The organism is Gordonia sp. GN26 (assembly GCF_054823965.1).
The window spans coordinates 57,672-113,826 of sequence record NZ_JSYC01000007.1; the positions used below are offsets into that span (position 1 = coordinate 57,672).

56 protein-coding genes (2 of these 56 only partly in view) are annotated in these 56,155 nt (G+C 68.7%); 18 read left to right on the plus strand and 38 right to left on the minus strand.

Annotated features, from left to right (window positions below; genetic code table 11):
• A protein-coding gene (gene hrpA / locus OK17_RS01735; protein ID WP_461416496.1) for an ATP-dependent RNA helicase HrpA crosses the window boundary here: on the plus strand, positions 1-3,078 show its 3' portion. 909 nt of this gene lie to the left of the window's left edge; only the last 3,078 of its 3,987 coding nucleotides appear in the window; the start codon falls outside the window, past its left edge; it ends in the stop codon at positions 3,076-3,078.
• Here the strand turns inward: hrpA and nrdR are convergent.
• The gene (nrdR, locus tag OK17_RS01740; protein ID WP_232719449.1) at positions 3,052-3,540 is read right to left on the minus strand and encodes a transcriptional regulator NrdR; all 489 of its coding nucleotides are present in this window, start codon (positions 3,538-3,540) and stop codon (positions 3,052-3,054) included. The genes hrpA and nrdR overlap by 27 nt on opposite strands.
• Positions 3,541-3,639: 99 nt before the next feature.
• Positions 3,640-4,176: a LysM peptidoglycan-binding domain-containing protein gene (locus tag OK17_RS01745; RefSeq protein WP_461416497.1), complete on the minus strand. Its 537-nt coding sequence runs from the start codon at positions 4,174-4,176 to the stop codon at positions 3,640-3,642.
• 239 nt (positions 4,177-4,415) lie between these two features.
• Between OK17_RS01745 and lexA the strand changes: the two genes are divergently transcribed.
• A complete protein-coding gene (lexA, locus tag OK17_RS01750; protein WP_005197355.1) occupies positions 4,416-5,123 on the plus strand; it encodes a transcriptional repressor LexA in 708 nt (235 codons plus the stop codon).
• A gap of 4 nt (positions 5,124-5,127) precedes the next feature.
• On the opposite strand, the gene OK17_RS01755 is transcribed toward lexA, so the two are convergent.
• Positions 5,128-6,801, minus strand: coding sequence for a putative PEP-binding protein (locus OK17_RS01755; RefSeq protein WP_461416498.1), 1,674 nt, complete (start codon positions 6,799-6,801; stop codon positions 5,128-5,130).
• Positions 6,802-6,951: 150 nt separating this feature from the next.
• On the opposite strand from OK17_RS01755, the gene OK17_RS01760 reads away from it, so the two are divergent.
• From OK17_RS01760 to OK17_RS01775, 4 genes are all read left to right on the plus strand, one after another.
• On the plus strand, positions 6,952-7,722 hold the full coding sequence (locus OK17_RS01760; RefSeq protein WP_461416499.1) for a DeoR/GlpR family DNA-binding transcription regulator: 771 nt from the start codon (positions 6,952-6,954) through the stop codon (positions 7,720-7,722).
• On the plus strand, positions 7,719-8,678 hold the full coding sequence (gene pfkB / locus OK17_RS01765; RefSeq protein WP_461416500.1) for a 1-phosphofructokinase: 960 nt from the start codon (positions 7,719-7,721) through the stop codon (positions 8,676-8,678). Before OK17_RS01760 ends, pfkB begins: the two co-directional genes overlap by 4 nt.
• A gap of 69 nt (positions 8,679-8,747) precedes the next feature.
• Positions 8,748-10,802 (plus strand): PTS fructose transporter subunit IIABC, encoded by a 2,055-nt coding sequence (locus OK17_RS01770; RefSeq protein ID WP_461416501.1) that lies wholly within the window; start codon positions 8,748-8,750, stop codon positions 10,800-10,802.
• Between the two features lie 73 nt (positions 10,803-10,875).
• A complete protein-coding gene (locus OK17_RS01775; RefSeq protein WP_461416502.1) occupies positions 10,876-11,136 on the plus strand; it encodes an HPr family phosphocarrier protein in 261 nt (86 codons plus the stop codon).
• A gap of 35 nt (positions 11,137-11,171) precedes the next feature.
• Here OK17_RS01775 and hflX read toward each other — a convergent pair whose 3' ends face one another.
• From hflX to OK17_RS01795, 4 genes are read right to left on the minus strand one after another with little or no spacing between them, the layout of a single operon-like run.
• On the minus strand, positions 11,172-12,629 hold the full coding sequence (gene hflX / locus OK17_RS01780; protein ID WP_232719457.1) for a GTPase HflX: 1,458 nt from the start codon (positions 12,627-12,629) through the stop codon (positions 11,172-11,174).
• 51 nt (positions 12,630-12,680) lie between these two features.
• Complete coding sequence (gene dapF, locus OK17_RS01785; protein WP_461416503.1) at positions 12,681-13,583, minus strand: diaminopimelate epimerase; 903 nt, start codon at positions 13,581-13,583, stop codon at positions 12,681-12,683.
• 23 nt (positions 13,584-13,606) lie between these two features.
• Positions 13,607-14,524 carry a tRNA (adenosine(37)-N6)-dimethylallyltransferase MiaA gene (gene miaA / locus OK17_RS01790; protein WP_461416504.1) on the minus strand — a complete coding sequence of 306 codons (918 nt, stop codon included), beginning with the start codon at positions 14,522-14,524 and terminating at the stop codon, positions 13,607-13,609.
• Positions 14,521-15,255, minus strand: coding sequence for a class III extradiol ring-cleavage dioxygenase family protein (locus tag OK17_RS01795; protein WP_461416505.1), 735 nt, complete (start codon positions 15,253-15,255; stop codon positions 14,521-14,523). The genes miaA and OK17_RS01795 overlap by 4 nt, the downstream gene beginning before the upstream one ends.
• A gap of 214 nt (positions 15,256-15,469) precedes the next feature.
• Between OK17_RS01795 and OK17_RS01800 the strand changes: the two genes are divergently transcribed.
• A complete protein-coding gene (locus OK17_RS01800; RefSeq protein ID WP_461416506.1) occupies positions 15,470-16,834 on the plus strand; it encodes a DUF349 domain-containing protein in 1,365 nt (454 codons plus the stop codon).
• Positions 16,835-16,879: 45 nt separating this feature from the next.
• Here OK17_RS01800 and OK17_RS01805 read toward each other — a convergent pair whose 3' ends face one another.
• Together OK17_RS01805 and miaB are read right to left on the minus strand one after the other, a co-directional pair.
• Positions 16,880-17,497 carry an Rv2732c family membrane protein gene (locus OK17_RS01805; RefSeq protein ID WP_461416507.1) on the minus strand — a complete coding sequence of 206 codons (618 nt, stop codon included), beginning with the start codon at positions 17,495-17,497 and terminating at the stop codon, positions 16,880-16,882.
• A gap of 43 nt (positions 17,498-17,540) precedes the next feature.
• A complete protein-coding gene (gene miaB, locus OK17_RS01810) occupies positions 17,541-19,091 on the minus strand; it encodes a tRNA (N6-isopentenyl adenosine(37)-C2)-methylthiotransferase MiaB (protein ID WP_461416606.1) in 1,551 nt (516 codons plus the stop codon).
• Between the two features lie 143 nt (positions 19,092-19,234).
• On the opposite strand from miaB, the gene OK17_RS01815 reads away from it, so the two are divergent.
• From OK17_RS01815 to OK17_RS01830, 4 genes are read left to right on the plus strand one after another with little or no spacing between them, the layout of a single operon-like run.
• Positions 19,235-19,963, plus strand: coding sequence for an amino acid ABC transporter ATP-binding protein (locus tag OK17_RS01815; RefSeq protein WP_461416607.1), 729 nt, complete (start codon positions 19,235-19,237; stop codon positions 19,961-19,963).
• A 1-nt stretch (position 19,964) separates the two neighbouring features.
• Complete coding sequence (locus OK17_RS01820) at positions 19,965-20,996, plus strand: glutamate ABC transporter substrate-binding protein (protein WP_461416508.1); 1,032 nt, start codon at positions 19,965-19,967, stop codon at positions 20,994-20,996.
• A gap of 12 nt (positions 20,997-21,008) precedes the next feature.
• Positions 21,009-21,686 carry an amino acid ABC transporter permease gene (locus OK17_RS01825; protein WP_232719463.1) on the plus strand — a complete coding sequence of 226 codons (678 nt, stop codon included), beginning with the start codon at positions 21,009-21,011 and terminating at the stop codon, positions 21,684-21,686.
• The gene (locus OK17_RS01830) at positions 21,683-22,561 is read left to right on the plus strand and encodes an amino acid ABC transporter permease (RefSeq protein WP_006866459.1); all 879 of its coding nucleotides are present in this window, start codon (positions 21,683-21,685) and stop codon (positions 22,559-22,561) included. Before OK17_RS01825 ends, OK17_RS01830 begins: the two co-directional genes overlap by 4 nt.
• 27 nt (positions 22,562-22,588) lie before the next feature.
• Here the strand turns inward: OK17_RS01830 and OK17_RS01835 are convergent, their stop codons facing one another.
• From OK17_RS01835 to pgsA, 7 genes are all read right to left on the minus strand, one after another.
• Complete coding sequence (locus OK17_RS01835; protein ID WP_232719464.1) at positions 22,589-23,128, minus strand: regulatory protein RecX; 540 nt, start codon at positions 23,126-23,128, stop codon at positions 22,589-22,591.
• A gap of 20 nt (positions 23,129-23,148) precedes the next feature.
• Positions 23,149-24,192 carry a recombinase RecA gene (gene recA / locus OK17_RS01840; protein WP_006866461.1) on the minus strand — a complete coding sequence of 348 codons (1,044 nt, stop codon included), beginning with the start codon at positions 24,190-24,192 and terminating at the stop codon, positions 23,149-23,151.
• 233 nt (positions 24,193-24,425) lie between these two features.
• Positions 24,426-24,620, minus strand: coding sequence for a DUF3046 domain-containing protein (locus OK17_RS01845; RefSeq protein WP_075863294.1), 195 nt, complete (start codon positions 24,618-24,620; stop codon positions 24,426-24,428).
• On the minus strand, positions 24,611-25,804 hold the full coding sequence (locus tag OK17_RS01850) for a glycosyltransferase (RefSeq protein ID WP_232719465.1): 1,194 nt from the start codon (positions 25,802-25,804) through the stop codon (positions 24,611-24,613). Before OK17_RS01850 ends, OK17_RS01845 begins: the two co-directional genes overlap by 10 nt.
• A gap of 10 nt (positions 25,805-25,814) precedes the next feature.
• The gene (gene pspA / locus OK17_RS01855) at positions 25,815-26,636 is read right to left on the minus strand and encodes a phage shock protein PspA (RefSeq protein WP_232719466.1); all 822 of its coding nucleotides are present in this window, start codon (positions 26,634-26,636) and stop codon (positions 25,815-25,817) included.
• A gap of 110 nt (positions 26,637-26,746) precedes the next feature.
• A complete protein-coding gene (locus tag OK17_RS01860; RefSeq protein WP_461416509.1) occupies positions 26,747-27,085 on the minus strand; it encodes a helix-turn-helix domain-containing protein in 339 nt (112 codons plus the stop codon).
• Positions 27,086-27,172: 87 nt separating this feature from the next.
• Positions 27,173-27,883, minus strand: a complete 711-nt coding sequence (pgsA, locus tag OK17_RS01865) for a CDP-diacylglycerol--glycerol-3-phosphate 3-phosphatidyltransferase (RefSeq protein WP_461416510.1) — start codon at positions 27,881-27,883, stop codon at positions 27,173-27,175.
• A gap of 170 nt (positions 27,884-28,053) precedes the next feature.
• Between pgsA and OK17_RS01870 the strand changes: the two genes are divergently transcribed.
• Both OK17_RS01870 and OK17_RS01875 read left to right on the plus strand, forming a co-directional pair.
• Positions 28,054-28,629, plus strand: a complete 576-nt coding sequence (locus OK17_RS01870) for an amino-acid N-acetyltransferase (RefSeq protein ID WP_461416511.1) — start codon at positions 28,054-28,056, stop codon at positions 28,627-28,629.
• 4 nt (positions 28,630-28,633) lie between these two features.
• A complete protein-coding gene (locus tag OK17_RS01875; protein WP_232719470.1) occupies positions 28,634-28,912 on the plus strand; it encodes a YciI family protein in 279 nt (92 codons plus the stop codon).
• A 15-nt stretch (positions 28,913-28,927) separates the two neighbouring features.
• On the opposite strand, the gene OK17_RS01880 is transcribed toward OK17_RS01875, so the two are convergent.
• The 6 genes from OK17_RS01880 to thyX all read right to left on the minus strand — a co-directional run bounded on the left by OK17_RS01880 (position 28,928) and on the right by thyX (position 37,648).
• Positions 28,928-29,917 (minus strand): TerC family protein, encoded by a 990-nt coding sequence (locus OK17_RS01880; protein ID WP_232719471.1) that lies wholly within the window; start codon positions 29,915-29,917, stop codon positions 28,928-28,930.
• A gap of 236 nt (positions 29,918-30,153) precedes the next feature.
• Positions 30,154-33,180, minus strand: coding sequence for a DNA translocase FtsK (locus tag OK17_RS01885; RefSeq protein WP_232719472.1), 3,027 nt, complete (start codon positions 33,178-33,180; stop codon positions 30,154-30,156).
• A gap of 97 nt (positions 33,181-33,277) precedes the next feature.
• On the minus strand, positions 33,278-33,910 hold the full coding sequence (locus OK17_RS01890) for a TIGR03085 family metal-binding protein (protein ID WP_232719473.1): 633 nt from the start codon (positions 33,908-33,910) through the stop codon (positions 33,278-33,280).
• Between the two features lie 20 nt (positions 33,911-33,930).
• Positions 33,931-35,952, minus strand: coding sequence for a ribonuclease J (locus OK17_RS01895; protein WP_461416512.1), 2,022 nt, complete (start codon positions 35,950-35,952; stop codon positions 33,931-33,933).
• Complete coding sequence (gene dapA, locus OK17_RS01900) at positions 35,952-36,857, minus strand: 4-hydroxy-tetrahydrodipicolinate synthase (protein WP_005197420.1); 906 nt, start codon at positions 36,855-36,857, stop codon at positions 35,952-35,954. The genes OK17_RS01895 and dapA overlap by 1 nt, the downstream gene beginning before the upstream one ends.
• Before the next feature lie 38 nt (positions 36,858-36,895).
• Positions 36,896-37,648: an FAD-dependent thymidylate synthase gene (thyX, locus tag OK17_RS01905; RefSeq protein ID WP_232719475.1), complete on the minus strand. Its 753-nt coding sequence runs from the start codon at positions 37,646-37,648 to the stop codon at positions 36,896-36,898.
• A 105-nt stretch (positions 37,649-37,753) separates the two neighbouring features.
• On the opposite strand from thyX, the gene OK17_RS01910 reads away from it, so the two are divergent.
• Complete coding sequence (locus OK17_RS01910) at positions 37,754-39,418, plus strand: alkaline phosphatase D family protein (protein WP_461416513.1); 1,665 nt, start codon at positions 37,754-37,756, stop codon at positions 39,416-39,418.
• On the opposite strand, the gene OK17_RS01915 is transcribed toward OK17_RS01910, so the two are convergent.
• The 4 genes from OK17_RS01915 to OK17_RS01930 form a co-directional block, all read right to left on the minus strand.
• The gene (locus tag OK17_RS01915; RefSeq protein ID WP_232719477.1) at positions 39,415-40,182 is read right to left on the minus strand and encodes an HAD-IIB family hydrolase; all 768 of its coding nucleotides are present in this window, start codon (positions 40,180-40,182) and stop codon (positions 39,415-39,417) included. The genes OK17_RS01910 and OK17_RS01915 overlap by 4 nt on opposite strands.
• Positions 40,183-40,246: 64 nt before the next feature.
• Positions 40,247-41,473, minus strand: a complete 1,227-nt coding sequence (locus OK17_RS01920; protein WP_232719478.1) for a winged helix-turn-helix domain-containing protein — start codon at positions 41,471-41,473, stop codon at positions 40,247-40,249.
• Positions 41,473-41,979, minus strand: coding sequence for a dihydrofolate reductase (locus OK17_RS01925; RefSeq protein ID WP_461416514.1), 507 nt, complete (start codon positions 41,977-41,979; stop codon positions 41,473-41,475). The genes OK17_RS01920 and OK17_RS01925 overlap by 1 nt, the downstream gene beginning before the upstream one ends.
• Positions 41,976-42,809, minus strand: coding sequence for a thymidylate synthase (locus OK17_RS01930; protein ID WP_232719480.1), 834 nt, complete (start codon positions 42,807-42,809; stop codon positions 41,976-41,978). Before OK17_RS01930 ends, OK17_RS01925 begins: the two co-directional genes overlap by 4 nt.
• Positions 42,810-42,917: 108 nt before the next feature.
• On the opposite strand from OK17_RS01930, the gene OK17_RS01935 reads away from it, so the two are divergent.
• Positions 42,918-43,268: an HNH endonuclease gene (locus OK17_RS01935; protein WP_154882645.1), complete on the plus strand. Its 351-nt coding sequence runs from the start codon at positions 42,918-42,920 to the stop codon at positions 43,266-43,268.
• A gap of 94 nt (positions 43,269-43,362) precedes the next feature.
• A complete protein-coding gene (locus tag OK17_RS01940; RefSeq protein WP_461416515.1) occupies positions 43,363-43,812 on the plus strand; it encodes a nitroreductase family deazaflavin-dependent oxidoreductase in 450 nt (149 codons plus the stop codon).
• Between the two features lie 77 nt (positions 43,813-43,889).
• Here the strand turns inward: OK17_RS01940 and OK17_RS01945 are convergent, their stop codons facing one another.
• Genes OK17_RS01945 through OK17_RS01965 form a run of 5 tightly spaced genes read right to left on the minus strand, consistent with a single transcriptional unit; the run spans position 43,890 to position 46,756 of the window.
• Positions 43,890-44,348, minus strand: coding sequence for a flavodoxin family protein (locus OK17_RS01945; RefSeq protein ID WP_461416516.1), 459 nt, complete (start codon positions 44,346-44,348; stop codon positions 43,890-43,892).
• The gene (locus OK17_RS01950) at positions 44,348-44,908 is read right to left on the minus strand and encodes a TIGR03086 family metal-binding protein (RefSeq protein ID WP_461416517.1); all 561 of its coding nucleotides are present in this window, start codon (positions 44,906-44,908) and stop codon (positions 44,348-44,350) included. Before OK17_RS01950 ends, OK17_RS01945 begins: the two co-directional genes overlap by 1 nt.
• 12 nt (positions 44,909-44,920) lie before the next feature.
• Entirely contained in the window at positions 44,921-45,460 is a 540-nt protein-coding gene (locus tag OK17_RS01955; RefSeq protein WP_232719484.1) for a hypothetical protein, read from the minus strand.
• A 5-nt stretch (positions 45,461-45,465) separates the two neighbouring features.
• The gene (gene dapB, locus OK17_RS01960; RefSeq protein WP_232719485.1) at positions 45,466-46,215 is read right to left on the minus strand and encodes a 4-hydroxy-tetrahydrodipicolinate reductase; all 750 of its coding nucleotides are present in this window, start codon (positions 46,213-46,215) and stop codon (positions 45,466-45,468) included.
• A gap of 58 nt (positions 46,216-46,273) precedes the next feature.
• A complete protein-coding gene (locus OK17_RS01965) occupies positions 46,274-46,756 on the minus strand; it encodes an Lrp/AsnC family transcriptional regulator (RefSeq protein ID WP_006866487.1) in 483 nt (160 codons plus the stop codon).
• Between the two features lie 137 nt (positions 46,757-46,893).
• Here OK17_RS01965 and ald point away from each other — a divergent pair, with 137 nt between their 5' ends.
• Complete coding sequence (ald, locus tag OK17_RS01970; protein WP_232719486.1) at positions 46,894-48,009, plus strand: alanine dehydrogenase; 1,116 nt, start codon at positions 46,894-46,896, stop codon at positions 48,007-48,009.
• Positions 48,010-48,028: 19 nt separating this feature from the next.
• On the opposite strand, the gene OK17_RS01975 is transcribed toward ald, so the two are convergent.
• The 6 genes from OK17_RS01975 to OK17_RS02000 all read right to left on the minus strand — a co-directional run bounded on the left by OK17_RS01975 (position 48,029) and on the right by OK17_RS02000 (position 55,100).
• On the minus strand, positions 48,029-48,787 hold the full coding sequence (locus OK17_RS01975; RefSeq protein ID WP_232719487.1) for an NRDE family protein: 759 nt from the start codon (positions 48,785-48,787) through the stop codon (positions 48,029-48,031).
• A 6-nt stretch (positions 48,788-48,793) separates the two neighbouring features.
• Positions 48,794-50,266 (minus strand): putative nucleotidyltransferase substrate binding domain-containing protein, encoded by a 1,473-nt coding sequence (locus OK17_RS01980; RefSeq protein WP_232719488.1) that lies wholly within the window; start codon positions 50,264-50,266, stop codon positions 48,794-48,796.
• 90 nt (positions 50,267-50,356) lie between these two features.
• On the minus strand, positions 50,357-52,645 hold the full coding sequence (locus tag OK17_RS01985; RefSeq protein ID WP_232719489.1) for a polyribonucleotide nucleotidyltransferase: 2,289 nt from the start codon (positions 52,643-52,645) through the stop codon (positions 50,357-50,359).
• A 445-nt stretch (positions 52,646-53,090) separates the two neighbouring features.
• A complete protein-coding gene (gene rpsO, locus OK17_RS01990) occupies positions 53,091-53,360 on the minus strand; it encodes a 30S ribosomal protein S15 (RefSeq protein ID WP_232719490.1) in 270 nt (89 codons plus the stop codon).
• 76 nt (positions 53,361-53,436) lie between these two features.
• The gene (locus OK17_RS01995; RefSeq protein WP_232719491.1) at positions 53,437-54,132 is read right to left on the minus strand and encodes a hypothetical protein; all 696 of its coding nucleotides are present in this window, start codon (positions 54,130-54,132) and stop codon (positions 53,437-53,439) included.
• Entirely contained in the window at positions 54,129-55,100 is a 972-nt protein-coding gene (locus OK17_RS02000) for a bifunctional riboflavin kinase/FAD synthetase (RefSeq protein WP_232719492.1), read from the minus strand. The genes OK17_RS01995 and OK17_RS02000 overlap by 4 nt, the downstream gene beginning before the upstream one ends.
• Before the next feature lie 116 nt (positions 55,101-55,216).
• On the opposite strand from OK17_RS02000, the gene OK17_RS02005 reads away from it, so the two are divergent.
• Positions 55,217-55,906 (plus strand): metal-dependent transcriptional regulator, encoded by a 690-nt coding sequence (locus tag OK17_RS02005; RefSeq protein ID WP_461416518.1) that lies wholly within the window; start codon positions 55,217-55,219, stop codon positions 55,904-55,906.
• On the opposite strand, the gene truB is transcribed toward OK17_RS02005, so the two are convergent.
• Positions 55,903-56,155 carry the 3' end of a tRNA pseudouridine(55) synthase TruB gene (truB, locus tag OK17_RS02010; protein ID WP_461416519.1) on the minus strand. It continues 668 nt past the right edge of the window, so only the last 253 of its 921 coding nucleotides appear in the window; its start codon lies beyond the right edge, outside the window; its stop codon occupies positions 55,903-55,905. The genes OK17_RS02005 and truB overlap by 4 nt on opposite strands.

The following is a 56,155-nucleotide window of genomic DNA, read 5'->3' on the forward strand; positions in this document are numbered from 1 at the left end:
GACGAACTGTGGGCCGGTGGCCGCGGCGACATCCTGGTGTTCCTCCCCACCGAGCGCGACATCCGCGAGACCGCGGATGCCTTGAAGCGTCGGACCGGATCCGGCCGGAACGGCGGCGCGGAGATCGTCCCGCTGTTCGCGCGGCTGTCGATCGCCGACCAGCAGAAGGTCTTCGCCCCGTCCAACGGTCGCCGGATCGTGTTGGCCACCAACGTCGCCGAGACCTCGGTCACGGTGCCCGGGATCCGCTACGTCATCGACACCGGCACGGCCCGCATCAGCCGGTACTCGACCCGCACCAAGGTCAACCGGCTTCCCATCGAACCCGTTTCGCAGGCCAGCGCCCGCCAGCGCGCCGGCCGATGCGGTCGCGTCGCCCCCGGCGTGTGTATTCGGCTCTACAGCGAGAACGACTTCGACGCCCGGCCCGCGTTCACCGATCCGGAGATCCTGCGCACCAACCTCGCCGCCGTCATCCTCCAGATGACCTCGCTGAAACTCGGTGAGATCGCGGACTTCCCGTTCGTGCAGCCGCCTGACGACCGCGCCATCCGCGACGGCATGGGCGTGCTGGCCGAGCTCGGTGCGATCACGGTGAGCCGTGAGGGCGGTCCGCCGCGCCTCACCCCCGTCGGCCGCTCGATGTCCCGTATCCCCGTCGATCCGCGGATCGCCCGGATGCTCATCGCCGGCCGCGAACTCGGCTGTCTCGACCACCTGTTGGTCATCGCCTCCGCGATGTCGCTGCCCGATCCCCGCGAACGTCCGGCCGAGCATCGCGAGGCCGCCGACGCCTCCCACCGTCGCTTCGTCGTGCCGCAGTCGGACTTCCTGGCCTACGTCGAGCTGTGGCGCTACCTCGAGGAGCAGCGGAAGGAGTTGTCCAGCAGCAAGTTCCGGCGGATGTGCGAACGGGAGTTCCTGCACTTCCTGCGCATCCGGGAATGGCGCGACCTGCATCGCCAGCTCACCGAGATCGTCAAGGACCTCGACTGGCCGGTGAGTCCGGCCGGTTCCGACCTCCCCGAGGTCGACGCCGACGCGGTCCACCGCGCCATCCTCTCGGGTCTGCTGTCCAACATCGCCGCGCGCAACACCGAGGGCCGCGAGTTCACCGGGGCCCGCAACACGACCCTGATGATCTTCCCGGCGTCCCCGCTCGCCAAGAAGCCGCCGTCGTTCATCATGGCCGCCGAGGTCCTCGAAACCTCTCGCCTGTTCGCGCACACGGTCGCCGGCATCGATCCGTTGTGGGCGGAGAAGCTGGCCGGCGATCTGGTCAAACGCACGTACAGCGAGCCGCACTGGTCGTCGAAGCGCGGTGCCGCGATGGCCTACGAACGGGTCACGCTGTACGGCGTCACACTCGTCGCGCAACGTCGCGTCGACTACGGCCCCATCGACCCGGTCGTCTCCCGCGAACTGTTCATCCGCCATGCCCTCGTCGAGGGCGACTGGCGTACCCAGCACCCGTTCTTCGAACGCAACCGCGCCCTGCTCGAAGCGGCCTCCGACGTCGAGAACCGCATGCGCACGCGCGGGTTGGTGATCACCGAGGATCAGCTCTTCGAGTTCTACGACAAGCGCGTCGGCCCCGAGGTCACCTCCGCACGGCACTTCGACACGTGGTGGAAGAAGGCCCGACGTTCTGACGCGGCTCTGCTCGATCTGAAGCCCGAGGACGTCGCGGCGAGCACCGAGGCCGCGCCCACCGACTACCCGGGTGCCTGGCAACAGGGCGACACACGATTCGAACTCCGCTACCGGTTCGAACCCGGCGCACCCGATGACGGTGTCACCGTGATCATCCCGCGCGCTCTGCTCCCCCATGTGCGCTCGGCGGGTTTCGACTGGTCGGTGCCCGGCATGCGGACGGAACTGGCCACCGCACTGGTGAAGTCGCTGCCCAAGCAGCTGCGCAAGTCGATGTCCCCGGCACAGCGTTTCGCCGAGCTGGCCCTGGCGCGCCTCACACCCCGGAGCGAACCGCTCACGGTCGGGCTCGCACGCGAGCTCACCACGATCACGCAGATGACGGTCACCGCAGCCGATTTCGACGTCGACCGGGTTCCGGCCCACCTCAGGATGCACTTCGCGGTGGTCGACGACGCCGGAAAGATCACCGCGCGTGCCGATTCCATCGCCGAACTCCAGCGTGCGGGCACCCCCGCCGCGACGAAGACGGTGAAGCGCACCCTGTACCGCACCTGGACCGACGAGGGCATCGGCACGCTCGCCGCCCAGCGGACCGTCGACATCGCCGGACAGCGCCTCACCCGCTACCCGACGATCGACGCGATCACCGACGATGCCGGGCGGACCCGCGGGGTGGTCGTGATCGACGCAGCCTCGGAGCAGACCCGTGATCGGTTGGCGGAGAGAGGGATCGTCGCACTGCTCGACCTCGCGATCCCGCCGCTGCACCGACGGGTCGCCGGTTCACTCGGGGCGGCGGGCCGACTCGCGTTGAGTCAGAGTCCCTACCCGGATCTCGATGCGCTGCTGGCCGACTGCACACGCCGCGCCATCCGCGATGTCGTCGCGGGCCTCGACGCCGGCACGCTGTCCGCGGTGCGCTCACCCGAGGCGTTCCGCGCGCTCACGGAGAAACTGCGGCCGCGGATCTCCGAATCGGCGCCGGAGTATTTCTCTCTCGCTGTCGAATCCCTCGGGTGGGTGGCGCCGGTACGCGCCGCGATCGACCGTCATGCCGGTTCACTCGCAGCCGACGACGTCGCCGAACAGCTCGACAATCTCGTCTTCGACGGCTTCATCGCCGCCACCGCGCGACGACATCTGGAGAACGTGCCGCGCTATCTCGCGGCGGCCGAAGCCCGGTTGACGGCACTGCCGGCCTCCGCGGCCCGGGACCAGGCCGGAGTGGCCGTCGTCGACCGGGTGACCGAGCGGTGGGCCCAGCGACTGACGCAGGTGCCCGAGCACCGAAAGGCGGTCGTCAACGACGAGGCGCAGTGGCTCGTCGAGGAGCTGCGGGTGGGATTGTTCGCCGAGCGACTCGGCACCGCCTACCCGGTGTCGGAGAAGCGGGTCCTACGAACTCTTGACCGACTCGGCTGAGGCCTTGCCGGAATCGGACGACGCCGAGCGCAGGTCGTCGATCTCGCGCTGGAAGTCCTCGACGGAGTCGAACGAGCGATACACCGACGCGAAGCGCAGGTAGGCGACCTCGTCGAGGTCACGCAGCGGCTTGAGGATCGCGAGTCCGACCTCGTTGCTGGGGATCTCGGCCGATCCGCTGGCACGTACCGTGTCCTCGACCTGCTGGGCGAGCTGTGCCAGCGCGTCCTCGGCGACGTGGCGTCCCTGGCATGCGCGCCGGACGCCCCGCATCACCTTCTCGCGACTGAACGGTTCGGTGACCCCGTTGCGTTTGACCACCGCGAGCACTGCGCTCTCCACGGTCGAGAAGCGTCGCCCACACTCCACGCAGGAGCGGCGGCGCCGGATGGCCTGCCCCTCATCAGCGACACGCGAGTCGATGACCTTGGTGTCGTCGTTCTTGCAGAAGGGGCAGCGCATCGTATCCTCACGCAGGTCACGGGACACTCTGATGCAGCCGGGCCGCATGCCAGGCCGGTAGTCGGCCGGTCCCTGTGACATCGAGGATACCGCCCGCGCTCAGTGATACCGGGGGGCGAGGAGGGGCTGGCCGACGCGCAGGCCGCTGGACGGGAGGTCGTTCAGCTGGATGATCTCGTCGACGACCGCCTCGCGGGGCATCTCCGGGGCGACGCGTGATGCGATGGTGCTCAGCGAGTCGCCCGAGCGCACGTGGACGACCTCGGTGCCGACCGAGGAAGGCGTGACCGTCGCGGCGTAGTTCTGCCCGACGACCGCGATGACCCACACCGCCAGCGCGAGTCCGACGCCGGCGAGGATTGCCGTCGCCGCGCGCCGGCGCCGGCGGATGACCGCCGAGGGGGCGGGCTGCGCGGCATGCTGGGCCGGGACGACGGGTCCCCGACCGCGCAGGCCGACCGGCGAGGCGCACTGGGTGGAGGCGACCCGACGGACCAGAACCGCCGACTCCGGCACCGGGCGGCCGTCGGCGGGACGGCGGCCGTCGCCGCGGCGCATCGGGCGCGGACGTTCCAGGACGTCACCGCGGACCGGATCGGTGGAGCGGACGGGGTCGATGAGAGTGGCGGTGCGCATGGTGCCCTCCGTGTTTCCGGTCGAACTCTGTCCGTGCGTCCGACTGCGTCGTCGGCGTTCGAACTGTTCGAGTGTCGATCACCTGTTCGATGAACTGATGTTCGAATTTGTAGCACGGCACTCCGACAATTGTCTCGCGACACGTCGAACAAATGTTTGATGCGGTCGGCATTCTGGGCTAGGGTCGTCGGCAGACAAGCGATCTACCAGCACGTTCGGAATCGAGAGGAAGCCCGATCATGAGCGATGACGGCGGTAAGCGCACCGGAGCGCGGGGCGCCGACGAGCCCGTCACCCCGGCAGACATGGCAGCGGCCGAGGCCTCGCTGACGCCGCGGCAGCGCGGAGTCCTCGAGGTGATCCGCAAATCCGTGCGCGAACGCGGTTACCCGCCGAGCATCCGCGAGATCGGTGACGAGGTGGGTCTCACCTCGACCTCCTCGGTCGCCCATCAGTTGCGGACACTCGAACGCAAGGGCCTGCTCAAGCGGGACGCCAATCGTCCGCGTGCGGTCAACATCGCGCCGAGCGAACCGCCGACGCCCACGTCACCGACCGGAGGCGCACTGCCCGAGCCCACCTTCGTGCCGGTGCTCGGCCGGATCGCCGCAGGTGGTCCGATCCTCGCGGAAGAAGCCGTCGAGGACGTCTTCCCGCTCCCCCGCGAGCTCGTCGGCGAGGGTTCGCTGTTCCTGCTGAAGGTCGTCGGCGAGTCGATGATCGACGCTGCGATCTGCGACGGCGACTGGGTGGTCGTCCGCCAGCAGAACGTGGCCGACAACGGTGACATCGTCGCCGCGATGATCGACGGCGAGGCCACGGTCAAGACCTTCAAACGCCAGAAGGGTCATGTCTGGCTGATGCCGCACAACGAGCTGTTCGACCCGATCCCGGGCGACGAGGCCGTCATCCTCGGCAAGGTCGTCACCGTGATGCGGCGAATCTGACCCCTCAGCTCTCGAGAACCGCGGCGGCAGCCGCGCGAGCCGCAGCCGGATCGGTGGTGGCGAGCGCGGCTGCCGCTGCGTTTTCGCAGGTTGCTCGCGTGACGTCGGCGAGCCGGGCACCGACCGCAGCGGCCGCCACCGGAGCACTCGACAACGAGGTCACCCCGAGTCCGACGAGCACACAGGCGAGGATCGGGTCCGCCGCCGCCTCGCCGCACACGCCCACCGGTTTCCCCCGATCCCGTCCGGCCCGCGCAACCGTCGCGATGAGGTGCAGAACGGCCGGCTGCCACGGATCGGTCAGGGATGCGAGGTCGGCCGACATCCGGTCGGCGGCCATCGTGTACTGCGTGAGGTCATTGGTGCCGATCGAGACGAAGTCGACCTCGGCCAGGATCGCCGGCGCGAGGATCGCGGCGGCGGGGACCTCGATCATGACCCCGGGGGTCAGTCCCCGTTCGCGCACCTGCGCGGCGAAGGCCGCCGCCTCGGCCGGTGAGGCGATCATCGGCGCCATGACCCAGGGGCTCGTCTCGGAGCCCTCGGCGGCGCGCGCGATGGCGTCGAGCTGGTGGGCGCGGATCTCGGGGTGCGCCAGGGCGATCCGGTCGCCGCGAACGCCGAGCGCCGGGTTGGCCTCTTCGGGCTGGTTCACGAAGCGCAGTGGTTTGTCCGAGCCGGCGTCGAGGGTGCGGATGACGACCTTGCGGCCGCCGAATGCGTCGAGCACCTCGCGGTAGATGTCCGCCTGCTCCTCCACCGTCGGTTCGTCGGCGCGTTCGAGGAAGGCCAGTTCGGTGCGGAACAGTCCGACACCCTCCACCGCATGGTCGGTGGCCGCGCGGGCCGACGACCCGTCGGCGACGTTGGCCAGGATCGCCACCTCGACACCGTCGGCGGTGCGTCCCGGACCCGACCAGTCCGCAACCAGAGCCGCCTGACGCGTGTGCTCGTCGACGCGGGCGCGCGCAGCGGCGTCGTCGGGTTCCACGACGACCTCACCGGTCGTCCCGTCCACGAGTATCACCGTGCCCGAATCGATCTCGTCGAGGCCGGGCACCGCGACGATGCACGGGATGCCGAGCTGCCGGGCGATGATCGCGGTGTGGCTGGTGGGCCCGCCGAGGCGGGTGACGAGCGCGATGGTGGTGGCGGGATCGAGCCCCGCGGTGTCGGCGGGCGCGAGGTCGTCGGCGAGCAGGATCGACGGCACATCCGGCGTGGGCACGCCGGGCTCGGGCAGGCCCAACAGCTCGGCGAGGACGCGGTCGCGGACGTCGTTGAGATCGGTGACGCGCTCGGCCATGAGTCCACCGAGCTTGGTGAACACGGCGGCGAACTGTTCGGTGGCGGCGACCGCTGCCGACGGGGCCGAGGCCCCCTTCGCGATGAGTCCCGAGGCGGCACCGATCCACCCGCGGTCCTCCGCGAGTCCGGCGGTGGCGGTGAGGACCTCGGCGGCGACGCCGGTGTTCTGCGATGCACGCTCACGCAGGCGCGCGGCGACCGCAGCGGCGGCCGCGGTGAACCGTTCGGTCTCCGTGGCGCGCAGGCCCTCGGCGATCTCGACGCCCGCGCTCAGCGCCTCCGCGGAGTGGTCGGGTCGGCGTCCCGGCCAGAGCGCGGGCCCGAGAGCCACACCACCGACGACCGGCGTCCCCGTCAGATTCTGCGTCATGTGACCACGGTTACAAATTCTTCTTGACTTGTCAATACAAACAGGCGTAAACACAGTTACTACAACATACAAAGCAACATGTTCCCACATTGACGAGTTCAACCAGGGCCTTCGGATACGAGCCACGGGAACGATCAGAACGGAGCCGGTGTGTACGCCGAGGAGAGACAGCAGGCCATCGCCGAGGAGGTGCGCGTCGCAGGACGCGCCTCGGTCGCCGAGCTCGCCGCGAAGTTCGACGTGACGAGTGAGACGGTCCGCCGCGACCTCGCGGTCCTCGAACGCGCCGGGCACCTGCAACGCGTCCATGGCGGCGCCGTCCGCCCCGAGATCCTGCGGGTGATCGGCGAACTCGGCATCGCCGAGCGTGAGACGGAGCAGACCGAGGAGAAGGCCGCGATCGGCCGTGCCGCTCTCCGATTCCTCCCGCCCGACGGCGGGTCGGTCCTCTTCGACGCCGGTACCACCACCTTCCGGGCCGCCGAGGCCATGCCGCGCGACCGCGACCTCACGGTGATCACCAACAGCCTCCCGATCGCCGGGCTGCTCGCCGGCCACCACGCCGACGGTCTCCACGCCCTCGGCGGCCGCGTCCGCGGGCTCACCCAGGCGACGGTCGGCGCCGAGACGGTCGCCGCCCTGGGACGCCTCCGCGTGACGGCCGCGTTCATCGGCACCAACGGGCTGAGCGAGGCGCACGGACTGTCCACCCCCGACCCCGACGAGGCGGCGGTGAAGGCGGCGATGGTCGCCGCGGCCCGACGCGTCGTCGTCCTCGCCGACAGTTCGAAGATGGAGCGCGAGGAGCTGTCCGGTTTCGCGGGTATCGACGACATCGATGTCCTCATCACCGATTCCGGCATCGATGCGGAGTTCTCCGCCGCATTGTCGGCCCGCGGCGTCGAGGTCGTGATCGCGTGATCCTCACCGTCACCGCCAATCCCAGCGTCGACCGGACCCTCGAACTCGCCACCCCGTTGCGACGCGGCGAGGTGCAGCGGGCCGGCGTCGTCCGTGCCGAACCGGGCGGCAAGGGCGTCAACGTCGCCCGCACCGTCGCCGCCGCCGGACTCCCGACCCGGGCCCTGCTGCCCGCTCGCGCCGGCGACCCCCTGCTCGCCGCGCTCGACGACCTCGGGCTCCCCTACGACGCCGTCCCCGTCGACGGCGAGGTCCGTTCCAACGTCACCATCGCCGAATCCGACGGCACCACCACCAAGATCAACGCCCCGGGCGTGACCCTGTCCGCAGCTCAGCTCCGGTCGCTGTCCGCTCTGATACGGACCCACGCGAACGGTGCGGACTGGGTCACGCTGTGCGGATCGCTTCCGCCCGGCGTGCCGGAGGACTGGTACCGGACAGTGGCCGACGCGTTGGTCACCGCCGGATGCCGGGTGGCCGTGGACACGTCGGGAGCACCGTTGCGCGCCGCGGCAGCCGGACGTGTCGACCTGATCAAACCCAACGAGGACGAGTTGGCCGAGCTCACCGGCGCCGATGCCGCCGAGCTCCGTGATTCCTTGTCCCGCAACGATCTCCGGCCGGTCGTGATCGCGGCACAGGGCCTCGTCGAGCAGATCGGCGGTAGTGTCCTGGCGACGCTGGGAGCACGGGGTGCCGTCCTCGCCACCGCAGCGGGCACCTGGTGTGCGACCCCACCACCGATCGTCCCGCGCAGCACGGTCGGTGCGGGCGACTCGTCCCTGGCCGGCTTCCTCATCGCCCGGACACGCGGCGCTTCCGCTCCGGAATGCCTGCGGTCCGCTGTTGCCTACGGTTCGGCAGCCGCCGCGCTGGCCGGCACCGCCGCCCCCACCCCCGCCCACCTCGACCTGTCCGGGGTCACGGTCACGGAACTCTCCGGGGCCGGCCGATGAGATGACCCCGATCCCACGCCCCCAGCAGAACCCGCACCACATCAACCCTCCATTGCCGAAGGACATCTCATGACCGAGCAGATCATCACCGCGCAGACGGTGAGTCTCGACGTCGACGCCGGCGCCGACCCCGCCGCCGTCATCACCACCCTCGCCGATGCTCTGGCCGCGGCCGGACGGACCACCGATCCCGCCGACCTGGCCCGCGCCGCACTCGAACGAGAGGCCAAGTCCGCCACCGGACTTCCCGGAGGCATCGCGATCCCGCACGCACGCACCGCGTCGGTGACGTCGGCGAGCCTCGCCATGGCGCGCCTGTCCCGCAAGGTCGACTTCGGCGCACCCGACGGTCCGGCCGATCTCGTCTTCCTCATCGCCGCCCCCGAGGGCGGTGCGGCCGCGCACATGAAACTGCTGAGTTCACTGGCGCGCTCGCTCGTCCGCCCGGACTTCGTCGCGGCCCTCCGCGAGGCCGAGACCGACGACCGCGTCATCGAACTGGTCACCGACGCCGTGGACCCCGACGCCAAGAAGGAGACCACTCCTCCGTCGACTGCCGCGACCACGGCCGACGCCGCGTCGCCCGCAGAGAAGCCCGCCGCGGACCGGCCGCGCATCCTCGCGATCACCGCCTGCCCCACCGGGATCGCGCACACCTACATGGCCGCGGACGCACTGAAGTACGCCGCCGAACGCGCCGGCGTCGACTTCGCGGTGGAGACCCAGGGCTCCTCGGCCACCACGCCGTTCGATCCCGAGGTGATCGCGTCCGCCGACGCCGTCATCTTCGCGACCGACATCGGGGTCAAGGGCAAGGGCCGCTTCCACGGCAAACCGGTGATCGCCTCGGGCGTCAAACGCGCCATCAACGAGCCCGACACGATGATCGCCGAAGCCGTTGCCGCCGTACAGAATCCGGATGCGGCCCGGGTGACCGACGGTGGCACCGACACCGCCTCGGCCGGGTCCTCGTCGGGTGTCGGGCTGGCCGCGCGCACCCGCCAGGCACTCATGACCGGCGTCAGCTACATGATCCCGTTCGTCGCCGCAGGCGGTCTGCTCATCGCGCTGGGCTTCCTGCTCGCGGGCTACGAGATCGCCAACAGCACCCTGGACGCCGGTGGTTCCCTCGACGACGCCGCCTTCATCGCCCTCAACAACAGCCTCTGGGATCTCCCCTCCGGGGGTCTCCTCCAGTACCTCGGTGCGGTGAGTTTCGCGATCGGGTCGGGGGTGATGGGACTCGCCGTCCCCGTCCTCGCCGGGTACATCGCCTTCGCCATCGCCGACCGTCCCGGCATCGCACCCGGTTTCGTCGCGGGCATCGTGTCGCTCGCCGTCGGAGCCAGCTTCATCGGGGCACTCATCGGCGGCCTGATCGCCGGCGCGGCGTGCCTGTGGATCTCGCGACTCCCGGTTCCGCAGTGGGCCCGTGGACTGATGCCGGTGGTGGTCATCCCGTTGTTCGGCAGCCTGATCGTCGGCGGCCTGCTCTACCTGGTCCTCGGCAAGCCGCTCGCATGGTTGACCGAGCAGATGAACTCCGGACTCGAGAGCATGTCCGGCGGATCGGCTGTCGTCCTGGGCATCGTGCTCGGCCTGATGATGTGCTTCGACCTCGGCGGCCCGGTCAACAAGACCGCCTACCTGTTCGCCACCGCCGGGATCGCCGACGCCGCGACCGCAGGTCCCGCACAGTTCCAGATCATGGCCGCGGTCATGTGCGCCGGCATGGTCCCGCCGCTGGCACTGGCGCTGTCGACGGTGCTGCGGCCCGGCCTGTTCACCGAACCCGAACGCGAGAACGGCAAGGCCGCATGGCTTCTCGGTGCGTCGTTCATCTCCGAGGGCGCCATCCCGTTCGCGGCGGCCGACCCCTTCCGCGTCATCCCGTCGATGATGGCCGGCGGCGCCCTGTCCGGCGCGCTGATCATGACATTCGGTATCGAGCTCCGCGCCCCGCACGGCGGCATCTTCGTCTTCTTCGCCATGAACAACTGGGTGCTGTTCCTCGTCGCCCTGCTCGCCGGCACCGTCTTGAGCGCGGTCGTGGTGATCGCGGCGAAGCAGTTCGGCAGGACCCGCGAGATCGCCGCGGCCGACCTCGAGGCCGTGGCAGCCTGAAGTCCGGACCCGCCGAACACCCACACTCCGACGAACAACCATCAGACAAGCAATCAGCAACACAGGAGGCACCATGCCCAGCACCACCGCCACCGTCGGATCGGCCGTCGGCCTGCACGCCCGCCCGGCCACGATCATCGCCGAGGCCGTCGCCGACACCGGTAGCACCGTGACCCTCGGACTCGAGGGCGGCGACCCGGTCGACGCCGGTTCTGCACTGATGATCATGACGCTCGGCGCCGAGAAGGGCACCAAGGTCGTGGTGACCGCCGACGACCAGGCGGCCCTCGACAAGATCGTCACCCTGGTCGAGACCGACCTCGACGCCGACTGATCCAGACGCCGGCTGCCCCGGACTCAGACTGACAGCTAGACCGTGAGGTCCGCGATCTCGCCTGCGAAAGCGGCCGGGACGCGGACCTTCATCGTCGTACCCGACTCGGTGTGCTCGGAGGTGAGGACCTCACCCTCGCTGTGGATCCGGGAGACGATGTCGCCGCGGGAGAACGGGACCTCGAGGGTGAGCTCGACATCCTCGCGGCCGACGAACTCTCGGACACGGTCGAACAGCTCGGGCAGTCCCTCGCCGGTGCGCGCCGAGACGAACACCGCGTCGGCACCGACCGCGCCGCGCAGCTCGGTGAGCCGGTTGCCGTCGATCGCGTCGATCTTGTTGATCACCAGCAGTTCCGGCGGTGCCTCCGCCTTCTCCTCGGCGACGATCTCGCTGATGACCTGGCGCACCGCCGAGATCTGTTCCATCGGGAACGGATCCGATCCGTCGACCACGTGCAGGAGCAGATCGGCGTCGACGACCTCTTCCAGCGTCGACCGGAACGCCTCGACGAGCTGCGTGGGCAGGTGGCGCACGAAACCGACGGTGTCGGTGAAGACCACGGCCCGCCCGTCGTCGAGCGTGGCCCGTCGTGTTGTCGGGTCGAGGGTCGCGAACAACGCGTCCTGCACCAGGACACCCGCGCCGGTCATCGCGTTGACCAGACTCGACTTGCCGGCGTTGGTGTAGCCGGCGACGGTGATCGACGGGATCGCCGAACGGTTGCGGGCGGCACGCTTGGTGGTGCGTGCCTTCTTCATGTCGCGGATCTCGCGGCGCAGCTTGGCCATCCGCTCACGGATCCGCCGGCGGTCGGTCTCGATCTTGGTCTCACCGGGACCACGCAGACCCACACCGCCGTTGCTGCCGGCGCGGCCACCGGCCTGCCGGGACATCGACTCACCCCAGCCGCGCAGACGCGGGAGCATGTACTCCATCTGCGCCAGCGAGACCTGCGCCTTGCCCTCGCGGGACGTGGCGTGCTGGGCGAAGATGTCGAGGATCAGGGCGGTCCGGTCGATCACCTTGACCTTGACGACCTTCTCCAGCGCGGTCAGCTGGGCGGGCGTGAGCTCACCGTCGCAGATGACGGTGTCGGCCCCGGTCGCCAGGACGATCTCGCGGAGTTCCTCGGCCTTGCCGCTACCGATGTAGGTGGCCGAGTCCGGTTTGGAACGGCGCTGGATCAGCGCGTCGAGGACCTGCGAACCTGCGGTCTCCGCGAGGGCGGCGAGCTCGGCCATGTTGGCCTCGGCCGAGGCGGCGCTGCCCTCGGTCCAGACACCGACGAGGACCACCTTCTCGAGGCGGAGCTGCCGGTACTCGACCTCGGTGACGTCGGTGAGTTCGGTGGAGAGTCCGGCGACGCGCTGGAGTGACGCACGCTCGGAGAGTTGGAGTTCGCCGACGGTCGGATCGTCGTCGCGGTGGAGGTCACCGGGGCGATCGTCGAGGTCCGCGTCGGACAGGATCTGTGCTGATGATTCGGTCATACGGGATCCATGGTCTCACGCCCGGCCCATGCTGAGCACGTGATTATCGGCTCAGCGGTCCCAGCCGGGTCGCAGGACGCCGTCGGCGACCAGCATCGACGGGCCGCGCAGGGTCGAGCCGTCGGTCCGGATGGTCACCGTGACCTCGCCGCCCGGGATGCCGATGCGCAACTCACCGGTGTCCTGTCCGCGCGCGTCGAGAGCGGCGCGCGTGGCTGCGACCAGGCCTGTTCCGCAGCTTCGGGTCTCTCCGACGCCGCGTTCGAAGACCCGCATCCGCGCGTACAGACGCCCGTCGACGTCCTCGACCGGTGGGGTCAGCAGCTCGACGTTGGCCCCGTTCGGGAAGTCGTCGGCCTCGATGACCACGCCGGCGGTGAAGTCGACGGCAGCGAGGGCGTCGGCGGTGAGGTCGGCCACCACGCACGCCAGATGCGGGTTCCCGACGTCGACCTTGGCGCCCGGGTAGATGTCGTCGCCGATGCGCACGACGGAGGTGCCGTCGAGGCGGGCGACGCCCATCTCGACGGTGACCTCGGCGTGCACGTCGTCGAAGGAGTGGATGATCACCGGCCGGGCCCCGGCACGCGAGCCCACCGTGAAGGTGTCGGTGTCGGCGAGTCCGGTCGCGCGGACGAAGTGCGCGAAGACCCGGACGCCGTTGCCGCACATCTCGGCGATCGAACCGTCGCCGTTGCGATAGTCCATGAACCAGTCGTCGGCGCCGACACCGTCGGGCAGGGCGTCGAGCACACCGCGCTCGACGAGCGCACCCGTGCGCGCCACCCGAAGCAGACCGTCGGCCCCGATGCCCCGCTGCCGGTCGCACAGGGCCGCGACCGTCTCGGCATCGAGCGACAACTCCGCGGCCGGGTCGGCGAGCACGACGAAATCGTTCTGGGTGCCGTGACCCTTGACGAAGCGCAGACCGGTTGGGTTGGAACTCACGCGCACCAGACTACTTCTCGGTGCGTGGATCAGACGGCGGCGGCCTCGAGGGCGCGGTCGGCGAGGTCGGGGGCGGCGGCGTCGAGCCACACGGCCCGGTGATCGCGGCGGAACCACGACCGCTGCCTGCGCACATACCGGCGGGTGCCGATGAAGGTGAGTTCCTCGGCCTGGGCCATGTCGTATTCGCCGTCGAGGGCGGCCAGTACCTGCTTGTAGCCGATCGCCTGCGAGGCCGTGCGGCCCTCCAGCAGTCCGGCCGCGCACAGGCCCTCGACCTCGTCGACCAGACCGGTGGAGAACATCAGCCGGGTACGACGCGCGATCCGGTCGTCGAGTTCGGCGGTCTCCCGGTCGAGCGCGAGGATCACGGTTCCCCACCGGGGTTCGCCGATCGTCGGTTGCGACGCCGCGAACGGCTGCCCGGTCAGTTCGACGACCTCCAGCGCGCGGACGATCCGCCGGCCGTCGGTGTCGAGAATCGTTGCGGCAGCGGCGGGGTCGACCGCCGCGAGCAACCCGTGCATCTCGGCGACGCCGCGTTCGGCGAGCATCTCCTCATACCGGCCGCGGACCTCGGGATCGGTCGCCGGGAACTGCCAGTTGTCGAGCAGCCCCTGGATGTACATCATCGAGCCGCCGACGATCACCGGTACACGGCCTGCGTCGAGGAGTCGCTCCACATCGGCGGTCGCGGCCTGCTGGTATCGGGCGACGGTGGCCACCTCGGTCACGTCGAGGACGTCGATCTGGTGGTGCGGGATGCCCCGGCGTTCGTCGAGCGGCACCTTGGCGGTCCCGATGTCCATGCCGCGGTACTGCTGCATCGCGTCGATGTTGACGATCTCCCCGCCCAGACGCTCGGCGAGGTCGAGGGCGAGGTCGGATTTCCCGCACGCGGTCGGGCCGACGACCATGATCGGCCGCAGTGCCCGCTGGTCACTCATGACCGGTCACCCGAAACGGCCCACGTGGCGACGACGTAACCGACCCCGAACGGGGCGTCGGCGTAGCTCGTCTTCGCCACGACGCCGGAACCGCAGCTCTCCACCGCGGCGGCGGCGACCTGCCACGCGACCCGGCCGCCGACCCCCTCGGTGTCGCAAGGAGCCGCTTCGAGATCCAGGAGAGCGCCGATGTCGGCGGCACCGAGCGCCGCGACGATCGAGTCGTTGAGGGCGACCGCAGAATCCCGTCGGCCACCGCCCGGCGCCTTGGGGGTCAACGCGGTCGAGCCGTCGCCGACGACCAGGAGGCCGATCCGCTCCGCGGACTCCCCCAGTCGTGCGCCGAGATCCGCACCGATGTCCGCGCACTCGGCGGGTGAGGTCTCCCGGCCGACGATCGACGTGCTCGTCGTCCCCAGCGACGCCCACTCCCGCAGCCAAGCGCCGATCAGGGCGGACAGGCTCATCGGGGGGCCGGTCCGATCGCTCACGCTCACCCGGACATCGACCCCGAACCGGGCGAAGCTGCCGGACCCCGCCTCCTCCACCCGGCCGGTCACCGGGTCGTCGGAGGCGCCGAGGACGACCCAGCGATCGATCCCGGTCGACGCCGCGCCGGCAAGGGCATCCCGCACCGCCGATCGGACGGGTTCGGTGTCGAACGCCGACGGACCGGCCAATTCGGGTACCAGCAACGGGGCACTCGGTACGAAGACGACGGCCGCAAGCACACCACGACGCTAGTCGAACCAGACATCGCGACCGACGCCCGAACCCCGACACGGATTCCGGTAAGTCGCCGCGCACACCACATGCACGCGCCTGAACTGCTTGAATGGATCCGTACTGTCGGCTGTCGCCGGGGCGTTACGATGCCCCGCGAGAACCGACCCAGCGACCGGCAGCCGTGACGCGCGGCACCACTGAGCGGCAGGACATGTGCAGATGACCCACCCGACCGACCCCTCCACGGCCACCGAGGCGCCGCAGACGAGCACTCCGGTCCCGACCCCCGGCCCCAAACCCGGTCCGCGCCCCAAGCCCGGCCCACGACCGGGACCACACGAACCCGTCATCACGCACATCAGTGCCGGCGACCCGCACCGATGGGGTCGCATCGACTCCTCGGGTGTGGTGTGGCTCAAGACGGCCGACGGCGAACGCGAGATCGGCCAGTGGCAGGCCGGCACCGTCGAAGAGGGGCTCGCCCACTTCGCACGCCGCTTCGATGACCTCGCGACCGAGGTCGAGATCCTCGAGGAACGTCTCAGCGCGCGGTCCGGTGACCCGCGCAAGGCCCAGGCCGCCGCCAAGCACCTGCTCGACGACCTGCCGAACGCCCACGTCATCGGCGATGTCGCCGCTCTACAGCGTCGTCTGGAAGCGATCGTCGGTTCCGCCGACGAGGTCGCCGAGTCGCTGCGCGCCGAGCGCGAGAAGACCCGCGCCACCGCCATCGCCCGCAAGGAGACCCTCGCTGCGGAGGCCGAGCAGATCGGCGCCGAGGCCACCAACTGGAAGGGCGCCGGCGACCGGCTTCGCGAGATCCTCGACGAGTGGAAGACCATCAAGGGCATCGATCGCAAGACCGATGACGCCCTGTGGAAGCGCTACGCGAAGGCCCGCGATGCCTTCAACCGCCGCCGGGGTGCCCATTTCGCCGAACTCGACCGCGAGCGCGCCGGGGCGAAGGAGCGCAAGGAAGCGCTGATCGCCCGCGCCGAGGAGCTGTCGTCGTCGACCGACTGGGGGCCCACCTCGGCCAAGTTTCGCGAGCTGCTGGGTGAGTGGAAGGCGGCCGGTCGCGCGCCCCGCGACACCGACGAGGCCCTCTGGCAGCGGTTCAAGGCCGCCCAGGACGTGTTCTTCAACGCCCGCAACGCCGCGACCTCCGAACGCGACGCCGAGTTCGCGGCCAACGCCACCGCCAAGATCGCGTTGCTGGAGGCCGCCGAGAAGGCCATCGACCCGGCTGCCGATCTCGAGGCGGCGCGTCGTGAGTTCCGGTCGTTCCGCGACAAGTGGGACGAGATCGGCAAGGTCCCGCGCGATCAGATGCACTCCCTGGAGGGACGCGCGCGGGCCATCGAGAAGCGCATCCGCGATGCCGAGGACGCCCAGTGGCAGCGCACCGACCCGGAGGCCCAGGCGCGTGCCGCGCAGTTCGCCGACCGTGCCGCGCAGTTCGAGGAGCAGGCCCGCAAGGCCGCCGAGAAGGGCAAGGACCGCGAGGCTGCGTCGTTGCGTGAACAGGCCGCGCAGTGGCGCGAATGGGCCGAGGCCGCCCACAGCGCCGTCACCGACCGCTGAGCGAACCCGTCAGAAACTGACCACCCGAGGACCCCGGGCCGCCGACTACTTCGGCTGTTCGGGGTCCTTGTGGTAGAGCGCCGAGGCGTAGGCCTCCTGCTCGGCGGCCTGTCGGCGACGCTCGGCCTCCATCGCCAGGTGGTAGGACGAGCGCGCCCACACCACGCGTGACCAGTGGAAGGTCAGGACGAAGACCGCGATCCAGCCGAGGACCAGTCCGATGCCCACTCCCGACGGGGGCTGGACGCCGCCGACGCCGGGGGTGTTGCGCGACCACCAGGCGAGCATCCCGGCCACACATGCAATGGCACAGCCACACAACGCGATCCACGCCAGAATCCAGCGGCGGGTCAGCAGGGCGAGCATCGAGACGACGATGCCGAAGATCGTGACCAGGTAGACGAAGATCTTCGACACGATGGTGACCCGCTCGGCCACGGCCTCCGGCGCGAAGGACAGCACTTCGAGGCCGGTCACCGAGCCGGTGTGCGGCAGGACCAGCGACACCATGGCCAGCAGGACGGCGATGGCCACGACGACCGCGCGGGCGCCGGGGTCGATCTCACCGGCGACCTTGCGCTCGGCCTTCCTCAGGTCCTGTTCGTACTCCTTGAACGCGTCCTTCTCGGAAGCGCCGGGTGTGCGGTCCGGGTTCTCGGACATGTCATCGCCTCTTCTCACGAGTGGGTCTGGTGTAACGCGCGCTCTAACCGCAGGAACCGCAGCCGGCGTCGGCGGATGCGGGCGTAGGGGCGAGGGTGGGCACGGGGGGACCAACAGTCGGGAGGCCGAGGCCCACGCCGACGGGAGCGGTGGTGGGCGTGCGGCTCTGCTCGTAGGCGTCGCCGGCGCGGGTGCGACGGTGCGAGAGCACCCCGGCGTCGGCGATCAGGTGGTGCGGCGCGGCCGCGGTGACCACGGTGTGGATCACGTCCCCGGGCCGGATGCCGGCGGTGTCGCCGGGCGCGAAGTGCACCAGGCGTCCGTCACGCGCGCGACCGGTCATGCGCCGGGTCTCGGCGGACTTGCGCCCCTCGTCGGCGACGACGAGCAGCTCCACCTCGGTGCCGGTCAGGGATTCGTTCTCCGACAGACAGATTCGTTCCTGCAGCGCGATGAGTCGCTGGTAGCGCTCGCCGACGACGTCGGCGGGCACCTGGTCGCGCATCGTCGCGGCCGGGGTGCCGGGGCGCGGCGAGTACTGGAAGGTGAAGGCACTGGAGAACCGGGCACGTTCGACGACGTCGAGGGTCGCCTGGAAATCCTCCTCGGTCTCCCCCGGGAACCCGACGATGATGTCGGTGGTGATCGCCGCATGCGGCATCGCGGCGCGGACCTTGTCGAGGATGCCGAGGAACCTGGTCTGGCGGTAGCTGCGTCGCATCGCCTTCAGGATGCGGTCGGAGCCGGACTGCAGCGGCATGTGCAGCTGCGGGCACACGTTGGGGGTCTCGGCCATCGCCTCGATGACGTCGTCGGTGAACTCGGCGGGGTGCGGTGAGGTGAACCGAACCCGTTCGAGCCCTTCGATGTCGCCGCAGGCACGCAGCAGTTCGGCGAAGGCGCCGCGGTTGCGCGGCTGGTCGGGATCGGCGAAGGACATGCCGTAGGCGTTGACGTTCTGCCCGAGCAGCGTCACCTCGACGACGCCCTGGTCGACGAGTGCCTTGACCTCGGCCAGCACGTCACCGGGACGGCGGTCGACCTCCTTGCCGCGCAGCGACGGCACGATGCAGAAGGTGCACGTGTTGTTGCAGCCCACCGACACCGACACCCAACCGGAGTAGGCCGAGTCGCGCTTGGCGGGCAGCGTCGACGGGAAGCGCTCCAGGGAGTCGAGGATCTCGACCTGCGCCTCCTCGTTGTGGCGGGCACGGTCGAGCAGCGCCGGCAGCGAGCCGATGTTGTGCGTGCCGAACACGACGTCGACCCACGGCGCCTTGGAGATGACGGTGTCCTTGTCCTTCTGCGCCAGGCAGCCGCCGACGGCGATCTGCATGCCGGGGCGCCGGGACTTCACCGGTGCGAGGTGCGACAGGTTGCCGTAGAGCTTGTTGTCGGCGTTCTCCCGGATGGCGCAGGTGTTGAAGACGACCAGGTCGGCGTCGTCGTCCTCGCCGGCACGCACATATCCCGCGTCCTCGAGGAGCCCGGAGATGCGTTCGGAGTCGTGGACATTCATCTGGCAGCCGTAGGTTCGAACCTGGTAGCTGCGGGGTGACTGGGCTGATGCAGCCTCGTCAGGCCGATCCGACAACTCGATACTCACTCCTACCAGGGTACGGTGCCGACGCAAATCGCCGACTCGGCGTGACCGGTACCGCTGTTGGGCACGAATTTGGTTAGGGTTCGAGAATGACCGTTTCGCCGAGCAAGTCCGCGGACCCCGGGTCCCAGCCGATGATCGCGATGCGCGGGGTGCAGAAGCACTTCGGTTCGCTGCACGTCCTCAAGGACATCGACTTCGAGGTTCCCGCCGGACAGGTGGTCGTGGTCCTCGGTCCGTCCGGATCAGGCAAGTCCACCCTCTGCCGGACCATCAACCGCCTCGAGCCGATCGATGAGGGCGAAATCCGTGTCGAGGGTCAGCTCCTGCCCGCCGAGGGCAAGGACCTCGCACGTCTGCGCGCCGACGTGGGCATGGTGTTCCAGTCCTTCAATCTCTTCTCCCACAAGACGATCCTCGAGAACGTCACCCTCGCCCCGACGAAGGTGCGCAAGAAGTCCAAGGCCGAGGCCGACAAGCGCGCGTTGGAACTGCTCGAGCGGGTCGGCATCGCCAGCCAGAAGGACAAGTACCCCGCCCAGTTGTCCGGCGGCCAGCAGCAGCGCGTCGCCATCGCCCGCTCCCTCGCCATGGACCCGAAGGTCATGCTGTTCGACGAGCCGACCTCCGCGCTCGACCCCGAGATGGTCAACGAGGTCCTCGACGTCATGGTCTCCCTGGCCAAGGAGGGCATGACGATGCTCGTGGTCACCCACGAGATGGGCTTCGCCCGCAAGGCCGCCGACCGGGTGATCTTCATGGCCGACGGCGCGATCATCGAAGACGCCGAACCCGACACCTTCTTCACCGACCCCAAGACCGACCGAGCGCGCGATTTCCTCGGCAAGATCCTGGGGCACTGAGATGCGGATGAGTCGAGAAACACACCACACGCGCCCGCAGGTGTCCCGATGGCGCAACGCCGGACTGGTCGTCGCCGTCGTCGCGCTGCTCGCCGGGCTCCTCGCGGGCTGCGGCAGCACCGAGCCCCGCAACCTGCTGAACTCGATCCGTGAGGGATCGGTGATCCTCGGCGTCAAATTCGACCAGCCCGGCCTCGGCCTGTACGAGCCGGACGGCAACGTCACCGGCTTCGACGCGTCGGTCGCCACCTACGTGGTCAACGCCATCGCCGACGACCTCGGCGTCGATCACCCGGAGATCACCTGGCGCGAGACGCCGTCGGCCCGCCGCGAGGCGATGATCGACAACGGCGAGGTCGACCTGATCGCCGCCACCTACTCGATCAACGCCAGCCGTTCCAAGAAGGTCTCGTTCGGCGGCCCCTACCTGCAGACCTATCAGGGCCTCATGGTTCGAGCCGACGACAACTCGATCTCCGAGCTGGCCGACCTCGACAACGGCAAGAAACTGTGTTCGGTCACCGGCTCGACGTCGGCGCAGAACGTGAAGGCACAGCTTCCGACGGTGCAGCTGCAGGAGTACGACTCCTACTCGGCCTGTGTCGAGGCGCTCCGCCGAGGCAAGGTCGACGCGCTGACGACCGACGAGGCGATCCTCGCCGGCTACTCCAACTTCTGGAAGGACGAGTTCAAGCTCGTCGAGATGACCTACCTCAAGGACGCCTGCGTCAAGGATGCGCTGAAGACGGCGGGCAGCCCGTTCTCCACCGAACGCTACGGCGTCGGCGTCGCCCTGAACGACACGGCCGCAGTCGATGCGATCAACAAGGCCCTCGACACCATGCTGACCCCGGTCGAAGGCGTCGAGTCGCCGTGGAACGCCGATCTCCGCGAGGCACTCGGCAACGAGTACGTCGACGAGATCATCGCCCGCGCGGACCGACCCGGTTCCAAGTTCCCCTATCTGCCGGACCCCGGTGACCTCGAGTTCCTCGACTCACCGTCCACGCCGTGCCCGCCCGGACTCGAGTGAGAGGAGTAATCGATGAATGACGCCTCTCTGTGGGAGAGCATGGGCCCCCAGCTGTGGCCCGCCTTCTGGGTGACCATCCAACTGACCTTCTTTTCGGCGATCGGCTCGCTGATCTGGGGCACGATCCTCGCCGCGATGCGGGTCTCCCCCGTCCCGGTGATGCGCGGCTTCGCGAGCGTCTACGTGAACGTCGTCCGCAACACGCCGTTGACGCTCGTCGTGCTGTTCTGCGCGATCGGCCTGTACCAGAACCTGGGGCTGACCTTCGCGCCGACGATCAAGTCCAACAACTTCTGGCTCGCGGTGCTCGCCTTCGTCCTCTACACGTCGACGTTCGTCTGTGAGACGCTCCGGTCCGGCTTCAACACGGTGCCCCTCGGGCAGGCCGAAGCGGCCCGGTCGTTGGGCATGCCGTTCACCCAGGTGTTCGGGATCATCGTGTTGCCCCAGGCAATCCGGTCGGTCATCGGTCCGATGGGCAGTGTGCTCATCGCGCTGACGAAGAACACCACGGTCGCCTCGGTCATCGGCGTCGCCGAGGCCGCGGCCCTGATGAAGACCGAGATCGAGACCTTCTCCGACCAGCTGTTCGTGATCTTCGGCGTGATCGCCGTGGGCTTCATGATCATCACCCTCACCGAGGGAGCCGTCTTCGGCTACCTCGCCAAGCGACTGGCGGTGAAACGATGAGTGCCGAATCGACTGTCCTGTACGACGCACCCGGCCCGCGCGCACGAACCCGGAACCGCCTGACGGCGATCCTGTTCATCGCGATCCTCGCCGCGGTCGCGATCTACGTGATCTCCGTACTCGCCGCGAACGAGCAGTTCACCGGCGAGAAGTGGAGCCCGTTCGTCACCTGGTCCACCTGGACCGGTTACATCCTGCCCGGCCTGTGGCGCACCCTCGCCGCGGCAGCCGCCTCGATCGTGCTGTCGCTCATCCTCGGCGCCGTCCTCGGCATCGGGCGGTTGTCGGACCACCTTTGGGTGCGTGCGGTGTCGGGCGTGTTCGTCGAGGTGTTCCGCGCGATCCCGGTGCTGATCCTGATGGTGTTCACCTGGTTCCTGTTCGCCATCTACGGCATCTTCCCGTCGTCGATGCTGGCGTTCGCCGCGGTGGTCACCGGCCTGACCCTCTACAACGGGTCGGTGATGGCCGAGATCCTGCGCTCGGGCATCAACTCGCTGCCGAAGGGCCAGACCGAGGCGTCGATGGCGCTGGGTCTGCGGAAGAGCCAGATGATGCGGATCGTGCTGCTCCCCCAGGCGATCACCGCGATGATGCCGGCACTGATCTCGCAGATGGTGGTGGCGTTGAAGGACAGCGCGCTGGGCTACATCATCGGCTACTCGGAGGTCGTACGCAGCGGCCTGTTGTCGGCCTCTCGCTACGGCAACTACATCCCGGCGCTGATCGTGGTGGCGATCATCATGATCCTCATCAACTTCGGACTGTCGAACCTGGCGACCTACGTCGAACGACGACTGCGTCAGGGAAGCCGGGCGACCGAACCCGCGAACCCGGAAAAGGCCGAGCAGGCCGCGTCGGAGAACCTGCTCTGATCCGATCGATCCCGTGACGGGGAGGCGTCAGGCGTCATCCAAGGCGCCGAGCGCCTCCCCCACCACGTCGAAGGCCAGCGACTGCGAATAGCCGCGCCGCACAAGGAACCCGACGAGCCGGCGCAGGGTCTTCTCTCGTTCGGTACGGTCTGCGAGCACGCGTTCCACGACCGACGGTGTCAGCTTCCGCTCGACGAGTCCGGCGGCGATCTCGCGTTCGTCGTCGGGGTCGATGTCGGCGAGCGTCTCGGCGATGATCGACTCGGCGATGCCCTTGGTGCGGAGTTCGTGGCGCAGCGCCACGCGTCCCTTACCGGAGTTCAGCGAACGGGAACGCACCCATTCCGCGGCGAAGTCGGTGTCGTCGAGCAGCTGGTGCTTGTCGAGCCGCGCCATCACCTCGTCCACGGTGTCGGTGTCGTATCCCTTGCGGGTCAACCGCTCCCGCATTTCGTGCCGTGAACGCGCACGGACCCCGAGCAGCCGCAGTGCGGAGTCCCATGCGCTGGGTCCCTTTTTCTGCGTCCGTTCGGGGTCCGTCCGTTCGGGGCTTGATGCCTCGTTCATATCGGATCAGGCGGGACCGATCAGAATTCGACCGGCGCCGGGGCGATGTCGTCGGCGTCGACGGTGGCGCCGATGCCGAGCTTCTCCTTGATCTTCTTCTCGATCTCGTCGCGGATGTCGACGTTCTCGAGCAGGAACTTGCGGGCGTTCTCCTTGCCCTGGCCGAGCTGATCCCCCTCGTAGGTGAACCACGAGCCGGATTTGCGGATGAAGCCCTCCGCGACACCCATGTCGATCAGCGAGCCCTCCTTGCTGATGCCCTGGCCGTAGAGGATGTCGAACTCGGCCTGCTTGAACGGCGGCGCGACCTTGTTCTTGACGACCTTCACGCGGGTACGGTTGCCGACCGCGTCGGTGCCGTCCTTGAGGGTCTCGATACGGCGGACGTCCAGACGGACCGACGAGTAGAACTTGAGAGCCTTACCGCCTGTGGTGGTCTCGGGGGAACCGAACATCACGCCGATCTTCTCGCGCAGCTGGTTGATGAAGATCGCGGTGGTCTTCGACTGGTTCAGCGCGGAGGTCATCTTGCGCAACGCCTGACTCATCAGGCGGGCCTGCAGACCGACGTGGCTGTCGCCCATCTCGCCCTCGATCTCGGCCTTGGGCACGAGTGCGGCCACCGAGTCGATGACGAGGATGTCGAGTGCGCCGGAGCGGATCAGCATGTCGGCGATCTCGAGCGCCTGCTCACCGGTGTCGGGCTGCGACACGAGCAGGGCGTCGGTGTCGACACCGAGCTTGGCGGCGTAGTCGGGGTCGAGCGCGTGCTCGGCGTCGATGAACGCGGCGATACCACCCTGGGCCTGGGCGTTGGCCACGGCGTGCAACGCCACCGTGGTCTTACCCGAGGACTCCGGACCGTAGATCTCGACGACGCGGCCGCGGGGCAGACCACCGATACCGAGGGCGACGTCGAGTGCGATCGAACCGGTCGGGATGATCTCGATCGGCTGACGGGTCTCCTCGCCCAGGCGCATCACCGAGCCCTTGCCGAAGTTCTTGTCGATCTGCGCGAGAGCCAGATCGAGGGCCTTCTCACGGTCTTGAGGCGCAGGTGCCATGGGAGTTCTCCTCGGTTGTGAGCCGGATTTCCGGCGGGTGGTCGGTGCGGCGGTCCGGGCGTTCATGTCTGAAAGGTATCGCGTGGGTCCGACAAGTCCTGCCGGCGCTCCCGGCGTCGGTGATGCTGTTCGTCGATCCCGTATCTCAGACGCGGCGGCGGTCCGTACGGTTCCGTCTGATCACCAGAATGAACGAACAGGTGTTCGATGGCAAGTGTGACACGCGGGGCGTGTCACCACCGCTGACGAGGCACGTCGAAGTCGCGGCAGATGGCGACCCAGACGTCGCGCGGGTCGATGCCGTCGTCGATCGCCTGCGCACCGGTGCGGCCGGCGAACTCGGTGAGTACATGGTCGACGAGGATCGAATCCGCCCGGGTCACACCGAATTCGGTGGTCATCAGTTCGTTGAACTCGGTCAGGCGCACAGCCCCACCCTACGTTCGGCCACCGCGACGGGATCCACGGTGTCGGCGCCGCTGGCACCGATCCGCTCGGCGCAGCGGGTGTGGCCGGGGTCGTCGAGGACCGCGCGGACGGCCTCGGCGACGCCGGGGACCGTGAGCGGGCGTACCCACCGGCCGGCGCCCGCACGCTGCAGACGGTTGGCCAGTTCCCACTGGTCCCCTCCGCCGGGAACCGCGACCACCGGCACCCCGGCGGTCATCGCCTTGGCGAGAATCCCGTGCCCGGAGCCGCAGATGAGCACCCGGGCATGGTCCAGCACCTCGTCCTGTCGTGCGAGTCCCGCGGTGATCGGGGCGGGTCCGTCCCCGCCGAAGCGGGCGAGGTCCTCGGCCGACGGCCGGTGCAGGCCCGAGACCACCACCCGGACACGACGGCCCAGTACCCGTTCGGACAATGCCTCGAGCACCACGCCGACCATGTCGGCGGCACCGGTCTCGGCCGTCGACGGGGCGAGCACCACCAGTGGTTCGTCGCCGTCGGGGCGGGTGAAGAGGTCGTCGGTGGGCTCCCACAGCAGTGGGCCGATCAGGTGGGTGTCGGCGGGCCAGTCGGGGCGCGCCACCTCGAGCCCGGGCAGCGTGGCCACGAACCGCGCGGACGGGCCGTCGTCCACGGCGGGCAGACCGATCGACGCCCGTGCGGCAGCACGCTGCCGTTCACCCTTGCGGATGGAGGTCGCCGTCGCGGCACGCATCAACGTGTCCCGGAGGCGACCGCGGAGACCGGTTCCCGGTGCGAGGCCCGAACCGATCGGCGGTAGTCCACGGGACGGCAGGTACAGCGGGTGGGGCGACAGCTCGATCCACGGCAGGCCGTTCAGCTGCGCAGCCCAACCCCCGCACACGGTGATGACATCGGAGACGACGACATCGGCGCCGGATTCGGACAGCACCGGCGCCAGCAACTGCGCCATCCGCGCCGCACGGGCGCTGAGCTTGTCCCCGGCGTCGGCGTCGTCGTCGACATCCGTGGCCGCGAGGCCCGGGAGTTCGGCGATGTCGATACCGCGACGGCGCGCGGCATCCGACCAGTTCAGTCCGGTGTAGACCGTGGCCCGGTGCCCCGCCGAGACGAACTGCTCGGCGAGGGCGAAAGCCGGAAAGGCATGTCCTGCATCAGAACCCGCGACAAGTGCGACATGCACGCGCCGGGGATCAGTTCTGCGCGGGCGGCTCGGTGGTCGGCGGGGTGGCCTGCGTAGCCGGCTGACCCTTCTGCAGCGGCGGAGCGGTGGCACCGGCGGACGGCAGGGCGTCGCCGCGCATGCTGGCGCGGATCTGCTCGAGGCGCGAGTGGCCGGCCATCTGGATACCGGCCTGCTCGACCTCCTGCATCCGGCCCTGGACCGAGTTCTTCGCCAGCTCGGCCGAGCCGAGGGCATTGGCGTAGCGGCGCTCGATCTTGTCGCGCACCTGGTCGAGGCTCGGCGTGTTGCCGGGCACCGACAGCTCGCTCATCTGGTTGAGCGATGCGCTGACCTGCTCCTGCATCTTCGCCTGCTCGAGCTGGCTGAGCAGCTTGGAGCGCTCGGCGAGCTTCTGCTGGAGAACCATCGCGTTACGCTCGACGGCCTTCTTCGCCTGATCCGCCGCCTGCAGCGACTGGTCGTGCAGCGACTTGAGGTCTTCGACGCTCTGCTCGGCGGTCACCAGCTGGGCCGCGAAGGCCTCGGCGGCGTTCGTGTACTCGGTGGCCTTCTGGGTGTCCCCGGCGGCGGCGGCCTGATCGGCGAGCGTGAGCGCCTGGCGGGTGTTGGCCTGCAGGCGTTCGATGTCCTCGAGCTGCCGGTTGAGCTTCATCTCGAGCTGTCGCTGGTTGCCGATCACCGAGGCGGCCTGCTGCGACAGCGCCTGATGCTGACGCTGAGCATCTTCGATCGCCTGCTGGATCTGGACCTTCGGGTCGGCGTGTTCGTCGATCTTCGCGTTACCGAGTGCCGTCAGGTAGCGCCACAACTTCACGAACGGGTTCGCCATGCTCTACGTCACTCCATTCAAGGGTTTGAGAACTGTGCAGACCAATCTAGTGGCTGCGCGTTCCCGTTTGGGCCACAGCACGCCGAATGGTCATTCGGACGGTCTGGGGATCAGGCAGCGGCCAGTGCGGTCGCGTCGTGGCGTCCGGCAGGTGCGGGGATGACCACCTTGGTCGCGGTGAGGCCGGCCTCGGCAGCCTCGGCGGCCACGGTCTCGGCGGGACGCATCGCGTGTCCGACGTCGAGAAGGAGGTCGGCGATCTCCACGTCGAGTGCGTCACAGATCGCCGCGAGCAGTTCGCTCGAGGCCTCCTTCTGACCGCGCTCGACCTCGGAGAGGTAACCGAGACTCACGCGTGCACCGGTGGACACCTCACGCAGGGTCCGACCTTGCTGCGTGCGGACCCGACGAAGGCTGTCGCCGAGCGCCTCACGTAAGAGCATCGCCATCGAGTCTCCTCTCCCTGTCACTCCTCAGCCAACGCCTCACGCGGCCGGATCGTTCCCCGGCCGCGGTTCCCCCGACAGTAGTCGAACTCAGCGGCCCGCGCCGGTTCCTCCGACGGCCCGTCGCGTCTGCGGCGCCGGGGTCGGATCGGGGGCGTCGGTGGCGGACCCGCCGGAGCGCACCTTGACCGCCTGCCAGGTGTAGTCGAGCCCGGTGTAGATGGTCACGATCACCGCGAGACCCATGAGGATGCCGGCGGCGATCTGCCATCCCCCACCGAGGGGCGCCAGGTAGAGACCGATGGCGACCGCCTGCAGCAGGGTCTTCAGTTTCCCGCCGCGGCTGGCCGGGATCACCTTGTGTCGCAGCACCCAGAAGCGCAGCGCCGTGACCCACACTTCGCGCGCGATGATCACCGCGGTGACCCACCACGGCAGGATGCCGAGGATCGACAGTCCGACGAGCGCACCTCCGATGAGGGCCTTGTCGGCGATCGGGTCGGCCATCTTGCCGAAGTCGGTGATCAGACCGCGCCGCCGGGCGATGCGCCCGTCGTACCGATCGGTCAGAGCGGCGACCGCGAAGACGACCGTGGCGACCGTGCGCCACACCGTGGACTCACCGGACTCCATGAACAGGGCCGCCAGGAACACCGGGACCAAGAGGATCCGGAAGACGGTGAGTGCGTTCGCGATGTTGACCACTGGGACCGGGTCGACGGGATCGGTGATGTGGTCCGGCCCGCGGCCCACATTCGCGATACCTTTTTCGTCGACGGCCCGCCGAATGCGATCGGTCATGAGCACACCCCCGGGCGCGGACGTGTTCCGCGATACACGGGAATTCTCATACGCACGCTCACAGGGTATCGGCCCGCGTCGCACAGGAGGTGAACCGGGCCGTTGCGCGCGGCACGAGTCCCCATGTCGCCGGGGACGCGCGCCCGGCCGGAGGACTAAGGTGATTTCCCATGCCCCCCGTCTCCCCGGAGCCCGCCGAACCCGAGTCCACGGCGGATCCCGTTGCGCCCGAACCGACTACTGGCGTTGTCGTGGTGCGACGCGCGCGTACCTCGGACGTGCCGCGCATCAAGGAACTGATCGACAAGTACGCGGGCAAGATCCTCCTGGAGAAGAACCTCGTGACCCTCTACGAGTCGGTGCAGGAATTCTGGGTCGGCGAACTCGACAGGGAGGTCGTGGGCTGCGGGGCACTCCACGTGCTGTGGGCCGATCTCGGCGAGGTGCGCACGGTCGCGGTCGACCCCACGTTCTCTGGGCGCGGGATCGGTCACAAGATCGTCGGCCGGCTGATGGAGATCGCCCGCGAACTCGAACTGTCCCGCGTGTTCGTGCTGACCTTCGAGACGAGCTTCTTCGCCAAGCACGGTTTCAGTGAGATCCAGGGCACGCCGGTCACGCGTGAGGTGTTCGAGGAGATGTGCCGTTCCTACGACACCGGTGTCGCCGAGTTCCTGGACCTGAGTTACGTCAAACCCAACACCCTGGGGAACACCAGGATGCTGGCCACCATCGAGCAGGAGTGAACAGATGCCCTATTTCGCCGTCCAGTACACCTACCGTCCGGCCAAGGCGGCACTCCGCGACCAGCACCGGCCGCTGCACCGGGAGTGGCTCGGCGAGGAGAACAAGGCGGGCAACGTGCTCGTCGCCGGCCCGTACCCGGACGGGTCGGGCGCGCTGATCATCATCAGCGCGGCCGACCTCGAGGCCGCCGAGGCGTTCCTCGCCAACGACCCGTTCCAGGCGCACGAGGCCGTCGACGCCGTGCGGATCGACGAGTGGAACCAGGTTTTCGGACCGTTCTGACGGGTCGGGTCAGGACTACGCCTCGTTCTTCTCGGCCCCTGACCTGCTCTTCACCAGGCTCGCGACGGTGGTGATCACGAGGACACCGATGATCACCGACAACGACACCGGTGTCGAGATCTCCGGGACGCTCACGTGCTCGCCGCCGTTGACGAACGGCAGCGTGTTCTCGTGCAGGGCGTGCAGCACCAGTTTGGTGCCGATGAACGCGAGGATGATCGACAGGCCGACCGAGAGATAGACGAGCCGGTCGAGCAACCCGCCGAGCAGGAAGTAGAGCTGGCGCAGCCCCATCAGGGCGAACGCGTTGGCGGTGAACACCAGGTACGGCTCCGAGGTCAGGCCGTAGATCGCAGGGATGGAGTCGAGGGCGAACAGCACATCGGTGAAACCGATGACGATGAGCACCATCAGCATCGGGGTCGCCAGCCGCCGACCGTTGACGCGGGTGAACAGCTTGTCACCGTCGTAGTCGTCGTGGGTGCGAAGGAAGCGCTTGACGAACCGCTCGAGCCGGCTCTCCCGTTCCTCCTCGTGTTCGACGGGGTCGTCGCTCTCGCGGATCAGCTTGACCGCGGTGAAGATCAGGAACGCGCCGAACACATAGAACACCCAGCTGTAGGTGTTGATCGCGGCCGCGCCGACGGCGATGAAGATCCCGCGCATGCCCAACGCCATCACGATGCCGAGCAGCAACACCTTCTGCTGATACTCCGGCGGGACGGCGAAGCGCGCCATGATGATGACGAACACGAACAGGTTGTCCACCGAGAGCGCCTTCTCGGTGACGTAGCCGGCGAAGTACTCCCCGCCGAAGGTGCCGCCCCATTTCCACCACACGAACACACCGAAGACGACGGCGATCGAGATGTAGACCGTCGACCAGACGGCGGATTCCCGCAGTGACGGCGCATGGGGCACGCGTACGTGCGAGAAGAAGTCGAACACGAACAATCCGAGGATCACCGCAACGGTGATCAGCCACACGGATACAGAGACATCCACAGTTTCCTCCAGCAGGCAGCTTCAGCTGACGAGCCAGAGGTCTCTCCCACCGGAAGATCGGGGGCCGACGCTCCGGGTCACCGAGGCGGTGATGATCGGCATCACCGCGGATCGGCACCGTATTGACGGAGACGCCGCATCGGGGATACTCCCCTCATGGATCTGGCGGCCAGCCTACCGGATGCCGGTAGGCGGCCGCCGTGATCCCTGGTCAACGGTTCTCAGCGCGCCTGTTCTCATCCCTCGGCCGACTCGTCGTCCCCGCCGCCGCCGGTGATGGAGGCGATGACCCCGGCGAGGTCCTCGGGCTTGACGAGCACCTCGCGCGCCTTGGAACCCTCGCTCGGCCCGACGACGCCGCGGGTCTCCATGAGGTCCATCAGACGGCCGGCCTTGGCAAAGCCGACGCGCAGCTTGCGCTGCAGCATCGACGTCGAACCGAACTGGCTGGAGACGACGAGCTCGATCGCCTGCAGCAGGTCGTCGAGGTCGTTGCCGATGTCGCTGTCGATGTCCTTCTTCTCGCCGGCCTTCGCCGCGGTGACACCCTCGGTGTACTCCGGCTCGGCCTGCTCCTTGGTGAAATCGACGACGGCCGCGATCTCCTCGTCGGAGATGTAGGCGCCCTGCATGCGGATCGGCTTGTTGGAGCCCATCGGCAGGAACAGCCCGTCACCCATGCCGATGAGTTTCTCGGCGCCCGGCTGGTCGAGGATGACGCGCGAGTCGGTCAGCGACGACGTCGCGAATGCCAGACGCGACGGCACGTTGGTCTTGATCAGACCGGTGACGACGTCGACCGACGGACGCTGCGTCGCGAGCACGAGGTGGATGCCGGCGGCGCGCGCCTTCTGGGTGATGCGCACGATCGCCTCTTCGACGTCGCGCGGGGCGGTCATCATGAGGTCGGCGAGCTCGTCGACGATGGCGAGGATGTACGGGTACGGCTTGTACACGCGCTCGCTGCCCAGCGGGGTGGTGATCTCGCCGGACCGCACCTTCGCGTTGAAGTCGTCGATGTGACGCACCCGCGAGGCCTTCATGTCCTGATAGCGCTGCTCCATCTCCTCCACCAGCCACGCGAGGGCGGCGGCAGCCTTCTTGGGCTGCGTGATGATGGGGGTGATCAGGTGCGGGATGCCCTCGTACGGGGTGAGCTCCACCATCTTCGGGTCGATGAGGATCATGCGGACCTGCTCGGGGGTGGCGCGGCTGAGCAGCGACACCAGCATCGAGTTGACGAAGCTCGACTTGCCCGAACCGGTCGAACCGGCGACGAGCAGGTGCGGCATCTTCGCCAGATTGGCACTCACGAAGTCGCCCTCGATGTCCTTGCCGAGACCGATGACGAGCGGATGCTTGTCCTTCCGGGTCGAGGGAGCGCTGAGGACGTCGGCCAGGCGGACCATCTCCCGGTCGGCGTTGGGCACCTCGATACCGACCGCGGACTTGCCCGGGATCGGCGCGAGCAGGCGGACGTTGTCGGTCGCCGCGGCGTAGGCGATGTTCCGCTGCAGCGCGGTGATCTTCTCGACCTTCACGCCGGGCCCGAGTTCGACCTCGTAGCGGGTGACCGTCGGCCCGCGGGTGTAGCCGGTGACCGCCGCGTCGATCTTGAACTGTTCGAGGACGCCGGTCATCCGGTCGATCATCTCGTCGTTGGCGCTGGTGCCCGCCTTCGGCGGATCGCCTTCGAGCAGCAGGTGCGGGGGCGGCAGGATGTAGTCGCCCTCGGCGGCCGGCTCCGACGGTGCGAATGCCTCGTCGTCGAGGTCGGGCTCCGGTTCGGGCTCGGGTGCCGGCTTCGGAGCCGGGCGTGCGGCCGACGTCGCACGACGCGCGGTCGCCCGGCGGGCCGGTGGCTCGATGACCTCGGTCATCTGCTCGTCGGCGGCGTTGTCGCCGAACGGTTCGGTGTGGGCGTCGGCGAAGTTCTCGGTGACCGCTTCCTCGATCGGCTCCTCGGCGACCTTGGCCGGCTTGCGTCGCGACCGGCTCACCGGCCGCGACGGGGTCTCGTCGGGCGGGTAGTTGTCGTACGGGTTCGACGAGTACGAGCGACGCGTCGCGCGGGAGCCGAAGGCGTCATCGTCATCGTCGTCGTCTTCGGCCGCGGGATCGCCGAAGTCGGGATCCTCGTAGTCCTCCGCGTCCGCGTCCCAGTCGAGGTCGCTCTCCCACGGCGCGGCGTCGGCGCCGGGCACCCCCAGTCCGAGGTATCCGGCGGCGGCGTCGACGACCTCACGCACCGTGCGTCCGCTGAGGATCAGGACACCGAAAGCCATGCACAGCAGCAGGATCGGTACCGACACCCAGGCGGTGACGCCCGTGGTGAGCGGCGTGCCGATGGCGAAACCGACGAAACCCGCCGCCGACGAACGGCCCGGCAGATCCAGCGGTGAACCGGCGATGAGATGCATGATGCCCAGCAACGGCAGCACGACCAGGGCACCACCGCCGAGGTAGCGACCACGACGTTCGGGTGCCGGGGGGCGTCGCATCAGCATGATCGCGATCACGACCAGCGCCACCGGCACGACGACCGCCGCGGAGCCGACGATCGCGCGGATCAGCGCCTCGATGAAGGCGCCGACGGGCCCGGCGGCCCCGAACCAGACACTGGCCGCGAACAGCAGACCGAGCGCGAGCAGGCCGAGCGCCACACCGTCCCGGCGATGACTGTGCCCCTGACCGCGCGAGGCCTGGCCACGCGGACCGGGCGCACCATCGGCGTCCAGGTCGTCGTGGTCGTCGTCCGCGTCGATGGCATCGAAGTCGAATTCGTCGTCGTCGAACGGACGCGACTCGGTGCGCGGTCCACGGCCGACGCCGGAACCCACGCGAGCCGCGCTGCCGACACCGCGGGCGAACAGCGACCAGCCTGCGCCGATCCCCTTCCCCACCGCGGAGGCACCGGCGGCGGCCACGGAACGCCTGTGCAGATCGACCGACTCTGCCGACGCGGAGGTGTTCCGGCGACGCGGCGTCGCGGTGGCGGACTGCCTGGTGCGGGACCCGGTGCCCGTGGAACGGTTCGACGCGCGCGACGACCCGGACTTGCCCACACCGGAGCGTGCGGAACCGGTGCGGGTCGTCGACTTGCTCGCCCCGCCCCTGCTCGCGGTGCTCTTGCCCGACCGGCTCGCGCCCGAGCGTGCGGCCGACCCGGTCGACCGTCCGGTGCTCTTGCCACCCGACCGTGTGCCGGATGTCCTCGCCCCCGACGCGGACGTGCGCGTACCCGTGCTTGCCTTCGAAGCCATACCGACAGACTAGTCGGCAGTGTTCACTTCAGTCACACGGGCAACACTGATAACGGCGACGTGTCGAAGTTGTTACCCGTCCGCATCGCCGACACGCCTACAGGCCGTGAGAACTGTCACGAACCGCGGCGATCGCATCCGGATCGCCGTCGAAGGTGACCGCCACGGGGCGGCGTCCGAACGCGAACAGGACGAGTTCGCCGATCGATCCCGTCACGACGGCGTCCTTCCCGGAGCCGACGCTGACGAGGTCCTCACCGGCGGTCGTGCGCAGGGTGACGCGCGCGGGAATCTTCTTCAGCGTCATCCTCGCCATCGACGTGACCGGAGTGCGCAGCTCGGCCTCGAGCTCGGGCGACAGCATCCGCGGCGTCCAGCCACCCTCCGGGTCCGCTCCCCCACGCAGCACGTCCTCATGGTGGACGAACATCTCGGCGAGGTTGGCGAACCGGTCGACGAGTTTGAACGGCGAGTAGACCGGCGGTCCGGACGCGAGGTCGTCGAGCAGCTCGTCGAACTCCCGCCGGGCGGCCTTGGTCCGCACCTTCTCGGTGTACCCGGCGAAGGCCGGGATCAGGATTCCCGGCCCGGTGTCGGGGCGTCGTTCGCGGACGACGAGATGAGCCAACAGATCGCGGGTGGTCCAGCCCTCACAGAGGGTGGGCGCGTCCGGGCCCACCTTCTTCATGGTCTCGACGAGAGCCGCTCGTTCCTCCTGTGCACCGGTCACCCAGCCCACAGTAGCGAGAACTAGTCGGCGCCGACCGCGAGCACCGTCGGCACGATCATCGGGCGACGGCGGTAGGTGTCGGAGACCCAACGGCCCACGGCGCGCCGGATTCCCTGTGCGATGCGGTGCGCGTCGCTGACACCCTCGGCGGCCAGCGAGTCGAGGACCTGGTTGACCAGATCGGCGGCCGACTTGAGTGCATCCGGGTCGTCGGAGAAGCCGCGACCGGAGACCTCCGGCGAGCTGACCGCGCGACCTGTCGTGGCGTCGATGGCGACGGTGATCGCGATGAACCCGCCCTCGCCGAGCACGAGGCGCTCGGACAGAGTCGACTCACCCACGTCGCCGACGGACAGTCCGTCGACGTAGACGTGACCGACCGGGACGCGTCCGACGATCTCGGCGCGACCGTCGACGAGGTCGACCACGACGCCGTCCTCGGCCAGCACCACACGGTCCTCGGGCACACCGGTCGCGACCGCCAGCGCCGCGTTCGCGCGGAGATGGCGCCATTCGCCGTGCACCGGCATCGCGTTCGACGGCCGCACCGCGTTGTACAGGTAGAGCAGCTCGCCGGCCGAGGCGTGACCGGACACGTGGACCTTCGCGCTCTGCTGCGTGATCACGGTGGCGCCGCGCTTGGCCAGGCCGTTGACCACGGCGAAGACCGAGTTCTCGTTACCCGGGATCAGCGAGGACGCCAGCACGACGAGGTCGTCGGCGCGGATGTTGATCTGGCGGTGCTCGCCGCGTGCCATCCGCGACAGCGCCGACAGCGGCTCACCCTGCGAGCCGGTCGAGATCAGCACCACGCGGTGATCGGGAAGCGTTGCGGCGGTGTCGATGTCGACGACCACCCCGTCGGGCATCGACAGGTAACCGAGGTCCTGCGCGATCTGCATGTTCCGCACCATCGACCGGCCGACGAAGCAGACGCGGCGGTTGTGGGTGTGCGCGACGTCGATGATCTGCTGGATGCGGTGCACGTGGCTGGCGAAGGACGCGACGATGACGCGCTGCTTGGCCTTGCCGATCACCTGGTCGAGCACCCCGCCGATCTCGCGCTCGGGGGTGACGAAGCCGGGGACCTCGGCGTTGGTCGAGTCGACGAGGAACAGGTCCACGCCCTCGTCGCCGAGGCGGCTGAAGCCGGCGAGGTCGGTCAGGCGACCGTCGAGCGGCAGCTGATCGAGTTTGATGTCGCCGGTGTGCAGCACGACGCCGGCAGGGGTACGGATCGCCACGGCGATGGCGTCGGGGATCGAGTGGTTGACCGCGAAGTACTCGCAGTCGAACGGACCGTGGGTGGTCCGCTCCCCCTCGGTGACCTCGACGAGCTTCGGCCGCAGGCGGTGTTCCCGGCACTTGGCGTCGACGAGGGCGAGCGTGAACTTCGACCCGACGACGGGGATGTCGCTGCGCAGCCGCAGCAGGAACGGGATCGCGCCGATGTGGTCCTCGTGGCCGTGGGTGAGGATCACCGCGTCCACGTCGTCCATGCGGTCTTCGATGTAGCGGAAGTCCGGGAGGATCAGGTCGACGCCGGGCTGCTGATCCTCGGGGAACAACACGCCGCAGTCGACGATCAGTAGACGGCCGTTGTACTCGAAGACGGTCATGTTGCGGCCGATCTCGCCGATCCCGCCCAGCGCGACGATCCGCAGCCCGCCCTTGGGCAGGCGGCGCGGGCTACCGAGACGATCGACGGGCGCCGGGGTCGCCTGCTCGTTCCGACGGCCCCCGCGGGAGTCGCCGCCACGTTCGTGGCGGCCGCGTCGACCACCGGACGACGAACCGGACTTCTGCTTGGCGGAATGCTTCGGTGCCGCTTCCGCCTTCGGTGCAGCCTCCGCCTTGGGTGCGGTCCCGCCCTGCCCGGCGACGGGAGCCTCGGGCGCCGTCGTGGCCGGCACCGGATCGACCGGCACGGCCTCCACCGGCGGCGTGACGGGGGGTCCGGCCTTCCGGGAGGCGGCGCGGCGTCGGTTGCGCGGCGTCCGTGCTTCGGGACCGTTGGTGTCGCTGCCGGTGTTGTCGGTCATCAGGCGAGAACACCTGCCGCACGTAGATCCACGATCAGCTCCTCGATCTGAGGCCCGGATGCGGGCACCTGGGGCAGGCGCGGATCGCCCACCTCGAGTCCGAGAATGCGCAGCGCCGCCTTCACCATCGTGACACCTCCGAGGCGTCCCATGGCGTTGACGAGCGGAAGCATCGACGTGTTGAGGGTCCGCGCCGTGGCGAGGTCGCCCTTCTCCACCGCGATCTGCATCTCGCGCAGGCGATCCGGCACCAGGTGCCCGATCACGCTGACGAAGCCGGTGGCACCGATCGACAGCCACGGCAGGTTGAGTGCGTCCTCACCCGAGAGGTATTCGAGCTTGGTGGTGGCGATGAGGCCGGCGGCCGAGTGCAGGTCGCCCTTGGCGTCCTTGACGCCGCGGATGTTCGGGTGCTCGGCGAGCGCCAGCATCGTCTCGTTCGCGATGGGCACGACCGAGCGCGGCGGGATGTCGTAGAGCAGCACGGGAAGTGCCGTTGCGTCGGCGACGGTCCGGAAGTGCGCGAGCAGACCGGCCTGCGGCGGCTTGGAGTAGTACGGGGTCACCACGAGCAGACCGTGGGCGCCGATCTTCTCCGATTCGATGGCGAACCGCACGCTCTCGGCGGTGTCGTAGCTACCGGCACCCTGGGTGATCCGGGCGCGGTCGCCGACGGCGTCCAGTACGACGCGCAGCAGGTCGAGCTTCTCGGGGACGGTGGTGGTCGGCGACTCGCCGGTGGTGCCGGACACGACCAGTCCGTCACAACCCTTCGACACGAGGTGGTCGGCCAGGACGGCGGCCTTGTCCAGATCGAGACTTCCGTCGGGACGGAAGGGGGTCACCATCGCCACCACGTTCGTCCCGAAGGGATGCTCGTGCAGCGGTTCCTGGACTGCGTTCATGGTGCTAAAGGCTACCGCCTCCGTATCCGTGACGGGTCTCACCCTTCCAGCACGAACGGTGAGGTCGCGACCTCGGTGCCGTCGGCGAGCGTGCCGATCTCGAAATCGCCGAAAACAGTGGGCGCCACCTGCATCAATTGCCGCAGGCATTCGACGGCGAGCTGGCGGATCTCGACGTCGGCGTGCTCGGTGGCGCGCATGCCGACGAAGTGCCGCCATGCCCGGTAGTTGCCGGTCACGACGATCTTGGTCTCGGTGGCGTTCGGCAGCACCGATCGTGCGGCCTGGCGTGCCTGCTTACGGCGCAGGATCGCGTTCGGCACGTCGGCGAACTTCGCCTCCAGCGCGTCGAGGAGCTCGGTGTAGGCCTCGCGGCTCGCGTCGGTGGCTGCGGTGAACAGTTCTTCGAGGTGCTCGTCGCCGACGATCGCGGGCGGCGCGACCACGTTCGAGTCGTGTTCGGGCACGAAGCGCTGCGAGAGCTGCGAATAGGAGAAGTGCCGGTGGCGGATGAGCTCATGGGTGCACGAGCGCGAGATCCCGGAGATGTAGAAGGTCACCGAGGCGTGTTCGAGGAGCGACAGATGCCCGACCTCGAGGATGTGCCGGAGGTAGCCGGCGTTGGTGGCGGTGCGCGGGTTGGGCTTGTCCCAGCTCTGGTAGCAGGCGCGTCCCGCGAACTCGACGAGCGCCTCGCCACCCTCGGCGTCCGTGCTCCACGGCACGTCCTCGGGCGGGTTGAACTGGGTCATGGCGACCATCTGCACCTTCAGCGGCACCAACTCGGACACGCAGTCCCCTCCGTTCGACGTTTTGTGTGTCCTGATTGTCCCCCACCGCTCCGCCGGGCTCGGATTCGGCCTGAAGTCGCGGTCCGCGGTGGGTAAGGTCCGTATGTGTCCACTCGGCATGAGTCCACCCGACGGACTTTCCTGCGAACCGGTGCGGTCGTCACCGGCGCCGCCCTCACGTTGCCCACCATCGCCGAATCCGGCCCGGCGAACGCTGCCCCGCGGAACGTCTTCGCCCACGGCGTCGCCTCCGGCGATCCGCTGCCCGACGCGGTCATCCTGTGGACCCGCATCACCCAGTCCCCTCCGTCGACACCGGGTTCCGGTGTGGGACAACCGTGTTCGGTGCGCTGGGAGATCGCGCGCGATCCGGGCTTCGGCACGGTCGTCGGTTCCGGTGTCGAGCAGACGTCGGCCGAGAAGGACTTCACCGTCAAGGTCGACGCCACCGGGCTGAGTCCGCGGACGACCTACCACTACCGGTTCACCGTGACCTCCGGACCGGCCGCCGGGGCCACCTCGCCGGTCGGCACCACCCGCACCGCTCCCGCCACGAGCGCCGACGTCGCACGGATCCGCTTCGGCGTCGTGTCCTGCGCCAACTGGGAGGCGGGTTACTTCTCGGCCTACCATCACCTCGCCGCCCAGCCCGGACTCGACGCGATACTCCATCTCGGCGACTACTTCTACGACTACCAAACCGGCCGCTACACAGGGAAAACCGGGACAGTCCGGGTCCACGACCCACGCCACGAGGTCGTCACGCTGCGCGACTACCGGACGCGTCACGCCCAGTACAAGACCGACCCGGACCTCGCCGCGTTGCACCGGAAGCTGCCGTTCATCCCCGTCTGGGACGACCACGAAACCGCCAACGACGCCTGGAGCGGCGGCGCGGAGAACCATCAGCCCAACGAGGGGCCGTGGCCGGTCCGGCGCGCCGCCGCGCTACGCGCCTACTCCGAGTGGATGCCCATCCGCCCCGGCGTCGACCCGCAGGGCCGACACCTGTTCCGCCGGCTGCGGTTCGGGAAACTGCTCGAACTGTCGATGCTGGATCTACGCTCCTACCGCGACCTGCAGGTGAGCGCACGCTCGGCGAGCATCGACGACCCGGCTCGCACGATCATGGGCAAGGCGCAGATGTCGTGGCTCACCAACGGGCTCATATCGTCGGAGACCCGCTGGAAGATCGTCGGCAACCCGGTGATGATCACGCCGGTGCTGATCCCGCCGCTCGATCCGGCGACGACCGGCGCGGTCACCTCGATGCTCGGGATCCCGAAGGAGGGAATCCCCTACAACGCCGATCAGTGGGACGGGTACGCCGCCGACCGCCGGCGTCTGCTCGACTCGATCCGGACCAACCGCGTCGACAACGTCGTGTTCGTGACCGGCGACATCCACTCGTCGTGGGCCTGCGATGTCCCGGTCAACGTGGCGAACTATCCCGGCGCCGGGACCGTCGCCACCGAACTCGTCGGCACCTCGGTCACGGCGACCAACGTCGACGACATGTTCAACGTGCCGCCGGACACCGCCGGCGTCGCGGCGTCGGCGGCGTTCCGCACGGCAAACCACCACGTGCGTTTCTGCGAGCTGGACGCGCACGGGTACTCGGTCCTCACCGTCACCCCCGCCGCCACTCAGATGGACTGGTACTTCGTGAACAACAAGATCGACCCGAGGTCGGGCCAGTTCTACGCGAAGTCCTATCGGGTGCGCAGCGGTACGCAGCGGGTCGAGCCGGTCGGGCGACCCGCCGTCTAGTTCTGATCCAGGATCGCCGACAGCTTGGCGTGGGTGTCGGGCCAGCCGTGCACGGCGATCGAGGTGATGCCGAGCGCCTTGACCGGGTAGTCGTTGCCGCCCTCGTCGAGGCGGTCACCGAAGAACAGGATGTCCGAGGTGCTCAGGCCGAGGATGTCCATCAGCTTGAGCGCGCCGTACGCCTTGTCGATGCCCTTCTTGGTGACGTCGACCGACGTCGAACCGCCGCTGCGGACCTCGAGGTCGGGCAGCCGCTCGGCGGCGTAGGCGCGCAGCGACTCCTTCTTCGCGCCGTCCGGGTCCCAGGCGGCCTTCGCGTCGACCGGGGCCTTCTGTCCGAGCGCGCTGAAGGTGATCTGGCTGCCGCGGTCCTCGAGGATCTCGCCCCAGGTCTCGCTCTCCCAGATACCGAGTTCCTTGGCGCCGGTCTCCAGGACGTCGAGGGTGCGCTTCTTCTCGTCGTCGGTGAGGTACTCGGCGTAGACGGTCTCCCACTCGTTGCCCGACCAGCGGACGTACTGGGTGCCGCAGGTGGGCATCAGATGGAGGTTGCCGACCGAGTCGAAGGTGCCGAGACGCGCGAGGACCTGCTTGGAGAACTGGGTGAAGTTGCCGCCGGAGATGATGCACCCGAGGCTGACGTCGAGCATCCGGCGGAGCAGGTCCACCATCTGGTCGTCGAGCGGGCTCTTCGAGGGTGCGAGTGTGTCGTCGAGGTCGAACATCACCAAGCGGTAGTCGTTGCCGTCATACGACACGGTCATCGTCGGTTCTCTCCTTCTGATCGTCCCCGGGTGTGTGTTCCGCTGGTTCGCGGCCTCCCGATGCTCAGCATCCCATCACGGCCCGGAGGTCGCGCGCGAGGTCACCCTTCGTGCCCACCGACACGTCGTCGAGGTCGAGCCACCCCGCGAATGTGCGCAGGTCGGCGCCCAATCGCTCGGCGACGACGCCGCGATCGTGTCCGGACTCACAGAAGGCGCCGAGTACCAACAGGGTTCGGGACCTGCGGTCGGCCTTGAGGTCGACGCGTGCGGCGATGTCGGTGCCCAGCAGGTAGGGCAGCACGTAGTAACCGTGGACGCGTTTGTGCTCGGGGACGTAGATCTCGATGCGGTAGTGGAAGTCGAAGAGGCGCTCGGCTCGTGGCCGGAAGAAGACGAGCGGGTCGAACGGCGAGAGGATCGCCGAGGTGTCGATGCGTCGCGGCATCGGCGCACCGTCGGCGAGATACGCGGGGTCGCGCCATCCCTCGACCGAGACCTCGTGCACCACACCGGCGTCCACGAGGTCGGCGACGGCCGGGCGGGCGTCGGCGGGTTTGAGGCGGTAATAGTCGGCGAGGTCGGCGACGGTCGCGACGCCGAGGGACCGAGCCGCCCGGGCGATGAGATCCCGGTGCGCCTGCGCACGATCCGGGCGTCGCGCGGCGACGTCGGCGCCGACGACCCGTTCGGTGAGGTCGTAGTGACGCATGAAGTTGCCGTTGCGCACCGCCGACAGGTCGCCGGCGGCGAACATCGCCTCACACAGGTGCTTGATCTCGCCGCGCTGCCACCAGCTCCCGGCGGTACCCGGCTCGCGTTCGATGCCGAGCCTCTCCTCGATGGTCCGCGGCATCGCGGCACCGATCTCCTCGATCACGCTGCGGACGTCCTCGGCGAGGCTCCGGTTGCGGCGCATGATCTCGCGCGTGTGCCGGTACCGTCCGTCGGCGAACTCGTCCATGCGCCAACGGAACAGCGGCCAGTCCTCGACCGGGATGAGCGCGGCCTCGTGCGCCCAGTACTCGACGAGCAGACGCTTCCCCCGGACCGGCTGCCACGCGGCGCGATGCAGGAGGTCGGGATCGTAGGGTCCGAGGCGGCTGTAGAGCGGCATGAAATGGGCCCGCGCAACGATGTTGACCGAGTCCATCTGGAGCAGACCTGTCCGGCCGACGACCCGTTTGAGGTGGGCCATCGTCGGGGTGCCCGCCGGTGCACGGTCGGCGAATCCCTGTGCGGCGAGCGCGGTTCGACGCGCCTGGGCCGGGGAGAGACGCTCCGGTGCCATCAGCGCGTGTAGTCGACGAATCGGTAGGCGGTACCGGTGGTGGAGGTCTGCCACTCCCCCTTGTCGGCGACGGTCCACTCGGGACCGATCTCCGGCGCGAACGCGTCGGCTCCGGGTACGTCGATGTCGATCTCGGTCACGCAGAGGTCCGTCGCGTACCGCATTGCGAGCCGGTAGATCTCACCGCCGCCGATGACGCCCACCGTGTCGCCGTCGGCCAGGCTCAACGCCTCGTCGATCGTCCGGGCGGTCAGCGCACCGTCGGCGGACCACTCCGGGTTGCGGGTGACCACGATGTTGGTGCGGCCCGGCAACGGCCGGAACCTCGGCGGCAGGGAGTCCCACGTCTTGCGGCCCATGACGACCGGGTTGCCGAGGGTCTTCTCCTTGAACCGCGCCATGTCCTCGGGGACGCGCCACGGGATGGTGTTGTCGCGACCGATCGCGGGGCCTTTGCCGGCGACCTCGCGACCCTGCGCCCAGACGAGCCGGACCCGGCGGGTCACACCGCCACCGGCGCCTTGATCCCGGGATGCGACTGGTAGCCGACGATCTCGATGTCGTCGAACTCGTAGTCGAAGATCGAATCCCGCTTGCGCAGTTCGAGTTTCGGATACGGATACGGCTCGCGCGAGAGCTGCAGGGTCACCTGGTCGACGTGGTTGTCGTAGATGTGGCAGTCGCCGCCGGTCCACACGAACTCGCCGACCTCGAGGCCCGCCTGCTGCGCCATCATGTGCGTCAGCAGCGCATACGACGCGATGTTGAACGGCACGCCGAGGAACAGGTCGGCCGAGCGCTGGTACAGCTGACAGGACAGTTTCCCGTCGGCGACGTAGAACTGGAAGAACGCGTGGCACGGCGGCAGCGCCATCTGCGGGATCTCCCCCACGTTCCACGCCGACACGATGTTGCGTCGTGAGTCGGGGTTGGTCTTCAACGTCTCGAGAGCCGCGGAGATCTGGTCGATCTGCTCCCCCGACGGCGTCGGCCAGCTGCGCCACTGGACGCCGTAGACGGGTCCGAGGTCGCCGTTCTCGTCGGCCCACTCGTCCCAGATGGTCACGCCGCGCTCCTGGAGCCAGCGGACGTTGGAGTCGCCGCGCAGGAACCAGAGGAGCTCGTAGATGATCGACTTGAGGTGCACCTTCTTGGTGGTGATCAGCGGGAAGCCCTCGGCGAGGTCGTACCGCAACTGATGACCGAAGACGCTCTTGGTTCCCGTCCCGGTGCGATCCGCCTTCGGGGTGCCCGTCTCGAGCACGAGGCGCAGCAGGTCCTCGTACGGAGTGGGGATCGTCCCGGTCGATGAGATGTCGCGGATGGCCGTGCTCACGGTGGCCAGTCTAGGCAAAGCCCCCGGGGCGTCGCCGGGCGCACGACACGTCGCCACTCCCCTCTGTGACTGCAGTGACGCCTGTGACTTCGGGGGTATCCTCCTCCCGTGGCCACTCGCAGCACCACCCGTGCCAACCGCTATGCCAAGCGGCGTCGTAAGCGCGTCGCCTCCCGCGACAACGACCTCACCGACACCCAGTGGCTCGCCCTTCAGGAGGCCTGGGGCGGGTGCGCCTACTGCGGCGCGGACGGTGTCGCCCTTCAGCGCGACTGCATGCTGGCCATCTCCCGCGGCGGCCGCTACACGGTGACGAACGTCGTCCCGTGCTGCGGTTCGTGCAATGCCAGCAAGTGCAATTCCGAGGTCACCTCCTGGATGCGCCGCAAGAAGCTCGACGAGAAGGCGTTCCTGGTGCGCCAGTACGAGGTCAGCAAGCTCCTCGCCGACGTCGAGTAGCTCTCGGCCCGCGGGTCCCATTGGCAGGACGCCGCACCTGATCGGCAGTAATCTCGGTGCGCAAGAGACATGGTCGCGGCAAGGAGAACAGCCGATGAGTTTCGAGATCTCCGCGGGTACACGCGGCGCCTGGGCGCCCAAGGGCCCGTTCGTCCGCCTCGTGAACAAAGTCCTCGCTCCGATGATTCGCCGAAAGGGCCAGTTCGGCGGGATGAACGCCCTCGTCCTGACGACCGTCGGCCGTAAGAGCGGCCAGGAACGGCAGAGCCCGCTCGCTTGGTTCCCCGGACCAGACGGCAGTTGGCTGATCGTGGCGTCGGCCAACGGCGCCGCCAGCAACCCGGGTTGGTATCACAACCTGCGTGCCAACCCGGACAAAGCCCGGATCGACGTCGACGGCAAGACCATCGAGGTCCGCGCCCAGCAGCTCCAGGGCGAGGAGCGCGCACAGGCCTGGGCGGAGATCAGCAAGAACGAACGCTTCGCCGCCTACCAGGAGAAGACCGACCGGCAGCTGCCGATCATCAAGCTCACCGCCAAATAGCCGCAAACCCACCTCTTTTCGACAAACCCAGCACCCCGGCGGGTGGTGATTCTGCCGAAAAATGGTGGGTTTACGGGCTAGCCCATCAACTGCGCGGCGACTGTCGCGCCCAACTCCCAGCACGCTTCGCGGTCGTCCTTGCTCGGGGCGCCGGAGACGGTGACGTACTCGGCGGATTTCACCCAGCCGAGTCCGGTGGTGATGGCGTCGACGGCCTTGGCCGCGCCTTCGGTCCCCTGGTTTCCGTGGAGGTAGAGCCCGAACGGGCGGCCCTGCGTCGAGTCGAGGATCTGGTAGTAGCTGACGTCGAAGGCGTGTTTCAGTGCGCCGCTGATGTATCCGAGGTTGGCGGGGGTGCCGAGGACGTAGCCGTCGGCTTCCAGGAAGTCACTCGCGGTCACCGCCAGGGCGGCTCGACGCACCACCTCGACGCCCTCGATCTCGGGGTCCGTGGCACCGGAGAGCACCGCCTCGAACATCTCCTGACACGCCGGCGACGGAGTGTGATGAACGATCAACAGCCTCTTGTCCGCCATCACGACCTCCCGGCGAACGCCAGCAGCCGATCCGCCGCGCTGTCCGACGCCGGTTCGATCGGCGCCTCGAACATCCCGGCGGCGCGCAGTTCCTCGATGACGGGGGCGGCGTCGGTGAGCACGAAGTCGACGAGCCCTTCCGACGGCGTCCATTCGGCGTCGAGGCCCACGCACAGATCGTGGGAGTGCAAGGCCAGCTCCATGATTCGCATGACCAGGAGCTGGTGGCCGGGGCGCCGGCCGACGCGGTGATCGACCTCGACGTCGAGGTCGGCCGAGTCGACGGCAGCCCGAAAGGCGTTGTCGCTGCGCCAGAATTCGGCGACCGGGTCACCGGCGCCCACATAGTCGATGTCCCGCGTGGTCAGGGTGTCGGCGGCGCTCGCACCCTCGAGGAGCATGGCGTAGCGGTAGCCGCCACCGATGAGGTGGTTGATCAGGTCGCGATTGGTCCAACCCGCGCAACCGCTTGCCTGCCCGAGCCTCTCGGGTCCGGCGTCCGCCAGATGATCGGCCCACAACCGGGCGGCCTCGTCGAGCAAGCTCGTCGGAACGCTCATCTGGCCGTCCCCCTACTGCTCGCGTCCGTGGAACTGCGCGACCGCGCGCTTCATCATCGCGCGGGCGCGGGGACGATCGCCGGCGTAGTCGTAGGCGCGGGCGATGCGGTAGGTGTTGCGCCAGTTCTCGGGGTCGGCCTCCCACTCGGCCTTCACCCGGGCGAAGAGTTCGTCGGCGGCGTCGCGTTCCATGCGGCCCGAGGCACGGTGCGGGAGGTTCGAGATGTCGAGCTCGCGACCCTCCTCGGCCATGATGGCGGCGAGCTTCTGGTGTTCCAGACCCGCGCGCAGCGTCGCGAAGATGAGCCACGCGCCGATAAGCGGCAGCGCGATGACGCCGATTCCCAGGCCAATCCCCGCGGCGCTGCCCGTCGCGATCAGCTGGAACCCGCGCCAGCCGAGCAGCACGAAGTAGACGATCAACGCAACGACGAGGAACCCGATCATCCAGATGATCGGCCGTGCGTCCTTCTTCTTCGGCCCCAGCCGCGGTGCCCCGCCCTCGGTGTCGCCGGTGTGGGTGCCCTCGTCGTGCGTGCCGTCATCAACCATGGGGATCAGAGGTCCATCAGTTCTTCGAGTCCGATCGTCAGACCGGGGCGGTCACCGATGCTGCGCACGCCCAGGAGTACACCCGGCGCGAACGACGACCGGTCGAGCGAGTCGTGGCGGATGGTGAGGGTCTCCCCCTCGGTGCCGAGTAGGACCTCCTGGTGGGCGACGAGGCCCGCGAGACGCACCGAGTGCACGTGCACGCCGTCGACCACAGCTCCTCGCGCGCCGTCGAGTTCGGAGGTGGTGGCGTCGGGGCTCGCGCCGACGCCGGCCTCGGCGCGCGCACGGCCGATCAGCTCCGCGGTCCGGTACGCGGTGCCCGACGGGGCGTCGGCCTTGTGCGGGTGGTGCAGTTCGACGACCTCGACCGACTCGTAGTACTTGGCGGCCTGCGCGGCGAAACGCATCGACAGGACGGCGCCGATCGCGAAGTTCGGGGCGATGAGCACACCGACCTTCGGGTTCTCGGCGAGCCAGCCGCGGACGGTCTCGAGGCGTTCCTCGGTGAAGCCGGTGGTGCCGACGACGGCGTGAATCCCGTTGGCGATCAAGTACTTCAGGTTGTCCATCACGACGTCGGGGTGGGTGAAGTCGACGACGACCTGGGTGTCGGTGTCGGAGAAGAACTCCAGCGAATCCCCCTTGTCGACGCCCACGGTGTAGGTGAGGTCGTCGGCGTTCTCGACCGCCGTGACGATCGCCTGTCCGACCTTGCCCTGACTGCCCAGGACGCCCACCTTGATACCGCTCATGTCCACCCTCTTCGATCTCGACGTGTCAACGGGTCTCAGTCTAGTGGCGAGGGCCTTCTCAATAGATCGGCGCATCGCCGCGGCGATGCTCGAAGACCAGCGACGTGGTGGTGCCCGCGACCTCGCGACGGCTGTTGAGTCGCTCGACGAACTGGCGGAGCGCCTCGGTGTCGGCGGTCGCCACGTGCAGCATGTAATCGTCGGCGCCCGCGAGGAAGAACACGTCGATCACCTCGTCGTAGGCGGCGATCTCGCCGACGAACTGCCGGATCCGCCCGCGCGCGTCGGATTGGAGGCTGACGGCGACCATGGCGCGCAGCGGGCGCCCGACGGCGGCCGGGTCGACGTCGGCGAAGAATCCACGGATGACACCGAGTTCGACGAGCCTGCGCATGCGGCCGTGACACGTCGACGCGGCGATCCCGACGCGTTGTGCCAGCTCACTGTTGGGCATACGCGCATCGGACTGCAGGAGCTTCAGCAATTCGCGGTCCGTCGCGTCGAGCTCTCCGGGTTGAACATCCTTCGGTGCAGCAGGCATCACACCCTCCTGACTGGAAACATCTTCGCCATCATCAAACATTCAAGAATCTTCTTCACGAATATTGTGACACTTCTGAAGTTCCTTCACGCTTGAGACAGCTTATCTGCACAAACTTCGAAACGAGAGGGAGCATCATGCGCGTCGGGATCCCCACCGAGATCAAGAACCACGAGTACCGCGTCGCCATCACCCCGGCGGGCGTCGCCGAGCTGCACCACCGCGGCCACGACGTGATCATCCAGGCGGGTGCCGGTGAGGGGTCGGCCATCACCGACAACGACTACAAGGCCGCCGGCGCGCAGATCCTCGGCACCGCCGCCGAGGTCTGGGATCAGGCCGAACTGCTGCTCAAGGTCAAGGAGCCGATCGCCTCCGAGTTCGACCTCATGCGCGCGGGCCAGACGATCTTCACCTACCTCCACCTGGCCGCCGGCAAGGAGTGCACCGATGCGCTGCTGGCCTCGGGCACGACATCCATCGCCTACGAGATGGTCCGCACCGCCGACGGCGCACTCCCCCTGCTCGCCCCGATGAGCGAGGTCGCCGGCCGGCTCGCACCCCAGGTCGGCGCCTATCACCTGATGAAGTCCGAGGGCGGCCGCGGCGTGCTCATGGGCGGCGTCCCCGGCACCGAGCCCGCCGAGGTCGTCGTCATCGGCGGCGGGGTCAGCGGCGTCAACGCGGCGACGATCGCCGTCGGCATGGGAGCCCAGGTCACCGTCTTCGACCTCGACATCACCAAGCTCCGGGCGATCGACGCCCGGTTCGCCGGTCGCGTCCACACCCGCTACAGCACCAAGCTCGCGCTCGACGAGGCGGTCAAGAAGGCCGACCTGGTCATCGGTGCCGTCCTCGTCCCGGGTGCGAAGGCACCGGTGCTGGTGCCCAACAGCCTTGTCGCACAGATGAAGCCGGGGGCAGTGCTCGTCGACATCGCGATCGACCAGGGCGGTTGCTTCGAGGATTCCCACCCCACGACCCACGCCGACCCGACCTTCACCGTGCACGACACCACCTTCTACTGCGTGGCCAACATGCCCGGCACGGTCGCCCGCACGTCCACGCAGGCGCTCACCGGCGCGACCCTCCCCTACGTGCTGCGCCTGGCCGATCAGGGCTGGGAGAAGGCCTGCGCCACCGATCCGGCACTGGCGTCGGGTCTGAGCACCCACCGCGGGGAGCTGTTCACCGCCGAGGTCGGCGAGGCGCTCGGTCTCCCCGTCGCGGCGATGCCGTTCGCGCACAACTGATCAGCGAGACCACCCGCGTTCAGAAGGTGATGCGGGTGGTCCCTCGCCGCTTCCCGCGATAGCCGTAGCGGCGTTCGATGATGTCTCCGTGCCCGTCGTGGCGGATGCGCAGCAGGGTCGAGGCCCGTGTGCCGTATCCCGGGATGTTGATGAACTTCGACGACAGGGCCGCTTCGAACTCTGCTCCGACGCCGGTGTCGGGCAGCCGCGCCGGGTCGGGGCGGTCCTGGTCGGCGAGCATCGCGAAGTAGTCGTCATCGGAGGCGCCGGCGGAGATCAGGTCACGCAGTGCCGCAGTGCCGTCGACGACCTTCGGCCAGTCGTTGTCGAGCGCCCCGTTGGACACGCCGTGCACCCCGTCGGCCACCCGCTCGGCGTGTGGTTGCGGCCGGTTCGTCACCCACCACAGGTCTGCGGCGTCGGCGACGAGCAGGTTCACCGGGTCGTAGTCGGCGGCCTGTTCGACGACGCGGTCGGCGAAGACCTTGGGGTCCTCGTCGCCGGCGAGGAAGTCGACCGGCAACTGCCCGCGCGAGCGGACCCCGACGCGTTCGGACGGGCCGACCCGCACGTTCGTCACCATCGCGACCCGGCCGGGTTCATCAGCGGAGACACCCATCCAGGTGCCGCCTGCCAGCGCGTCGCGTCCGGCGATGATCGGCAGGTCATCCCACCGGGACAGCGCATACGTGCGTCGCCGGTGGTACTCGTCGCGGTTGGCCGCGACGATCAGCCGGTACTCGGGATGCGCGTTCCACGCGAAGAGGATCAGGCACATGGCATCTCAGTTCACCTGGTAGTGGCTCATACCCGCCATTCTGCGCTGGACGCCGGCGATCTCCCGCACCGCCTGCGCCACCAGACTCCGGTCCAGCGGCGACAGCCGTCCCATCTCCAGCACGTCGGTCAGTGTCTCGCCGCGATCGAACTGCGCGACCTGATACCGCAACCGCACCCGTTGCAGGACGTCGAACACCTCCGTCAGCGTCGTCGCATCCTCGTCGCCGAGCAGCGCGCTACCCGAGGCCGCCTGGAGACGGGCACGCGTGTTCACCTCGGTGGATTCGACGCTCAGTGCCGCCCAGCGGGCGATGTTGATCAGCGGTGTCAACGCGTTGGCCTTGACGTCGAACGCCCCCGGGCGCCGGGTCAGGACGTCGCGCATCGAGCGGAGTCGCGCCTTGGTCGACAACGACTCCTCGAGCAGCAACCGCATGGTGCGCGGGTCGGCTCGCAGGGCGCCGATCATCTCCACTCCCGGTGTGGGCACCGGCGATTCGCGACGCGACCCGAACAGGGGGCGGCCGTCGAGGATCAGCGATGTGAAGATCATCCCCTTGTTCTCCAGGGGTGCGTCGATCCATCCGCGCGCGGCCGTCTGCCACTGGGTGCGGGTCCGCGAGAACAGCGGCTTCGACGCGACGGCGCCGTTGGTGTCGACGGGCAGGCCGGCACCGCGCAGCAGGTCGTCGAGCTCGGCGAAGGCCGCACGGTAGCCGTCGAGCTCGGTCGCCTCCAGCGAGTCGTCGAACACGACCGCGGAGTCGACATCCGAGCTCAGCACCGGCTCCCGACGCGCGTTGCTGCCCAGCGACAACCAGGTGTACGCGGCGGGGTCGACGTCGGGCCGGGAGTCGACGACCAGCCGTAGGCCGCGCAGCACCACGGCGTCGACGATGAGGGACGCGACCTGGGTGACCTCGTGTGCCGGTCGATCCCGCCGCACGAGATCGGCGACGAGCTGCGGGATGCGCTGCGCGTGTCCCTGCAGCTCCTCGACCGTCTGCGACCGTGAGATCTGTTCGCGCAGAGGCATGCTCGAACCGGCCGGGTCGGCGACGAAATCGCTCGCGCCGACGACGCCGAGGACTCTGCCGCCGGCGTCGCGTACCGGGATCACCGTGAGGTCGCGGTCCACGAGTTCGGTGAGGGCATCGATCGCCGACGTCCGGGAGTCGACGACGAACGCCGGCCCGTCGACGATCTCCCCCACCGGGGTGTCGAGGCTCCGTCCGGCGGCGACGACGCGCGCCCGGATGTCGGCGTCGGTCAGCAGGCCGAGGCCGTCGGCGGGCAGCGGGATCACGACGTAGTCCTGGTCGCGCTCGGTCATCAGTGCAGCGGCCTGACGCACGGTCATGTCGGCCCGTCCGGTCACCGGCTCGGTCCGCAGCAGGTCGGCCACGGTGCGCGACGCGGGTGTGCGCGCCGCGTCGCGGCGGTGCGCGACCGTCAGCTGGTCAGGCGGACCGTTCATCTCTGCAGATCATAGGCGGCTGCGGACAGACATCGGGCCCGCCGTCCGGATGGACGGCGGGCCCGATGGGGAACCTCAGATCAGAACGGCTCAGGCGTCGGCGGCGGCCGCTTCGGCGGCTGCGGCCTCTGCCTTGTCGGCCTCTTCGTCGACGGGGACGAGGCTGATCTTGCCGCGCTCGTCGATGTCGGCGATCTCCACGCGGAGCTTGGAGCCCACGTTCACGACGTCCTCGACCTTGTTGACGCGCTTGCCCTTACCGAGCTTCGAGATGTGCACCAGGCCGTCGCGACCCGGCAGCAGCGACACGAACGCACCGAAGGCTGTGGTCTTGACGACGGTGCCGAGGAAGCGCTCGCCGACCTTGGGTAGCTGCGGGTTGGCGATCGCGTTGATGCGGTCGATGGCAGCCTGTGCCTTCACACCGTCCGAGGCGCCGACGAACACGGTGCCGTCATCCTCGATGGAGATGTTGGCGCCGGTCTCCTCGGTGATGCCGTTGATCGTCTTGCCCTTGGGGCCGATCAGCTCGCCGATCTTGTCCATCGGGATCTTGATGGTGGTGATCCGCGGTGCGAACGGGCTCATCTCGTCGGGCTCGTCGATGGCCTCGGCCATGACGTCGAGGATGGTCAGTCGGGCGTCCTTGGCCTGGCTGAGCGCACCCGCGAGCACCGGCGAGGGGATGCCGTCGAGCTTGGTGTCGAGCTGCAGGGCGGTCACGAAGTCCTTCGTGCCCGCGACCTTGAAGTCCATGTCGCCGAAGGCATCCTCGGCGCCGAGGATGTCGGTCAGTGCGACATAACGGGTCTCGCCGTCGACGGTGTCGGAGACCAGGCCCATGGCGATGCCGGCGACCGGGGCGCGCAGGGGCACACCGGCGTTGAGCAGCGACATGGTCGAGGCGCAGACCGAACCCATCGAGGTGGATCCGTTGGAGCCCAACGCCTCCGAGACCTGACGGATCGCGTACGGGAAGTCCTCGACGCTCGGCAGGACCGGCATCAGGGCCCGCTCGGCGAGCGCGCCGTGGCCGATCTCGCGACGCTTGGGCGAACCGACGCGGCCGGTCTCACCGGTCGAGTACGGCGGGAAGTTGTAGTGGTGCATGTACCGCTTGGACGTCTCCGGTCCGAGCGAGTCGATCTGCTGCGCCATCTTCACCATGTCGAGGGTGGTGACGCCCATGATCTGGGTCTCGCCGCGCTCGAACAGCGCACTGCCGTGGGCGCGCGGGATCACCGCGACCTCGGCGGAGAGTGCACGGATGTCGGTGATGCCGCGACCGTCGATGCGGAAGTGGTCGGTCAGGATGCGCTGGCGGACCAGCTTCTTGGTCAGCGAACGGTATGCGCCGCCGATCTCCTTCTCACGACCCTCGAACTGATCGCCGAGCTTGGCGAGGATGTCGGCCTTGAGCTCGTCGGTCTTGTCGTCGCGCTCCTGCTTGCCGGCGATCGTCAGGATCTCCGAGAGGCGCTCGGTGGCTGCGGCGGCAACGGCCTCGTAGACGTCGTCCTGGTACGGCGGGTACAGCGGGAACTCGCCGGTGTCCTTGGCAGCGGCGGCGGCCAGCGACTTCTGTGCCTCGCACAGGCGGGCGATGAACGGCTTGGCGGCCTCGAGACCCTCGGCGACGATGGCCTCGGTCGGTGCCTGGGCGCCACCGGCGATCAGGTCGATGACGTTGTCGGTCGCCTCGGCCTCGACCATCATGATCGCGACGTCGGCGGAGTCGCCCTCACCGCTCACGATGCGGCCGGCGACGACCATGTCGAACACGGCGCCTTCGAGCTGCTCGACGGTCGGGAATGCGACCCACTGGCCGGCCTTGTTTTCCTCGGTCGGGATGAGTGCGACACGCACGCCACCCACCGGGCCGGAGAACGGCAGACCTGCGAGCTGGGTCGACGCCGACGCGGCGTTGATGGCCACGACGTCGTAGAGGTCGTTCGGGTCGAGCGACAGCACGGTGACGACGACCTGGATCTCGTTGCGGAGGCCGTCGACGAAGGACGGGCGCAGCGGGCGGTCGATCAGGCGGCAGGTCAGGATCGCGTCGGTGGACGGACGACCCTCGCGACGGAAGAACGATCCGGGGATGCGTCCGGCGGCGTACATCCGCTCCTCGACGTCCACGGTCAGCGGGAAGAAGTCGAAGTGCTCCTTCGGGTGCTTCGACGCGGTGGTGGTCGAGAGCAGCATGTTCTCGTCGTCGAGGTACGCGGTCACCGAACCGGCGGCCTGCAGGGCGAGGCGCCCGGTCTCGAACCGGATCGTGCGGGTGCCGAAGCTCCCGTTGTCGATGATCGCGGTGGCCTCGGTGATGGCGTCGTCGTACCCGTCGGTGAAGTCTTCGGTGGTGTTCACATCTGTCATGTGGGGTGGAATCCCTTCGTAGCGGCTGCCGTTAGCGGCCGTCGTGATGCGCGGCCACGCAGAGATGGCCGCTTGTGCGGTTGAGGGTGGTCATCGCGAGGTGCGCAGCGTGCACCGAATGCCGGTGCAGTCGTGCTGTGGAGCTCGTCGCACGCGCGGATCGGACCGACCCAGAACGCGCCGAGAAAACACGGCAGCGGGTGAATGGCGCGACGTTTCGCGCCCGGTTGAGTGCTCAGACGGCCTTCGATCGAAGCGGCCGGAACCATTGTTCCGGCGGCCACTACCGAGGACCGATCTGGCTCGTCGTCACGCACTGCCATCAGTTCACGGCAACGATCCGTCTGTCAGCCTATCACCGCGCCGTGTCAATACCTCAATATGACAAACCGGCCACCTCCCGTTCGGGAGGTGGCCGGTGAAAGTCTGTTGTCGCGGTCGGCGATCAGCGACGCAGGCCGAGGCGCTCGATGAGCGAACGGTAGCGGTTGATGTCGACCTTGGCGACGTACTTCAGCAGGCGACGACGACGGCCGACGAGCAGCAGCAGGCCGCGGCGGCTGTGGTGGTCGTGCTTGTGCTGCTTGAGGTGCTCGGTGAGGTCGATGATGCGCTTGGTCAGCAGGGCGACCTGGGCCTCGGGCGAACCGGTGTCGGTCTCGTGCAGACCGTATTCGCTGAGGATTTCCTTCTTCTGCTCGACAGTCAAAGCCATGGAGATACTCCTGTTTCTCAGTGCCGCGTCTCAGAACATCCGGTGCGCCACCGCGGACTGCAGCAACACCGACTGATCAGGCTACCTGTCCGGGCGCGCCCGACCCAAATCCGAGCGTGACCTGCCCGAGTCCGTGGATGCTCGTGGCCGCCTCCCGGCCGAGCCACCACCACACCAGGGCGACGGCGACGACGCCGACGACCGCACCGACGACGATCGCGATGGCGAGCAGGCGCCGGGCCGGTTGCCGTTCGGCGCCGCGACCGGTCAGCGAGACGCCGATCAGTCCGAGAACCACCGAGGTCAGTGCCGCGGCGAGCATCAGGAACAGCCCGGCGGTGGGCTCACCCACGTCGGCGGCCGCCGACGTCGCACCGATCTTGCCCAACGGCAGCGTCAGGCCGAGGGGCCGGACGGGGACCGCACCGGCCATGACGACCACGCCGACCCCGGCCCCGGCGACCGTGGCGAAACCCGGGTGGGGTGCACCCACCCGCCGCACGAGTCCGTAGAGCGCGCCGAGACCGCCGACGATGATCAGCAGACCGAGGGTGACGGTGAACCACCCGAGCGTCAACTGGGTTCCGAGCGTCTCCGCGTACCGGCCGTTGTGCACGCCGAAACCGTTCGGGTTGAGCGGTGCGAGTCCCACCGAGGCGAGGTCCACCCACTGCATGAACGTCGCGGCCACGACCACCAGGCCGAGCACGACCGACGCGAGGGCCGCAGCGATCGCGGAGGTCTGCGCGGGACTCTTGCCGGGCGTGCTCACGACGTCTCGGCCGCCGCCAGGATCTCCCTGGTCTTGGCGACGTCGTTCCCCATCTCCTCGATGAGGGCGTCGATCCCGTCGAACTGGACCATGCCGCGGATGCGGTGGACGAAGTCGACGGCGACGTGCTGGCCGTAGAGATCGGCGTTCTTGTCCAGGACGAAGGCCTCGACGGTGCGGGTGCGTCCGGAGAAGGTCGGGTTGGTGCCCACCGACACCGCTGCCTGGTAGCGCTCCCCCGGCAGGACCTCTCCGACGGCCGGGCCGACGCCGAGGATCGTGAACCAGGCGGCGTACACGCCGTCGGCCGGGATCGCGGCGTACATCGGGGGCGCGACGTTGGCGGTCGGATAACCGAGATCGCGGCCGCGACCGTCACCGCGGACGACGACGCCCTCCACCCGGTGTGGGCGGCCGAGAGCCTCGGCGGCGCGGTCCATGTCGCCGGCGGCGACGCAGGAACGGATGTAGGTCGACGAGTAGGTCACCGCGTGTTCGCCGAACAGCGAGATGGCCTGCACCTCGAAGCCGAACTTGGCGCCCAGCTCGGTCAGCTTCGCGACGTCACCGGCGGCCTTGCGCCCGAAGGTGAAGTTGTCCCCCACCACCACCTCGGCGGCATGCAGTGTCTCCACGAGGATGTCGTGGGCGAAATCCTTGGGCGAGCGGGCCGCGAGCTCCGGGGTGAACGGCATCACGCAGAAGACGTCGATACCGAGTTCCTCGGCCAGTTCCGCCCGCCGCGTCAGTGTGGTCAGTTGCGGCGGATGGGAACCCGGCCGCACGACCTCCGACGGGTGCGGGTCGAAGGTCATCAGCACGGAGGGCACCCCGTGCTCCTTCGCCGCCTTCGTCGCGGCATGGACCAGTTCGGCATGCCCACGGTGCACACCGTCGAAGACACCGATGGTGACCACGCACCGTCCCCAGTCCGCGGGGATGTCATCAAGACCTCGCCATCGCAACACGCGACCAGCCTACGGGGAGCGCCTGTTCCAAACCACCACCGCCACACGCCTACGAGCAGACACGAGGCCGACGACGAGGTGTCGGCCAGGCGACAAGGGGACGCTAAGCTCGATCCATGCCATGGCGATCAGACCGTCCGGTGACCGAGCTGTCACAGGTCACCCAGGACTATCTGAAGGTCATCTGGACCAGCCAGGAGTGGGAGGACGTCAAGGTCACCACCAAGCTGCTGGCCCAGTCCCTCGGAGTGTCCCCGTCCACCGCGTCGGAGGCCATCCGCAAGCTCGCCGACCAGGGTCTGGTGTCCCACGAGCCCTACGGCGCGGTGACTCTCACCGATCACGGCCGCGAGGCAGCGGTCCTCATGGTGCGGCGCCACCGACTCATCGAGACCTTCCTCGTGCGTGAACTCGGCTACCGCTGGGACGAGGTGCACGACGAGGCCGAGATCCTCGAACACGCCGTCTCCGACCGCCTGATGACCAGGCTCGACGCCAAACTCGGCTTCCCCGACCGGGATCCGCACGGCGACCCGATCCCCGCACTCGACGGATCGATCCCCACGCCCGCCGCGGCGCTGCTCGCCGACCTCGAGGTCGGCGCGTCGGGATGCATCGCCCGCATCTCCGACACCGACCCGGAGATGCTGCGCTACTTCGACGAGGTGGGCGTGGCCCTCGACTGCGTCGTGACCGTCGCCGAGAAGCGGCCGTTCGCCGGCACCATCTCGGTGTCCCTCGACGACGCGGCGCCGATCGACCTGGGCGACATCGCCGCCCGCGCGATCTTCGTCGTCCCGCGCTAACGCAGGGTCGCGGGTCGTACCACCATCACCGAACTCGCCCGCTTGCCCTTCTCCTGGATCAGCGCGATGGCCTGCTCGTGCGGGTCGACGACCACGTAGACGCCCTTCAGACCGATCGGCTCGAGCCACCGTCCCTGGCTGATGGATTCGGCCTCGTCGTCGCTGATGTCACGACGCGGGAAGGACAGCTTCACGGCCTCGTCGATGTCGAGGCTGACGCGGCCGTCCTCACGGACCTCGTCGAGCGTG

What these genes read in the sequence shown, in the direction of transcription:
- OK17_RS01875 (WP_232719470.1), top strand. Translation starts at nt 28,634, where the DNA reads ATGCCCTATTTCGCCGTCCAGTACACCTACCGTCCGGCCAAGGCGGCA.
- OK17_RS01860 (WP_461416509.1), bottom strand. Translation starts at nt 27,085, where the DNA reads ATGGCGATGCTCTTACGTGAGGCGCTCGGCGACAGCCTTCGTCGGGTC.
- OK17_RS01870 (WP_461416511.1), top strand. Translation starts at nt 28,054, where the DNA reads ATGCCCCCCGTCTCCCCGGAGCCCGCCGAACCCGAGTCCACGGCGGAT.
- OK17_RS01800 (WP_461416506.1), top strand. Translation starts at nt 15,470, where the DNA reads ATGACCCACCCGACCGACCCCTCCACGGCCACCGAGGCGCCGCAGACG.
- OK17_RS01950 (WP_461416517.1), bottom strand. Translation starts at nt 44,908, where the DNA reads ATGAGCGTTCCGACGAGCTTGCTCGACGAGGCCGCCCGGTTGTGGGCC.
- miaA (WP_461416504.1), bottom strand. Translation starts at nt 14,524, where the DNA reads ATGAGTGACCAGCGGGCACTGCGGCCGATCATGGTCGTCGGCCCGACC.
- OK17_RS01755 (WP_461416498.1), bottom strand. Translation starts at nt 6,801, where the DNA reads ATGACGCAGAATCTGACGGGGACGCCGGTCGTCGGTGGTGTGGCTCTC.
- OK17_RS01945 (WP_461416516.1), bottom strand. Translation starts at nt 44,348, where the DNA reads ATGGCGGACAAGAGGCTGTTGATCGTTCATCACACTCCGTCGCCGGCG.
- lexA (WP_005197355.1), top strand. Translation starts at nt 4,416, where the DNA reads ATGAGCGATGACGGCGGTAAGCGCACCGGAGCGCGGGGCGCCGACGAG.
- OK17_RS01775 (WP_461416502.1), top strand. Translation starts at nt 10,876, where the DNA reads ATGCCCAGCACCACCGCCACCGTCGGATCGGCCGTCGGCCTGCACGCC.
- OK17_RS01985 (WP_232719489.1), bottom strand. Translation starts at nt 52,645, where the DNA reads ATGACAGATGTGAACACCACCGAAGACTTCACCGACGGGTACGACGAC.
- rpsO (WP_232719490.1), bottom strand. Translation starts at nt 53,360, where the DNA reads ATGGCTTTGACTGTCGAGCAGAAGAAGGAAATCCTCAGCGAATACGGT.
- OK17_RS01915 (WP_232719477.1), bottom strand. Translation starts at nt 40,182, where the DNA reads ATGACCGTGTCGTATGACGGCAACGACTACCGCTTGGTGATGTTCGAC.
- nrdR (WP_232719449.1), bottom strand. Translation starts at nt 3,540, where the DNA reads ATGCGCTGCCCCTTCTGCAAGAACGACGACACCAAGGTCATCGACTCG.
- OK17_RS01820 (WP_461416508.1), top strand. Translation starts at nt 19,965, where the DNA reads ATGCGGATGAGTCGAGAAACACACCACACGCGCCCGCAGGTGTCCCGA.
- OK17_RS01920 (WP_232719478.1), bottom strand. Translation starts at nt 41,473, where the DNA reads ATGGCACCGGAGCGTCTCTCCCCGGCCCAGGCGCGTCGAACCGCGCTC.
- ald (WP_232719486.1), top strand. Translation starts at nt 46,894, where the DNA reads ATGCGCGTCGGGATCCCCACCGAGATCAAGAACCACGAGTACCGCGTC.
- OK17_RS01975 (WP_232719487.1), bottom strand. Translation starts at nt 48,787, where the DNA reads ATGTGCCTGATCCTCTTCGCGTGGAACGCGCATCCCGAGTACCGGCTG.
- OK17_RS01980 (WP_232719488.1), bottom strand. Translation starts at nt 50,266, where the DNA reads ATGAACGGTCCGCCTGACCAGCTGACGGTCGCGCACCGCCGCGACGCG.
- OK17_RS01895 (WP_461416512.1), bottom strand. Translation starts at nt 35,952, where the DNA reads ATGACCGACAACACCGGCAGCGACACCAACGGTCCCGAAGCACGGACG.
- OK17_RS02005 (WP_461416518.1), top strand. Translation starts at nt 55,217, where the DNA reads ATGCCATGGCGATCAGACCGTCCGGTGACCGAGCTGTCACAGGTCACC.
- OK17_RS01830 (WP_006866459.1), top strand. Translation starts at nt 21,683, where the DNA reads ATGAGTGCCGAATCGACTGTCCTGTACGACGCACCCGGCCCGCGCGCA.
- pgsA (WP_461416510.1), bottom strand. Translation starts at nt 27,883, where the DNA reads ATGACCGATCGCATTCGGCGGGCCGTCGACGAAAAAGGTATCGCGAAT.
- OK17_RS01965 (WP_006866487.1), bottom strand. Translation starts at nt 46,756, where the DNA reads ATGCCTGCTGCACCGAAGGATGTTCAACCCGGAGAGCTCGACGCGACG.
- dapB (WP_232719485.1), bottom strand. Translation starts at nt 46,215, where the DNA reads ATGAGCGGTATCAAGGTGGGCGTCCTGGGCAGTCAGGGCAAGGTCGGA.
- OK17_RS01815 (WP_461416607.1), top strand. Translation starts at nt 19,235, where the DNA reads ATGATCGCGATGCGCGGGGTGCAGAAGCACTTCGGTTCGCTGCACGTC.
- OK17_RS01955 (WP_232719484.1), bottom strand. Translation starts at nt 45,460, where the DNA reads ATGGTTGATGACGGCACGCACGACGAGGGCACCCACACCGGCGACACC.
- hflX (WP_232719457.1), bottom strand. Translation starts at nt 12,629, where the DNA reads ATGACCGAATCATCAGCACAGATCCTGTCCGACGCGGACCTCGACGAT.
- OK17_RS01825 (WP_232719463.1), top strand. Translation starts at nt 21,009, where the DNA reads ATGAATGACGCCTCTCTGTGGGAGAGCATGGGCCCCCAGCTGTGGCCC.
- OK17_RS01805 (WP_461416507.1), bottom strand. Translation starts at nt 17,497, where the DNA reads ATGTCCGAGAACCCGGACCGCACACCCGGCGCTTCCGAGAAGGACGCG.
- OK17_RS01940 (WP_461416515.1), top strand. Translation starts at nt 43,363, where the DNA reads ATGAGTTTCGAGATCTCCGCGGGTACACGCGGCGCCTGGGCGCCCAAG.
- OK17_RS01835 (WP_232719464.1), bottom strand. Translation starts at nt 23,128, where the DNA reads ATGAACGAGGCATCAAGCCCCGAACGGACGGACCCCGAACGGACGCAG.
- recA (WP_006866461.1), bottom strand. Translation starts at nt 24,192, where the DNA reads ATGGCACCTGCGCCTCAAGACCGTGAGAAGGCCCTCGATCTGGCTCTC.
- OK17_RS01745 (WP_461416497.1), bottom strand. Translation starts at nt 4,176, where the DNA reads ATGCGCACCGCCACTCTCATCGACCCCGTCCGCTCCACCGATCCGGTC.
- pspA (WP_232719466.1), bottom strand. Translation starts at nt 26,636, where the DNA reads ATGGCGAACCCGTTCGTGAAGTTGTGGCGCTACCTGACGGCACTCGGT.
- OK17_RS01770 (WP_461416501.1), top strand. Translation starts at nt 8,748, where the DNA reads ATGACCGAGCAGATCATCACCGCGCAGACGGTGAGTCTCGACGTCGAC.
- OK17_RS01885 (WP_232719472.1), bottom strand. Translation starts at nt 33,180, where the DNA reads ATGGCTTCGAAGGCAAGCACGGGTACGCGCACGTCCGCGTCGGGGGCG.
- dapA (WP_005197420.1), bottom strand. Translation starts at nt 36,857, where the DNA reads ATGAACGCAGTCCAGGAACCGCTGCACGAGCATCCCTTCGGGACGAAC.